Origin of the sequence: Streptomyces lasalocidi (assembly GCF_005280215.1) — a bacterium.
GTDB classification, from domain to species: domain Bacteria; phylum Actinomycetota; class Actinomycetes; order Streptomycetales; family Streptomycetaceae; genus Streptomyces; species Streptomyces longwoodensis.
Genome location: NZ_SZNQ01000001.1, coordinates 2,095,935 through 2,153,487, shown reverse-complemented (window position 1 = coordinate 2,153,487; position 57,553 = coordinate 2,095,935). Strand labels below are relative to the sequence as shown.

Genomic DNA, 57,553 nt, shown 5'->3' with positions numbered 1-57,553 from the left:
AAGCGCCGCGGGGTGAACGGGCGGGCCTCCTCGGGCAGTTCCCCGGTGGCCAGGGCGTGCGCCAGCGCGTCCCCGGTGACCGGGGTGAGCAGCACGCCGTTGCGGTAGTGCCCGGTGGCCAGCAACAGCCCGTCCAGCGCGGACGGGCCGAGCAGCGGCGCGTTGTCGGGCGACCCGGGACGCAGGCCGGCCCGGGTCTCGGTGAGCGGCAGCTCGGTGATCCCGGGCACCAGCTCGTGCGCGTCGCGCAGCAGCTCGTACACCCCGCCGGCCGTGACGGTGGTGTCCCAGCCCTGCTCCTCGCTGGTGGCGCCGACGACCAGTTCGCCGTTCTCGCGCGGCACCAGGTAGACGTGGCTGCCGCGCACCACCGCGCGCACCGTCCGGGTCAGGAACGGCGCGGCGCGCTCGGGCACGGTCAGCCGCAGTACCTGGCCCTTGACCGGGCGCACGGGCGGCAGCACGTCCCGCGGCACGCCCGCCAGCCGTCCGCTGAGGCTCCCGGCGGCGAGCACCACCTGCCCCGCGGCCAGCTCCGTCCCCGCGCGGGTCACCGCCCCGGCCGCCCGCTCCCGCACGACAATCAGCCGCTCGGCCCACTCCCGGTGGAAGGTGACGCCGGCCCGTTCGCAGGCGGCCACCAGCGCCGCGGCCAGCCGGCGCGGGTCGACCTGGTGGTCGCCGTCCACCCGCAGCCCGCCGCGCACGCCCGGCGCGAGCATCGGCTCCAGGCGCCGGCACTCGCGCCCGGACAGCCACTCCGACGCGAGGCCCGACTCCCGTTGCAGGGCGTGCAGTTCGCGCAGGTGGGCGCGGTCGTCGGCGTCCAGCGCGACGGCGAGGGTGCCCGAGCGCCGGTAGCCCAGGTCGTGTCCGGTGAGGTCGGTGAGCTCGGCCGCGAAGTCCGGGTAGCGGTGCGCCGAGGCGAGGTTCAGGGCGAGCAGGGTCTGCTCGCCGTGGTGCAGTTCGGTGACGGCGGCCAGCATCCCGGCGGCCACCTGGGCGGCTCCGCCGCCCGGTTCGGGGTCCAGCACCGCGGTGGTGAACCCGCGCTGCGCGGCCCGCCACGCGGTGACCAGGCCGATGATCCCGCCCCCTACGACGAGGACGTCTGACGTACGCGACGACATGGGCGTCCAGCCCCTCCCTTCGCCGGCATGACCCGGATCAGGTTCGTACGGTCGGAGGCCGCCAGCCTCCCTCTCAGCCCGGTGCGTCCGGGCTCCCGCGAGTGCTCTACGGTGGCCACCCTAGCCCGTGCCGTCCGCCGCAGTAAGGGAGCCCGTGACCATGACCCGCTCGCTGGACGGGCTGACCCTCGCCCCCGTCGCCGACCAGGCGCCGGGGCAGGTGGGCACCCGCACCCGCTTCGCGTACCACGAGCGGGACGGCGTGGTCTGGGCCGAGTACACCGGCGGTGACGTCGTACGCGGCCACCTGGTGGGTACCCGTGAGGGAGATCGGCTCGACTTCCGCTACGTCCAGCTCAGGACCGACGGCACCACCTCCTCGGGGCACTGCGTGTCCACCGTGGTGGAGCTGCCCGACGGGCGCGTGCGGCTCGAGGAGAGCTGGTCGTGGGAGTCGCAGGCGGGCGGCGGGACCAGCGTTGTGGAACAGGTCACGGAACCCGACGGCTGACTGACGATCCGTCAGGTGTCTAAGGTGATCAGGTGAGCGAGCAGATGGGACCCGACGACAGGCCGGCGGTGCGGCGCGTGGTCGTCGCCGGCGCGGGCATGGCCGGGGTGCAGACCGCGGTCGCGCTGCGCGAGCAGGGCTTCACCGGCACGGTGACCGTGATCGGCGCCGAGCCCCACCAGCCGTACGACCGGCCGCCGTTGTCGAAGGCCGTGCTGCTCGGCACGGCCGAGGGCTCCGCCTTCGACGTCGACTTCGACGCCCTCGGCATCGAGCTGGTCCTCGGCCGCGAGGTCACCGGCCTGCGCCCCGCCGACCACGCACTGGACACCGAGGCCGGACCGGTGCCGTACGACGTGCTCGTCGTGGCCACCGGCGCCGAGCCGGTCCGGCTGCCCGGCGCGGAGGGCGTGCCCGGCGTCCACCTGCTGCGCACCCTGGACGATGCCGAGCGGCTGCGCCCGGTGCTCGCCCGGCAGCACGACGTCGTGGTCGTCGGCGCCGGCTGGATCGGCGCCGAGTTCGCCACCGCCGCGCGCGAGGCCGGCTGCGCGGTCACCGTCGTGGAGGCCGCCGACCGCCCGCTCGCCGGCGCACTGCCGCCCGAGGTCGCCGCCCCGATGACGGCCTGGTACGCCGACGCGGGCGCCGACCTGCGCACGCACGCACGCGTGGCGCGCGTCGAGCCCGGCACGGTGCTCCTGGACGACGGCACCCGGCTGCCCGCCGGCGCCGTCGTGGTCGGCATCGGCGCCCGCCCCGCCACCGCCTGGCTGGCCGGCTCCGGCGTCGCCCTGGGCGCGCACGGCGAAGTCGTGGCCGACTCCGGGCTGCGCACCTCGGTGCCCGACGTGTACGCGGTCGGCGACTGCGCGTCCTTCCCCTCCGCCCGCTACGGCGAGCGCCTGCTCGTCCACCACTGGGACAACGCCCTCCAGGGCCCGCGCACGGTCGCCGCGAACATCCTGGGCGAGGCCACCGGCGAGGCCCCGCAGGTGTACGACCCGGTGCCGTACTTCTGGTCGGAGCAGTTCGGCCGGTTCGTGCAGTACGCCGGCCACCACGGCGCGGCCGACGCCACGCTGTGGCGCGGTGACCCGTCCGGTCCCGCCTGGACGGTGTGCTGGCTGCGCGAGACCCGCCTGGTCGCCCTGCTGGCCGTCGGCCGCCCGAGGGACCTGGCCCAGGGCCGCCGCCTGATCGAGTCGGGCACCCCGATGAACCCCACCCTGCTGACGGACCCGGCCCGCCCCCTGAAGAAGGCCACCACCGCCTGACCGGGGCCGGAGCACCCCCTCGCGGCCCGGGCGCACCCACCGGACGGCCACCGACACATCGCGGGCGGGCCCGCCGAGCGCCTACCCTGGACCCGTGACCGAGATTGACGCGAACATCGATGCTCTCGTGCCCGACTGGCTCACCCTCCCCGACATCGCCGACATGCTCGGCGTCGAGGTGACGCGTGTGCGGCAGCTGGTCAAGGAGGGCCAGCTCATCGCCGTACGCCGCGGCGAGAACAAGGCACTGCACGTCCCCGCCGCCTTCATCGACGAGGACAAGGTGGTCAAGGGCCTGGTGGGGACCCTGACGCTGCTGCGGGACGACGGCTTCACGGACGAAGAGATGATCGAGTGGCTCTTCACCCCGGACCCGAGCCTGCCCGGCACGCCCGCGCAGGCGCTCAGCGAGAATCGCGGCACGGAGGTGAAGCGCCGGGCCCAGGCGCTCGCCGTCTGATCCACGCACCGCACACCGTCCGGCGTACGGCGGCACCCGCCGCCGTACGCCCGCCCACCGGGGGAACCACGCATGTCCGACACCGCCCGCGCCCGCCTCGCCGACGCCCGCCTCTACCTGTGCACGGACGCCCGCAGGCGCCAGGGCGACCTGCCGGAGTTCCTGGACGCGGTCCTCGCGGCCGGCGTGGACGTCGTGCAGCTGCGCGACAAGGGTATGGAGGCCGGTGAGGAGCTGGAGCACCTGCGGGTGTTCGCGGACGCCTGCGCCCGGCACGGCCGGCTGCTCGCCGTGAACGACCGCGCGGACGTCGCCCACGCCGCCGCCGCCGACGTCCTGCACCTCGGCCAGGGCGACCTGCCCGTGCCCGCGGCCCGCGCGATCCTCGGCCCGGACGTGCTCGTCGGCCGCTCCACCCACAGCCCCGCCGAGGCGGAGGCGGCCGCCGTGCAGGAGGGCGTGGACTACTTCTGCACCGGCCCGTGCTGGCCCACCCCCACCAAGCCGGGGCGCCCCGCGCCGGGTCTCGACCTGGTCCGCCACACCGCCGCCCTCGGCGCCGACCGCCCCTGGTTCGCCATCGGCGGCATCGACCTCGACAGCCTGGACGAGGTGCTGGCGGCGGGGGCCCGGCGGGTCGTGGTCGTCCGGGCGATCACCGAGGCGGACGACCCGGGCGCGGCGGCGGCGGAGCTGGCGAAGCGGCTGCGGTCGGCGTGACAGACCCCGCCGTCCGAGGGTGAACGGTGTGACGGACCCCGCCGTCCAAGGGTGACGGTGTGACGGACCCCGCCGTCCAAGGGATGGACAGGGACCCGGCAAATCGGGCAAATTTCCGGCGTCCGGTTGGGTGACCGTCCACCCCTGGCTAACCTGCGGGTATGGCCCTCGGCACCGCATCCATCAGGTCGGACCACGCGCGCACCGTCCGCGACATGCTCGCGACCGGCAAGACGACGTTCTCCTTCGAGTTCTACGCCCCGAAGACCCCGAAGGGCGAGCGGAACCTGTGGAACGCCCTGCGCCGGGTCGAGGCCGTGGCCCCCGACTTCGTCTCCGTGACCTACGGCGCCGGCGGCTCCACGCGCGCGGGCACCGTCAAGGCCACCGAGGCCATCGCCTCGGACACCACCCTCACGCCGATCGCCCACCTCACCGCCGTCGACCACTCCGTGGCCGACCTGCGCAACATCATCGGGCAGTACGCGGACGCCGGGATCCGCAACATGCTCGCGCTGCGCGGCGACCCGCCGGGCGACCCCATGGGCGAGTGGGTGCCGCACCCCCAGGGCCTGACCTACGCCGCCGAACTGGTCGAGCTGATCAAGGCGTCCGGCGACTTCTGCGTGGGCGTGGCGGCCTTCCCCGCGATGCACCCGCGCTCCGCCGACCGGGACGTCGACGTCCGCCACTTCGTGGACAAGTGCCGCGCGGGCGCGGACTACGCGATCACCCAGATGTTCTTCCAGCCGGAGGACTACCTGCGGCTGCGCGACCGGGTCGCGGCCGCCGGCTGCGACACCCCGATCATCCCCGAGGTCATGCCCATCGCCAGCGTCAGGACGCTGGAGCGCGTCCCGTCGCTGACCAACGCGGCCTTCCCCGCTGCGCTGAAAGAGCGGATCCTCACAGCAAAAGACGATCCGTCCGCTGTACGCTCCATTGGCATCGAGTTCGCCACGGAGTTCTGCGCCCGGCTACTGGCCGAGGGAGTGCCCGGACTGCACTTCATCACGCTGAACAACTCCACGGCGACGCTGGAAATCCACGAGAACCTCGGTCTGCACCACCCACCGCAGGCCTAGACCGGTCGCACGGTCGTACGACACACTGCGTAACGGTCACCGGGAGAGGGGCGTACATGGGCTGGGCGGTCCTCTACATCGCGTTCGGCGTCGTCGCACTGTGGCTGCTCGGCGAAGTGCTGCTGCAGTACAAGGCGCGGCTGCGCTGGCGGCTGCTGGCGTTCGGCGGGTTCCTCTGCGTCGTCGTCGGCGTGCTGATCCCGTCCGTCGTCGTCATCGGCCTGGGTGCCGCCGCGTTCGCGGTCGGGCAGACCTACGTGACGCTGTCGTTCCGCCGCGGCTTCGAGGCGGGCTGGGCCGTCAAGCGCCCGGACGCCGGCACCGTCCCCGCCAAGCGCCGCCGCGGCAGGGCGGAGCGCCAGGAGCCCGCCCTGGAGGTGTCCGACCCGCAGGCCCCGGTCCACGGCGTGGGCGACGACCCGTACGGCTCCGGCGCCCCGGCGTACGACACGGCGAAGAGCGGCTACGACGCCTACGACGACGACCACGACGACGTCTTCACCCCGGCCTCCGACCGGCCCACGGCCGACGGGACGGGCGCCGTCCACGAGCCGCAGCCCCTCCCGGACGACACCGGCTCCTACGGCGTCTACGGCGACGACCGCACCGGCGAGCCGCAGCCGCAGGACCAGTACGCTACCGCCGCCCAGGGCACCGACGCCTCCTACGGCTACGACGCCTACCAGGGCTACGGCCAGCAGGGCTACGGCTACGACACCACCGGGCAGCAGCAGTACGCCGCCTACTCCGACCCGTACATCGGGACGCAGACCTACGGCAGCGGCTACGACACCGGCTACGGGCAGGGGCAGTACCACCAGCAGGGCTACGGCGACCCGTACGGCACCGGCGGCTACGGCGGGGAGACCCCGGCCAGTGGGGTGTGGGTCCCGCAGCAGCGCACCACCGACGACCCGCTGGGCGGCGAACTGCCGCCGGAGCAGCCCTACTACCAGGGCGACGGACAGCAGCAGGGGCAGCAGGGCCAGGGGCACGGCTTCGACGAGCAGTACCGCTTCTGACGCTCCTTCACCGCACGCCGTCTCCCTGACGCAGCGTCACGGAGCTCACTGGGAGCCCCGGAAGTCCGGTCCCTCCACGATCAGCCCGGCCACCAGCGCGCCCGACATGCCCGCGTGGGGCAGTCCGCCGCCCGGGTGCGCCCACCCCCCGACCCGGTACAGGCCGGGCAGCCGCGTGGTGTTCGCCGGACGCAGGAACCGGCCCCCGGCGGCGGCCAGCGCGGGCGCGGGGACCTCCCCGCGCGGGGTGCCCGTCTCCTGCGCCGTCTGCCGGGGCGTGTGCGCCTCGTGCCACAGCAGCCGCTCCCGCAGCCCGGGCACCGCCGTCCCGGCGGCCTCCAGCACCCGCTCCGTCCAGCGCCGCACGGTGTGCTCGTCCGCCCAGTCCGCGCCCGCCGGCACCACCGCGGTGACGGTCACCGACTCGTGGGCGTCGTCGGGGCGCAGCGCGGGGTCGTCGGGGCGCAGCACCGTCACCGTCGGGGACGGCGGTGCGTCGCCGCCGGGGAAGGCGAGGAAGTCCGCCTCGGCGTCCGCGTCGGGCGCGTGGACGACCGTGCGGTGCGCGGCCCCCGCCTCGCGCGGGCCGCGCAGCGCCAGCAGCAGGGTGAACCGCCCGGGCACGGCGGGCTCGGCATCCGCCCGCACGTCGCCCTCGGCATCCAGCGGACGGTCCGTCAGGGCCCGCAGCCGCGCCGGATCGACGCCCGCGACGACGTGGTCCGCCTCGACCACCGTGCCGCCCCCGGCGCCCGGCGCACCGGCCAGCTCCACGCCGACGGCCCGGCCGTCCCGCGTCACGATCCGGGTCACCTCCGCGCCGAACACGAACTCGACCCGGCGCTCCAGGCACCGCTCGTACACCGCGCGCGCCAGCTCCCGCAGCCCGCCGCGCACGTACCAGGTGCCGAAGGCGTGCTCCAGGTACGGCAGCACGGCCGCGCTCGCCGGAGCGGTGCGCGGGTCCAGGCCGTACGCGAGCGCGTGGCTCGCCAGCAGGGCCGCCAGCCGCTCGTCACGCAGCTCCCAGGCGCCGATCTCGGCCAGCGTGCCCGCCCGCCGAGTGCGCAGCAGCCGCTTGTGCGGCACGGCCGGATACGGCTCGCGGTCGGCCAGCACCTGCCAGTTGGGCCACAGCGGCTCCTCCAGCAGCGGGCGGCGCGTGCGGTCCCAGGCCTCGCGCGCCCGCACCAGGAAGTCGCCCCAGCGCTGTCCGGCGCCCGCGCCCAGCGCCTCGTCCAGCGCCGCGACGACGCCCGCGCGCGAGGCGTTGGGCAGGGACACGCGGGTGCCGTCCGCGAAGACGTGCCGGGAGGACGGGTCGACCTGCACCAGCTCGACGACGTCCTCCAGCTGCCGCTTGCCCGTCTTGACGAACAGGTCGCGGTACACCGCGGGCAGGTGCAGCAGCGCGGGGCCGGTGTCGAAGGCGAACCCGTCCCGCTCGACGCGGCGCAGCGCACCGCCGTACGTCTCCGTCCGCTCGTACACCGTCACCCGGTGGCCCGCGACGGCCAGCCGGGCGGCGGCCGCCAGGGCGCCCGTCCCGGCGCCGATCACCGCAATCGCTGCCATGCCCGCGACTCTATCCGCCGCCACCGACAACGCCGTGGCGGGCCTGACCAGCGCCGTCGCGGGGTGCGTGGGCCCCGTGGCGGCGCCTCACCAGGGCGGTGGCCCGGTCGGCCGTCCCACGAGGCGCCGCTCCTCGCGGCGTTGGGCCCGGCGGCGCAGGAACCGGCGGATGCGGGACACCAGGAAGAACAGCGCCACCAGGCCGAGCAGCAGCAGGGTGCCCGCGATCACCGCCGCCGCCACGGGGTGGAACACCGCGAACGCGACGAGCGCGCCCACCCCGAGGTCCTCCGCGATGCTCACGGCCACGTTGCTGAACGGCTCGGGCGAGGTGTTCACCGCCATCCGCGTCCCCGTCTTGACCGCGTGGCTGGCCAGCGCGGTCGAGCCGCCCACCAGCCCGGCGGCAACGTCCGAGAGCGAGCCGCTCTGTCCGGCCAGCAGCGCGCCGACCCAGGCGCCGGCGGCCGGGCGGACCACCGTGTGCACCGCGTCCCACGCCGAGTCGACGTAGGGGACCTTGTCGGCGACCGCCTCGCACAGGAACAGCACGCCCGCGATGACGAGGACCTCGGGACGCTGGAGCGTCGCCGGGACGTCGTCGCTCAGGCCGGTCGCGCCGAGCACGCCGAGCAGCAGCACCACCGCGTAGGCGTTGACGCCGCTGGCCCAGCCACTGGTGAACACCAAGGGGAGTACGGACACGCAGGCGATCGTAGCCAGCCGGACGCGCCACGTCCCGGGGCCGGGCACACAGCCGTGAGTATCCGTACCTAGGGAGCGAGTTGAGTACGCGCGCGGATGGGGGGCGACCTGCCCGGACGGGAGAGTGGGGACACGGGAAAGGGGCACGGCGCCGGCACCGCCGACACGGGGCGGCGGAACGGCGCCGGCCCTCGACCCGCTCCTTCCGCCGGCACCGTCGGCGGGAGCGCCGGTTCGCGGTGGCCCGCGGGGGACGCGGCCACGGCGGACCGGCGCTCCGCGTGCCCGCGCGCGTGGGCCGCCGCCGGTCGTGCGGGCCCGGGCGCGGCGCCGCCGCTCAGCCCTTGCCGCTCACGCGGCCCTGCAACAGGCGGGACAGGGCCGCGTGCACGTCGTCCAGGGACCGTTCCGGCTGGAACGCCTGCCAGTCCAGGGCCGCCACCAGCACCATGCCGACCAGCGCGGCCGCGGTCAGCGGCACGTCGATCTCGTCGCTGAACTCGCCGTGCTCGATGCCCTCGCGCAGCACGCCCTCGACCACGGCGACCGCCTCCTGCCGGACCACCAGCAGCGTCGACTGCCAGGCCCGGTTGGTGCGCCACAGCTCGGCCACGTAGAGCTGGGTGAAGGCCGGGTAGCGGTCGATGAACACGAGTCCGGCGCGGATCATCGCGTCCAGGGCGTCGACCCGGGTGCCGCCCCCGCGCGCGGTGCGCTCCGCCGCCTCCCGCAGGGACGCCGTGAGCAGGCCCACGCCGTGCCGCAGCAGCTCCTCGAAGAGGACCGACTTGCTCGCGAAGTTGTAGTAGACGGTTCCCTTCGCGACGCCCGCCCGCTCGGCGATCTCGTCCACGGTGGTGGCGGAGAAGCCCTGTTCGGCGATGAGGGTGACCGCCGCCTCATAGAGCTTCTGCCGGGTGGCCTCGCGGCGGCTGCGGCCGCCCGGGGTGGTGCTGCTGTCCATGGCCCCGATTGTCACAGGAACCCGACCGTGCCCACGCCGCTCCTTCACAGGCTGAGCTCCGGGTGCAGCCGGTCCAGGGTCCACACCTGGCGTCGGCGGGCCGACAGCGCGGTGAGCGCCAGGGCCCCCGCGGTGAACGCGACGAGCACCCCGCACGCGTGCCACACCGGGCCGAGGCCGCCACCCGTGATGAGCCGGCGCAGCGCCTCCACGACGTAGCTCATCGGGAGGAACGGGTGCAGGGCGGTGAAGAAGCCGGGGCTCGTCTGCACCGGGTACGTGCCGCCCGCCGAGGTCAGTTGGAGCATCAGCAGGGCGAGCACCAGGATCCGGCCGGCCGGGCCGAAGCGCGCGTTGAGCCACTGCACCAGCGCCGCGAAGCAGGTCGCGACCAGGAAGAGGAAGCCCACCGTGCCGGCCGCCCGGACCATCCGCAGGCCGATCGCCCAGTGCAGCACGGCCAGCAGCGCCGCCGTCTGGAGCACGCCGACCGCGACCACCGGGAGCCAGCCCGCCAGCGCGATCCGCCACGCCGGGGCGCCCGCGGCGAGCGCGCGCCGGTTCAGCGGCGGGATCAGCATGTAGGCCACCATGGCGCCCACCCACAGCGACAGCGGGATGAAGTACGGGGCGAAGCCGGTGCCGTAGTTGGGTGCCGGGTGCAGGTCGTGGGAGGCGAGCCGCACCGGGTCGGCCATCACGGAGGTGCGGGCGTCGCGCTCCCGCTCGTCGTAGTCGGGGATCTTGGCCGCACCGTCGTGCAGGCCGCCTGCCAGCCGGGAGGAGCCGTCGGCCAGCTTGAACATGCCGCCGTTCAGGTCGTCCGCGCCGGTCTCCAGCCTGCCGACGCCCTGGTCCAGCGTCGTCGCGCCCTTGTCGGCGGTGCCGAGCCCGGTGTGCAGCTTCTTCGCGCCCTCGGCGACCTTGCCGGCGCCGTCGTTCAGCGCGTTGACCTTCTTGACGGCGTCGTCGAGGTCCTCGGTGAGGTGCGGGGCGCGGTCGGCGAGCGCCTGGGCCTGCTGCTGGAGGGTCGTCAGGTCGCTCTTCATGGCCGCCAGGTCGCCGTCCTGGTCGGCGATGAGCGTGTTCAGGTCGTCGGCGACCGTCACCACGTCGGCCGCCGCGTCCCTGGCCTTGCCGAGACCCTCGCAGGCCGGGTCGGGCGGCACGGGCTCCTCGCAGCGCGCGGTGTACGTCCCGGACAGCAGGTCGGACGCGGTGTGCGCGTCCTCGGCGGCGGCCGGGGCCCGCTTCACCAGCGTGTCGAGGTGGTCGCGGACCGTCTGCGCGCCGTCGGCGACCAGCTGGGCGGTGTCCCCGATGGCCGCCTCGTTGTCCGCGAGGAACGGCCGTACGGCCGCCGAGACCCCGTTGACCTTGTCGGCGAGCTGCTGCGTGCCGTCCGCGACCCGCTGCGAGCCGGTCTCCAGGTCGCCCGCCGCGGTGTCCAGCGTGCTCACGCCCTTGGCCAGCTTGCCGCTGCCGTCCTTGGCGGTGGTCAGCCCGTCGGCGAGGGCCTGCGCCCCCTTCTCGGCCTTGCCGATGCCGCCCTCGAGGTCGTCGGCGCCGTCGGCGGCCTTCTCGGTGGCGCCGTGCAGGTCGGAGAACGAGATGAAGATCCGGTCCAGGAAGGACCGGGCGGCCTTGGTGGACGCGGCGGAACGCACCTCGTTGAACACCGTGCGGGAGATCTGCCCGACGATGTAGTTGTTGGCGTCGTCGGTGCGCACCTGGAGGGCGCCGGTCTCGGGCGCGTCGCCCGCGCTGGAGGCGATCCGCCGGCTGAAGTCGGCGGGCACGGTCAACGACAGGTAGTACCGGCCGTCCTCCACGCCCGCGCGTGCCTCGCGGGCACTCACCTCGTGCCAGTCGAAGACCCGGCTCTCGCGCAGCCCTTCGGTCAGGTCGGCACCGGCGTCCAGCCGGTCGCCGCCGACGGTCGCGCCCCGGTCGTCGTTCACCAGCGCCACGGGGATCCGGTCGAGCCGCCCGTACGGGTCCCAGAACGACCACAGGTACAGCGCGCCGTACAGCAGGGGCAGCAGCAGGAGCGCCACCAGCGCGGCCCGCGGGAGGCGGCCCCGGCCGAAGCGCCGCAGCTCAAGAACGGCCAGTCTCGACGAGCGCATCGCCGTCCTCCTCGTCCTCGTCGTCCTCGTCGCTGTCGTGGTCCTCGTGGTCCTCGTCGTGCTCGTCGTCCTGGTCCCGGGTGGACGCCACCACCGCTCCCTCCGGGGCCTCGGCGCACACGGCGACCACCGTCGTGCCGTCCTCCGTGAGGGACCGCAGCAGCTCCCACGCCTCGGCCCGCTCGTCCGGCGAGAGCTTCAGGTCCACGTCGTCCACACCGAGCAGGCGCGGCCGTCCGATCAGCGCCAGCGCGACCGACAGCCGCAGCCGCTCCACCCGCTCCAGGTCCCGTACGGCGGTCCGCGCGCCCTTGGGCAGTGACTGCGGGTCCAGCCCGGCGGCGTCCAGGGCACGGTCGATCGCCTGCCGCGCCGCACGCGCGCGTTCCCGGCGCGGCCGCAGCAGCCCCCGTACGGAGTCCCCGAACCGCCGCTGGAGCAGGGCCCGCTCGCGCAGGTGCTCGGCGACGGTCAGCGCGGGGTCGAGGTCGGTCACGCCGGGCACGTGGGCCAGTGCGCTCACCCGGCGCACGGCGGCCATCCGGCGGGGCAGCACGAGGCCGCCGACCAGGGCCGTGCCCTCCGTGGGCCGCATCCGTCCCGTCAGCGTGAGCAACAGGCTCGTGCGGCCCGACCCGGACGGCCCGACCACGGCGACGAGCGCGCCGGGCCCCGCCGTGACGCGCACACCCCGGTACGCCCAGCCGCGCGGCCCCCTCAGCCCGAGCCCCCGGACGTCGAGGGACAGCCCGGCCGTCCCCGCTGCCCCGGCCCCGCCACCGTCCCGTTCCGGACCGGCGCTGTCGTGTGCCCCCATCGCCCCCATGCGCATCCCCCCGGCCGCGCCGTCCCTGGCCGCCCTGTTTTGAACTGACTGGTCAGTCCAAAAGCTACTCCGAACGCCTCTTCGAAGCAAAAGCCCAGTTCAGAACGGATTGTCAGTGCCATACCTCACGATGGGGGCATACGGCCATAGTGCCGACCCAGACGACAGGAGGTTCGTCATGGCCAGCTACCCCGCCGGCGCCGCCCGCCGGCGTCGCGCCCCCGGCCCTGCCCCCTCACTGACCGGCCCGGCGAGCGACGTGCACCCCGTGCTGCGCCGGGCCACCGCCCCGCCCGCCGCGCTCGACCTGCTCGCCCAGGCCCGCGCCGGACTCGACGAGGCGGCCGTCCTCGAAACCCCCAACGAGCGGTACGCGACGGCCCACCTCGCCGCCCTGCGCACCGCCGCCGCCGTCCTCGCCGCGCGGGGCCGCCCGGAGACCTCCGCACGACGCCGGGCCCGCATCCGGAGCGCCTGGGAAGTGCTCCCCGAGATCGCACCCGAACTCGCCGAGTGGAGCGCGCTGTTCGCCTCCGGGGCCGCGCGCCGCGCCAGGGCCGAGGCGGGCATCCCGGGCGCGGCCGGCCGCCGGGACGCCGACGACCTGATACGCGACGTGGCGATGTTCGTCCGCCTCGTCGAGCGCATGCTCGTCCTGCAGCCGGTCCTGCCGCAGCCCCGGCGGGACCGGGACGACCGGGCCGACCCGGGCGACCGCGCGGACCGCGACGACCAGGAGGGCCGCCCAGGAGACGACCGCCGGCTGCCGAACGCGGGCTGACGTGCCCGGGCCCGCCCGGGGCCCGGTGGTGCGGCCCGCACGCGGGTGACCTCGCGGGGCGCCCGAGGCAATAGGGTGGAGAGCGCATGAGCCTCCCCTCCCGCAGGCCGGAGCAGGGAGGCAGCCCGTTCGCTCCGCCGCGCAAGAGGCGGTGCCGCGCCGAGGAGTCAACTGCCGTGTCGGATCCGATGCGCCCGCCCGTCTCCCCCCAATCGCACGGGACGTCGCTGCGCCCCGACCCCTCCCGCCCCCGCGCCTCCCTGCGCACCGCCGTGGTCTGGGAGGTCCTCCAGGACGCCCTGGACCGTCGGGTGAAGGCCACCGGCCGTGCCTGCCTCGACGTCCTCGACACCGGCGGCGGCAGCGGCAACTTCGCGGTGCCCGTCGCCCGCCTGGGCCACCGCGTCACGGTCGTCGACCCCAGCCCCAACGCGCTGTTCGCCCTGGAGCGCCGGGCCGCCGAGGCCGGTCTCGCCGACCGGGTGCACGGTGTGCAGGGCGACGCCCACGGCCTGTTCGACGTGGTCGAGCGCGGCGGCTACGACGTCGTCCTGTGCCACGGCGTCCTGGAGTACGTCGACGACCCGGTCGAGGGCGTGCGCAACGTCGTCGCCGCGCTGCGCTCCGAGGGCGTGCTGAGCCTGCTGGCGGCGGGCCTCGGCGGCGCGGTCCTGGCGCGGGCGCTGGCCGGTCACTTCAAGGAGGCCCGGCAGGCCCTGGGCGACCCCGACGGCCGCTGGGGCGAGGGCGACCCCGTGCCGCGGCGCTTCACCACCGAACAGCTCACCGGCCTGGTCGAGCGCGCTGGCCTGCGGGTCGCGGCCGTCCACGGGGTGCGGGTCTTCGCCGATCTGGTCCCCGGTGTGCTCGTCGACACCGAGCCGGGTGCGCTGGACGCCCTGCTCAAGCTGGAGGAGGCCGCCGCCGAGCTGCCCGCCTTCCACTCCGTGGCCACCCAGCTCCATGTGCTCGGTGAGACCCGCGGGACCTCGGAGGCGTAAGTGCCCCGTGGGACGGCAGCGCGAGGAGTCGCGTTCGTCGCCTCCCGTGAAGAAGCCGCTCATCAGCGGCTCGAGGCCGGATGGAGTACGCCACAGGCCCCCCGTTCGGGCGCTCTGCGCCGTATGATCGAGGGAGACCGCCCCGGCATGACGGGCCGGCCGTTGGGGAATGGAAGCCTCAGCGGGCCGGGACCGCCCATGGCGGGTTCCGGTTGGCCAATTGGCGCAGAGGGGCGGGTTTCACGGGGGCGATTCCCTGCCTATCCTGAAGGGACCCCCCGGGTCGCCCCGGCGACTGCACGATGAGGAGGACTCCGTGCCGCTCTCGGAGCACGAGCAGCGCATGCTCGAGCAAATGGAGCGAGCGCTGTACGCCGAAGATCCCAAGTTCGCGTCGGCGCTCGAGGGAAGCGGGCTGCGTACGTACACCCGTCGGCGGGTCTACCAGGCGGTCGCGGGCTTCCTCGTAGGAATCGCGCTCCTCATGGCCGGTATGGTCGCCAAGCAGGTCTGGCTCAGCGTGGTGGGGTTCCTCGTCATGCTGGGGTGTGCCGTGCTCGCCGTGACCGGCTGGCGCAAGGCCCCCAAGCCGGGCGAGCAGCCGGCCCCCGGTGCAGCGCCCGTCCGTGGCCAGGCGCGCCCCAAGCGCTCGGTAATGGACCGCATCGAGGAGCGCTGGCAGCGCCGCCGCGACGAGCAGGGCCACTGACGCCTCCGCCCACGGGGCGGCCGGTTGTCGAGCAGTCCCTCGTCGAGCACTTCTCGGTCGAACAGTTCTTCGTCAGGGGGTGACCACCCAGGTGGTCACCCCCTGACGCATGCCCGGTCCCCCGTCAGCCGTTCTGCTGCCGGCCGCGCGGCATGCGCAGCCGCTGGGTCAGGGCCGTCCTGTGGGCCGCCCAGTCCTCACTGCGGGCCGTCCAGCGGTCGGAGAGCTCCCAGACCGCCCGCACCGCCGACCGCGGCGCCACCACCGCCCGCAGCCGGGTCCAGCGGCCGGACCGGGCCCGCAGGGCCGCCCGCGCGAGGCGCACGTCCTGGGCCAGCCCCGTCTCGGCCCGCGGCCGGGGCGCGAACAGCACCTGCTCCACGGCGCCCGCCACCCGGTACACCGAGTGGGCCGCCGTCGCGTCCAGCCCGCCGATCCGCACGATCCGCTCGGCCGCCCGGCGCGGAGTGAGCGCGTCGTCCGGGACGATGCCGTAGTCCCAGGCCGTGTCGATCAGCTCGCGCCACACCGCCAGCACCTGCGCCACGGCCGCCTCGGTCACCGCCCGTGACGCCGCGTCCGCCGGCGCACCCGGGCCGAGCGGGTCGTCGGCGTCGAGCCGCACCGCACCCGCGGGACCCTCGGAGGCCCTGCCCGGCGCACCGGCCGCGGCCGCCGAGTGCTGGGCGGACGCCAGCCGCACCGAGCGCCGCCTCAGCCGCCACAGCATCGGCAGCAGCGGCACTCCCAGCGCCAGGAGCCCGAGCGCGCTCCACGCCGCGATCCGGTACCACGGGGTGCCACCGCCCCCCTGCTGCCCGGAGTCCAGCGGCAGCGCGCCCGCGCAGCCCTCGAGCTTCTTGTCGTCGGCCGAGCAGCTGGCGCTCTCCGAGGGCGCCGTCGACGGGGCCGCCTCCGCCGAGCGCGAGGCCTGCGGCAGGTCCGGGACCGCGTCGCCGGAGGTGTCCGGCAGCGTGTACGTGGGCGTCGTCCCGCGCGTGGGCGTCGGCTCGAAGCGGGTCCAGCCGACCCCCTCGAAGTACAGCTCGGGCCAGGCGTGGGCGTCCTTCAGGCTGACCGCCACCGTGCCGTCCGCCTGCGGGGAGCCCGGCGCGAAGCCGACCGCGACCCGGGCCGGTATGCCCAGCGTCCGGGCCATCGCCGCCATCGCGAACGAGAAGTGCACGCAGAAGCCCTGCTTGTCGCGCAGGAAGCGGGCGATCGCGTCGGGACCGCTGCCGACCTCCACCTCCGTGTCGTACTGGAAGCCCCCGGTCGACGCGAAGTAGTCCTGGAGGGCGACCGCCTTCTCGTAGTCGTCGGACGCGCCCTGGGTGACCTCGCGGGCCGTGCGGTACACCACCGCCGGCACCGAGTCGGGGACCTTGGTGTACTCGTCGCGCAGCGACTGGGATGCCTTAGGCGCGGACGCCAGCTGCTGCGCCGTGGGCTGCACGTCGAGGCTCTTCACCTCGTAGGTCTTGCCGCGGGTGTTCTCGCCGTGGTCGCCGACCAGGGTCATGCCCACCGGCTCGTACCGCCACTTGCCGCCGACGCGCACGTCGCTCGGCGGGTAGGGCATGGGCAGCCAGTCCTGGGCGTACCAGTCGGCGGCCCGGACCCGGGTGGTGACCTGGGCGCGCTTGGTGTCCGGGCCGAGGCCCGCGGGTGTGGGCAGCCGGTCCGGGACCTCCACGATGTGCCGCTTGGCCGGCTTCCACGTGGTGCCGTCGAAGTCGTCCAGCGACACGATCCGCAGGTACATGTCGGACAGGTCGTCGCTGCTGGTGCGCAGGGTCAGCGCCGTGCGGTCCTGGTCGGCGTTGAGGCTGTCGCGCAGGGACACCAGCGGGTTGACCGCGGAGATGGTGCCCCCGCCGCCGGTGCCCGTGCCGACGCCCGCCCCGGTGCCGTCCAGCAGGCCGCCCTGGATCGCGGGCAGCGGCAGCAGCGGCACCGCCAGGGCCACGCCCAGCGCGACCGCGCCGATGCGCCGCCCGGTGCGCACCGGCGCCACTGGGCCGGACGGCCCGCCGGGGGTGCGCGGGGCGCCGCCGAAGACGCGCCCCCACTGCGCGAGCCGCTCACGGCCCTCGGCGAGCAGCAGCATCAGGTAGCCGGCCGCGGCGACCACGAACCACAGCCAGTCCGCCGCCCCGTCGGACAGCCCCGCGGCCACCGAGTACAGCGCGAGCAGCGGCAGCCCGGCCGGCGCGGCGTTGCGGTAGGTGACCGCGAGGGTGTCCACCACCAGGCCGATCAGCAACACCCCGCCGACCAGCATCAGCCGGATGCCGTCCGTCAGCGGGGCCGGGATGGCGTACTGCTGGACGTCGGTCGCGCCCGACTGGAGCACCTCGCCGATGTGCCGGAACGCCTGCGGGCCGGGGACCAGCCCGCCCAGCGCGTAGGGCCGGGCGAAGACCAGGGTCAGCAGCCCCACGGTGACCAGCGCCTGCGCGGCCACCGTCAGCGGGCGGGCCAGCGGCACCCGGCGGGTCGCCGCGCCCACGCCGGACTGGACGGCCAGCAGGAAGGCCGCCTGCAGCAGCCAGGTGGCGGGGTCGATCAGGGGCAGCAGGGCGGTGGCCGTCATCAGGGTGGCCGCCGCCGCGCACACCGTCACCCGGGCCCGTCCGCTGATCATGCCGTCCCCCCTCCGCCCGTGCCCGCCGTGCCGCCCGCCGCCGTGACCACGCCGCTGCGCTCCCGGTCCGCCTGGCGCCACAGCGCTTCCAGGGAGGTGCCCCGGGGCACGCCCAGCGCGGTCCAGCCGGCCTCGCGCAGCATCCGCAGCCCCTCTCCCTGCCCCTTCATCGGATCGGGCGGGCCGATCCGATGAAGGGGCTCACGCGCCCACGTCTCGCTGTCGAGGAGGAAGGCGACGGCGCCGCCGCTGCGCTGGCGCATCCGGGCGGCCACCGCGGCCTGCTCCTCGTCGAGGTCGCCGAAGAAGGCCACCAGCAGCCCCTCGTTGCCCCCGCGCAGCACGTCGTAGGCGTGGGACAGGCCCGTGCCGTCGGAGTGGTCGATCACCGCGAGGGTGTCCATCATCAGGCCGGCCGCGTCGGCCGACTCCTGGTTGGCCCCGGCGAATCCGTCGGCGCCCTCGCCGGGCACGGAGTTGCCGGTGTCGGTCAGCAACCGCACCGAGAAGCCCCGCTCCAGCATGTGCACCAGCACCGACGCGGCACCCCCGACCGCCCACTCGAACGCCGAGTCGGGGCCGGCGCCGCGGTAGGCGAGGCCCCGGGTGTCGAGCAGCACCGTGCAGCGGGAACGCTGGGGCTGCTCCTCGCGCCGCACCATCAGCTCGCCGTAGCGGGCGGTGGAGCGCCAGTGCACGCGGCGCAGGTCGTCGCCGTAGCGGTAGCCGCGGGGGATGACGTCGTCCTCGCCGGCCAGGGCCAGCGAGCGCTGCCGGCCGTCGCCGTACCCCTTGGCCTCGCCGGCCAGCCGCACCGGGGGCAGCGCCTCGACGCGGGGGATCACCGTCAGGGTGTCGGAGCTGGAGAAGGACCGGGTCAGCTCGCACATGCCGAACGGGTCGGTCAGGCGCAGCTGGAGCGGGCCCAGGGGGTAGCGGCCACGCAGGTCGGAGCGGACCCGGTAGGACACCTCGCGGCGGCCGCCCGCCTCGACCCGGTCGAGCACGAAGCGGGGGCGCGGGCCGAGGACGTAGGGCACCCGGTCCTGGAGCATCAGCAGACCGGTGGGCAGCCGCGAGACGTTGTCCATCCGCAGGTGGACGCGGGCCTCGCTCCCCGCGGGCACGCGCGCGGGGGAGAGGCGGCGGCTGCCGGCCACCCGGTAGCGCGTGCGGAAGAGGACGGCCGCGCAGATCAGCGGCAGCGCGGCCAGCAGCATCCCGACCCGCAGCAGGTCGGGCTGGCCGAGGACGTAGGCGCAGACGGCCGCCGCAAGGCCTGCCGCCAGGAAAGAGCGGCCGCGGGTGGTCAGGCCGGCCAGGGCCGTGCGCACACCGCCGGACCGGTCGCTCCGGCCGGTGTCCGCGGAGGCCGCGCCGAGGGTCATCCGAGCCTCCGGGGCGGCTGCTGGCCGTACCCCTGCGGGCCGCCGCGGCCGCCGCCCAGGCCGAAGTCCTGCGGGTGCTGGGGGGCCGCGGGGACCGGCGTGCGCTGGAGGATCTCCTCGACGACCTGCTCGGCGGTGCGGCGGTTGAGCTGCGCCTGCGCCGTGGGCAGCAGGCGGTGGGCCAGCACCGGGACGGCGAGCTGCTGGAGGTCGTCCGGGAGGGCGTAGTCCCGGCCGCCGAGGGCCGCGGAGGCCTTCGCCGCGCGCAGCAGGTGCAGCGTCGCGCGGGGCGAGGCGCCGAGTCTGAGGTCGGGGTGGGTGCGGGTGGCGGCGACCAGGTCGACCGCGTAGCGCCGGACCGTCTCGGCGACGTGGACCCCGCGCACCGCGTCGACCAGCTTGACGATCTCGTGCGCGTGGGCGACCGGCTGGAGGTCGTCCAGGGGGCTCACCCCGCCGTGCACGTCCAGCATCTGCAGCTCGGCCTCGGGGCTGGGGTAGCCGATGGACAGCCGGGCCATGAAGCGGTCGCGCTGGGCCTCGGGCAGCGGGTAGGTGCCCTCCATCTCGACCGGGTTCTGCGTGGCCACCACCATGAACGGGCTCGGCAGCTCGTAGGTCTGCCCGTCGATGGTGACCTGGCGCTCCTCCATGGACTCCAGGAGCGCCGACTGGGTCTTCGGCGAGGCGCGGTTGATCTCGTCGCCGATCACGATCTGGGCGAAGATCGCGCCCGGCTTGAACTCGAAGTCCCGGCGCTGCTGGTCCCAGATGGACACCCCGGTGATGTCCGAGGGCAGCAGGTCGGGCGTGAACTGGATGCGCCGCACCGAGCAGTCGATCGACCGCGCCAGCGCCTTGGCCAGCATCGTCTTGCCGACGCCGGGGACGTCCTCGATCAGCAGGTGCCCCTCGGCGAGCAGCACCGTCAGCGAAAGCCGTACGACCTCGGGCTTGCCCTCGATCACTCCCTCCACCGAACTGCGGATGCGCTCCACAGTGGCAGTCAGATCCGTGAGGCTCGCTCGCTCGTCATAGGTCGTCACCGGCCCTCCTCGGCCCGTTCTTCTCCGGGCCGGCCCTCCGCGCTGCGGCCGGCCCACCCCGAACACGGACGGCACGCGGGAAAAGTTCCGCATGGCGCTCCACCCGCATTCTTGCTGCCGTTACCGATTCGTGTCACTCGACTGTGGACAACTGCCCGCGTTATGTCAGGCTCCGCGGCTTTTGGTCCCGGCGGTGACAGCGAACCGACAGCGCTCCGCGGGGCGGCGGGCGTCGTGCGCGCGGGGCAGGCGCCGCGCGCACGCGTCGCGAGGGCCGTCGTCCGTCCTGGTCCGCGGGGCCTCGTGGGGCTTGTGAGGTACCCCACAGGAGTGGTGTCGGGCCGCCCGGAGGAGTGGATCCGCCCGTCGCCGCGCTTCCCGCGTCCGACGGCCGCCACGCGCGGGCCGGTTGATTGACCGCGAGACAGGGTGGACTAAAGTTGCGCGAAGCGGGAGGCACGGTCCTCCCTGCTGGACTGACTTCCCCCGTGAGGCCCCGGCGTGACCGGGCGTCTCCCCGCGTGCGCGGCGCGTACGTACGGCTCGGCCTCCTCCCGCTCCCGGTCGGCTGACGCCTCCCGGCGCCGGCGGACCTCCCCTTCACGGTGCGGGCGGGGACCCGGCGGTGCGGACCGCCCGCCGGATCTGAGAGGGCCCCTTGAGCAGCAGTCGACACGTCCCGGTGATGCTCCAGCGATGCCTGGACCTGCTGGCCCCCGCGCTGAGCGAGCCCGGCGCGGTGGTCGTGGACTGCACCCTCGGCCTCGGCGGGCACAGCGAGGCGCTGCTCGCCCGGTTCCCCGAGGCCCGCCTGGTCGCCCTGGACCGCGACAAGGAGGCCCTGCGCCTGTCCGGCGGGCGGCTCGCCCCCCACGGCGAGCGGGCCACCCTCGTCCACGCCGTCTACGACGAACTGCCCGAGGTGCTGGGGCGGCTCGGCATCGCGCGCGTGCAGGGGGTGCTGTTCGACCTCGGCGTCTCCTCCATGCAGCTCGACGAGGCCGACCGCGGCTTCGCCTACGCCCAGGACGCCCCGCTCGACATGCGTATGGACCAGACGACCGGCATGAGCGCCGCCGAGGTCCTCAACACCTACCCGCCCGGCGAACTGGTGCGCATCCTGCGCGCGTACGGCGAGGAGAAGCAGGCCAAGCGGATCGTCTCGGCCGTCGTGCGCGAGCGCGAGAAGGAACCCTTCACCACCAGCGCACGGCTCGTCGAGCTGATCCGCGACGCCCTGCCGCAGGCCGCCAAGCGCACCGGCGGCAACCCGGCCAAGCGGACCTTCCAGGCGCTGCGCATCGAGGTCAACGGCGAACTCTCCGTCCTGGAGCGGGCGATCCCGGCCGCCGTGCGGTCCCTCGCGGTGGGCGGGCGGATCGCCGTGCTGTCGTACCACTCGCTGGAGGACCGACTGGTCAAGCAGGTCTTCGCGGCCGGCGCCGCGTCCACCGCCCCGCCCGGGCTGCCCGTCGTCCCCGAGCGCTACCAGCCCCGGCTCAAGCTGCTCACGCGCGGTGCCGAACTTCCCACCGAGGAAGAGATCGCCGAGAACCGGCGGGCCGCGCCGGCCCGGCTGCGCGGGGCCGAGCGCATCAGGGAGGACGTCGAGTGAGGGATCCGCACCGTGCCAGTGAGTAGGAAACCGCGCCTCAGGGGCCGGGCCGAGCGGCTCGCCCGGCTGCTGCCGGGCCGGCCGCGCCAGGCCGCCCGCACGCCCTTCGTCCTGCTCGTCGTCCTCCTCCTCGGCGGCGGACTGATCGGTCTGCTGGTGCTCAACTCCGCGCTCAGCGAGGGCGCGTTCCAGATGGACGACCTCCAGCGGGACACCAAGAACCTCACCGACGAGGAGCAGGCGCTCCAGCGTGACATCGACTCCTACTCCGCGCCGGACGCCCTCCAGCGCCGCGCCCGCGAACTCGGCATGGTCCCCGGGGGCGACCCCGTCTTCCTGGACCCCGACGGCACCGTGAAAGGCGTTCCCTCGCCCGCCGCGCAGTCCGACGGCGACTCCGCGTACGTACGGCCCCCGGAGGCCATCACGCTCGGGCAGACCCTCGAACAGACCTCGCCCAGCCCGGAGCCCGCCACGACCGACGACCCCGGCGGGCCGTCCGACGACGGCCAGAGTGCCGGCACCGGTCAGACCGTCACCGGCCAGACCGCCGACGCCGGTCAGACGGGCACCGCCGGCCAGGCAGGCACCGCCGGCCAGACCGCCGGCTCCGGCGATCCCGCGCAGGGCACCGTGCCCGGCGCGGCCCCCCTGTCCCGCACGTCCCCGACTCCGACCCCCGGCAGGTGACGGAAGTGGTCGACCCCTCCCGCAGGCAGCCGCCGCGCCGACGCGTGCCCGGCCCCGCCCGCCCCGCCCCCGCGCAGCGCCGCCCGGGCCCCGGCGCGCGGCCCGCCCGCCGCCCGGCGCCGGGCCGCCCGGCCGCCCCGCGCGTCATCAAGCTCGGCAGCCCCCGGCCCCGGCTGCGCATGGTGGGCCTCGCACTGACCCTGGTCCTGGCCGCCTTCGTGCTGCGGCTGTTCCAGGTGCAGGCCGTCGACGCGAGCACCTACGCGGCCAAGGCCGACCAGAACCGGTACGTCGGGCAGGTGCTCGCCGCCGAGCGCGGCGAGATCACCGACCGCACCGGGGTCGCCCTCGCCACCAGCGAGGACGCCTACGACATCACGGCCGACCCCACGATGTTCAGCCGCGCGCAGCTCAAGGTCGACGACGGCCCCGAGCAGGCGGCCGCCCTCCTCGCGCCGATCCTCGGCCAGGAACAGTCCGCCCTGGTCGGGAAGTTGCGGCCGAAGAACCCCGACACCCGCTACACCAAGCTCGCCGGACGGCAGACCCCGCAGGTCTGGAAGCAGATCAAGGACCTCAAGAGCGCCCTCGCCGCCAAGGCCAGGACCGACCGCTCCACCGTCAACGTCCTCGCGGGCGTGTTCTCCGTGCCCAGCACCAAGCGCGTGTACCCCAACGGCGACCTCGCCGCCGGGATACTGGGCTGGGTCAACGCCGAGGGCAAGGGCGGCGGCGGTGTCGAGCAGCAGCTGAACACCACGCTCTCCGGCAAGGACGGCAAGATCCGCTACGCCCAGTCGGGCGGCCGCCAGGTGCCCACCGTCGGCTCCGCCGAGACGCCCGCCGTGCCCGGCGCCGACGTCGAGCTGACGATCGACCGGGACATCCAGTGGGCCGCGCAGAACGCCATCACCGAGCAGGTGGCCAAGTCCAAGGCGGACCGCGGCTACGTCGTCGTCCAGGACGCGCGCACCGGCGAGATCCTCGCGATGGCCAACTCGCCGGGCTTCGACCCCAACGACCTGTCCTCCGCGAACCCCGCCGCGCTCGGCAACGCCGCCCTGCAGGACGCGTACGAGCCCGGCTCCACCGCCAAAGTCATGTCGATGGCCGCGGTGCTGGAGGAGGACGCCGCCACCCCGCTCACCCACGTCACGGTGCCCAACCGGCTGCACCGCGGCGACCGGCTCTTCCAGGACGACATCGACCACGCGACCTGGTACCTCACGCTCAACGGCGTGCTCGCCAAGTCGTCGAACATCGGCACCATCCTGGCCACCGGACAGCTCGGCAAGACCCAGGCGCAGGCCAACCAGGTCCTCTACTCGTACCTGCGCAAGTTCGGCATCGGCAGCTACACCGGCCTCGACTTCCCCGGCGAGACCAAGGGCATCCTCGCGCCGCCCGGCAAGTGGTCCACCTCGCAGCAGTACACGATTCCTTTCGGCCAGGGCGTGTCCATCAACGCCGTTCAGGCGGCGTCCGTGTACTCGACGATCGCCAACGGCGGCGTCCGCGTCCAGCCCACCCTGGTGCGTGGGACCAAGGGCCCCGACGGGCACTTCACCCCGGCCCCCACCCCGAAGAAGACGCGGGTGGTCAGCGCGGGGACGGCCAAGGACCTGTCCCGGATGCTGGAGTCCGTGGTGGACGACCGGGAGGGCACCGGCACCAAGGCCCGCATCCCCGGCTACCGCGTGGCGGGCAAGACCGGCACGGCCAACCGCGTGGATCCGGCCACCGGCAAGTACCGCGGCTACACGTCGTCGTTCGCCGGGTTCGCCCCCGCCGACAACCCGCGGATCACGGTGTACTGCGCCATCCAGAACGCCACCGCGGGCAGCTACTTCGGCGGCCAGATCTGCGGCCCCATCTACAAGCAGGTGATGGAGTTCGCCCTGAAGACCCTCCAGGTCCCGCCGACCGGCGGCAGGCCCGCGAACCTGCCGGTCTCCTTCGCCCCCTGACCCCCGGCCACACGGCCGTCCCCGCCCTCCCGACCCCTCCGTTCAGCGCCGAACAGCCAGGATCCAGCCCGTGACCATGATCACTCCCGGTCCCGACGACCACCGTCCGCCCGCGGCCTCGCTTCGCCCGCAGGCGGGTGCGCCCGGTACGCTCACCGCCGTGCCACACGCTGATCAGTCCCGAACCACCCAGAAGGGGCATCCTGTGACCTACCCGGGACTGCCCCGGCCGGAGCGGCTCTCCGCCACACCCCTCGCGGAGCTGGCCGACCAGCTGGGTACCGCCACGCCCGACGCGGCCGCCGGAATCACGGGGATCACCCATGACTCCCGCGCCGTGCGCCCCGGCGACCTGTACGCCGCCCTGCCCGGGGCCCGCGCCCACGGCGCCGACTTCGTCACCCAGGCCGCCGGCCTCGGCGCCGCCGCCGTGCTCACCGACCCGGCCGGCGCCGAACGCGCCGCCGCGACCGGCCTGCCGGTCCTCGTGGTCGACGACCCGCGCGGACGGATGGGCGAACTGGCGGCCGCGATCTACGGCCGGCCGGGCCGCGACCTGCTCCAGATCGGCATCACCGGCACCTCCGGCAAGACCACCACCGCCTACCTCGTCGAGGGCGGCCTGAAGACCGTGCGCAGCACCGGTCTCATCGGCACCGTCGAGATGCGCATCGGCGACGAGCGCATCAAGTCCGAGCGCACCACCCCCGAAGCCACCGACCTGCAGGCGCTGTTCGCCGTCATGCGCGAACGCGGCGTCGAGGCCGTCGCCATGGAGGTCTCCAGCCACGCCCTGGTCCTCGGCCGGGTCGACGGCTGCGTCTTCGACGTGGCCGTCTTCACCAACCTCAGCCCGGAACACATGGAGTTCCACTCCGACATGGAGGACTACTTCCGGGCCAAGGCGCAGCTGTTCACACCGCTGCGCAGCAGGCTCGGCGTGGTCAACGCCGACGACGACCACGGCCGCCGGCTGGCCCGGGAGGCGACCGTCCCGGTCGTCACCTACTCCGCCGAGGGCCACCAGGACGCCGACTGGCGCGCCGAGGACGTCCGGATCGGCCCGATGGACTCGACGTTCACCGTCGTGGGCCCGCGGGGCGAGCGGATCGCCGCCAGGTCGCCGCTGCCCGGCCCGTTCAACGTGGCCAACACGCTCGCCGCGATCGTCGCCCTCGCCGCGGCCGGGCTCGATCCGCAGGCCGCCGCCGACGGCGTCGCCGCCGTGCCGGGCGTACCGGGCCGCCTGGAGCGGGTGGACGCCGGGCAGCCGTACCTCGCGGTCGTCGACTACGCCCACAAGACCGACGCCGTCGAGTCGGTCCTCAAGGCCCTGCGCAAGGTCACCAAGGGCCGGCTGCACGTCGTCCTCGGCTGCGGCGGCGACCGCGACCGGACCAAGCGGGCGCCGATGGGCGCCGCCGTCGCGCGGCTCGCCGACACCGCCGTGCTGACCTCCGACAACCCCCGCTCCGAGGATCCCCTCGCGATCCTCGCCACCATGCTCGAGGGCGCGGCCTCCGTGCCCGCGCACGAGCGCGGCGAGGTCGTGCTGTTCGAGGACCGGGCGGCCGCGATCGCCGCCGCCGTGGCCCGCGCGCAGCCCGGGGACACCGTGCTGGTCGCGGGCAAGGGCCACGAACAGGGCCAGGACATCGCCGGGGTGGTCCGTCCGTTCGACGACCGCCAGGTGCTTCGCGAAGCTATCCAGAAGACCCAGGGATGAACTTGTGATCGCCCTCTCCCTCGCCGAGATCGCAGAAGTCGTCGGCGGACAGACCCACGACATACCGGATCCGTCCGTGCAGGTCACCGGACCGGTCGTCCGGGACTCCCGTGAGGCGGTGCCCGGCAGCCTCTTCGTCGCCTTCGTCGGCGAACGCGTCGACGGCCACGACTTCGCGGACCAGGTCGTCGAGTCCGGCGCCGTCGCCGTCCTGGCCTCCCGCCCGGTCGGCGTCCCCGCGATCGTCGTGGACGACGTCCAGCGGGCACTCGGCGCCCTCGCCCGCCGCGTCGTCACCGACCTCGGCGCGACCCTCGTCGGCCTCACCGGGTCCGCCGGCAAGACCAGCACCAAGGACCTCATCGCCCAGGTGCTGCAGCGCAAGGCGCCCACCGTCTACACCCCCGGCTCCCTCAACAACGAGATCGGGCTCCCGCTGACCGCGCTGACCGCCACCGAGGAAACCCGGTTCCTGGTGCTGGAGATGGGCGCGCGCGGCATCGGCCACATCCGCTACCTCACCGAGCTGACCCCGCCGCGGATCGGCCTCGTCCTCAACGTCGGCAGCGCCCACATCGGCGAGTTCGGCGGCCGTGAGCAGATCGCCCAGGCCAAGGGCGAGTTGGTGGAGGCGCTGCCGCCGGCCGAGGAGGGCGGCACCGCGGTCCTCAACGCCGACGACCCGTTGGTCCGGGCCATGGCCTCCCGTACGAAGGCGAAGGTGGTCCTTTTCGGAGAGTCCGACGAAGCGGACGTTCGCGCCGAGAACGTGCGACTCACGGACAGCGGACAGCCCGCCTTCAGACTTCACACACCCTCCGGTGCAAGCGATGTGACCATGCGCCTGTACGGTGAGCACCACGTGTCGAACGCGCTCGCCGCGGCCGCCGTCGCCCATGAGCTGGGCATGTCCGCGCAAGAGATCGCCACCGCGCTCTCCGAGGCGGGCTCCCTCTCCCGCTGGCGCATGGAGGTCACCGAGCGCCCGGACGGCGTGACCATCGTCAACGACGCCTACAACGCCAACCCCGAGTCCATGAAGGCCGCTCTGCGCGCGCTGGTGGCCATGGGCAGGGGGCGGCGGACCTGGGCGGTGCTCGGCAAGATGGCCGAGCTCGGGGACGAGGCTCTCGCCGAGCACGACGCGGTCGGACGGCTCGCCGTCCGGCTCAACGTCAGCAAGCTCGTCGCGGTCGGGGGGATCGAAGCCTCCTGGCTGCAACTGGGCGCATATAACGAGGGTTCGTGGGGTGAGGAGTCGGTGCACGTGTCCGACGCACAGGCGGCGGTCGACCTGTTGCGCAGCGAGCTGCGCCCGGGGGACGTCGTCCTCGTGAAGGCGTCCCGTTCGGTCGGCCTGGAGGGCGTCGCGCAGGCGCTGCTCGAGACCGGTGCCGAGGGTGAGGTTTCCGCCCGATGATGAAGCAGATCCTGTTCGCCGGTGTCATCGGTCTGTTCCTGACGCTGATCGGCACCCCGCTGCTGATCAAGCTCCTGGCGCGCAAGGGGTACGGCCAGTACATCCGGGACGACGGCCCGCGCGAGCACGCCAGCAAGCGCGGTACGCCGACGATGGGCGGCATCGCCTTCATCCTGGCCACGATCGCGGCCTACTTCCTGTCCAAGCTCATCACCGGCTACCCGCCGACCTACTCCGGCCTGCTGGTGCTGGGCCTGATGGCCGGCATGGGCCTGGTCGGCTTCCTCGACGACTACATCAAGATCGTCAAGCGGCGCTCGCTGGGCCTGCGGGCCAAGGCCAAGATGGCGGGCCAGCTGCTCGGCGGCGTCGCGTTCGCCGTGCTGTCGCTGCAGTTCGCCGACTCCCGCGGCAACACCCCGGCGTCCACCAAGCTGTCGTTCATCACCGACTTCGGCTGGACCATCGGCCCGGTGCTGTTCGTGGTCTGGGCGCTGTTCATGATCCTCGCGATGTCGAACGGCGTGAACCTCACCGACGGCCTGGACGGCCTGGCCACCGGCGCCTCCGTCCTCGTCTTCGGCGCCTACACCTTCATCGGCGTCTGGCAGTTCCAGGAGTCCTGCGCCAACGGCGAGACCCTCACCAACCCCAACGCCTGCTACGAGGTGCGCGATCCGCTGGACCTCGCCGTGGTCTCCGCCGCCCTGATGGGCGCCTGCCTCGGCTTCCTGTGGTGGAACACCTCGCCGGCCAAGATCTTCATGGGCGACACCGGTTCGCTCGCGCTCGGCGGTGTGCTCGCGGGCCTCGCGATCTGCTCCCGCACCGAGCTGCTGCTCGCCATCCTGGGCGGTCTGTTCGTCCTGATCACCATGTCGGTGGTCATCCAGGTCGGCTCGTTCCGGCTGACCGGCAGGCGCGTCTTCCGGATGGCGCCACTGCAGCACCACTTCGAACTCAAGGGCTGGTCCGAAGTCCTGGTCGTGGTCCGCTTCTGGATCATCCAGGGCATCTGCGTCATCGTCGGACTGGGCCTCTTCTACGCGGGATGGGCAGCGGACAAGTGACCGACTGGCAGGGGAAGCACGTCACCGTCGCCGGACTCGGCGTCTCCGGCGTCCCGGCGGCCAAGGTGCTGCACGGGCTCGGCGCGCGGGTCACCGTCGTCAACGACGGCGACGACGCCCGCGCGCGGGAGCAGGCCGCCGCGCTGGAGGCCCTGGGCGTCACCGTGCGCCTCGGCGACGGCGCCACCCTGCCCGAGGGCACCGAACTCGTCGTCACCGCGCCCGGCTGGCAGCCCGACAAGCCGCTGTTCCTCGCCGCCGAGCGGGCCGGCGTGCCGGTCTGGGGCGACGTGGAGCTGGCCTGGCGGCTGCGCGGCACCGTCCCCGGCAAGCCGGTGGCCCCCTGGCTGTGCGTCACCGGCACCAACGGCAAGACCACCACCACGCAGATGCTGGCCTCCATCCTGCGGGCGGCCGGCCTGCGCACCGCGGCCGTCGGCAACATCGGCGTCTCGCTGCTCGACGCGGTCCTCGGCGAGGAGCCGTACGACGTCCTCGCGGTGGAGCTGTCCAGCTACCAGCTGCACTGGGCGCCCTCGCTGCGCGCCCACTCCGCGGCGGTGCTCAACCTCGCCCCGGACCACCTCGACTGGCACGGCTCCATGGAGGCGTACGCCCGCGACAAGGGCCGCGTCTACGAGGGCAACCAGGTCGCCTGCGTCTACAACGTCGCCGACAAGGCCACCGAGGACCTGGTGCGCGAGGCCGACGTCGAGGAGGGCTGCCGGGCCATCGGCTTCACCCTCGGCACCCCGGGTCCCTCCCAACTCGGCGTCGTGGACGGCATCCTGGTCGACCGCGCGTTCGTGGAGAACCGGCGGGAGAGCGCCCAGGAGCTCGCCGAGGTCTCCGACGTGAACCCGCCGGCCCCGCACAACATCGCCAACGCCCTTGCCGCGGCGGCCCTCGCGCGCGCCTTCGGGGTGCCGCCGCAGGCCGTACGGGACGGTCTGCGGGCCTTCACCCCGGACGCCCACCGCATCGCCCACGTCGCGGACGTGGACGGTGTCGCGTACGTCGACGACTCCAAGGCCACCAACACGCACGCGGCGGAAGCCTCGTTGGCGGCGTACGGGTCGATCGTGTGGATCGCCGGCGGTCTCGCCAAGGGCGCCACCTTCGACGAACTGGTCGCGCGCTCCGCCGGGCGGCTGCGCGGCGTCGTCCTCATCGGCGCCGACCGGGCGCTGATCCGGGAGGCGCTCGCGCGACACGCCCCCGAAGTCCCCGTGGTGGACCTCGACCGGACGGACACTGGGGCGATGCTCCAGGCCGTCCAGGAGGCGGCACGGCTGGCGCAGCCCGGCGACACGGTGCTGCTGGCCCCGGCCTGTGCCTCCATGGACATGTTCGCCAACTACAACAAGCGCGGTGACGCGTTCGCGGAGGCGGTCCGCGAACTCGGCGCGGGCGCCTGACGGCGGGTCTCGGCCGCGACAGTCGCTCGGGACCCATGGAGGGACGCGTGACTCGGATGTCGCTGGGACCAGTCGGCTCGGGTACCCGGGCGGTGAGTGCCGATGCCCGGTAGCCGTACCGGAGGACCGTCCGTCCAGCGGGCCGTGCGGCGGCCCGCCGCCCCGCGGGCGCCGCGCGAGAACCCCGTGCTGCGGACGTACACCCGCGCCCGCCGGGCCTGGGACCGGCCGCTGACCGCCTACTACCTGATCCTCGGCGGCAGTCTGCTGATCACCGTGCTGGGGCTGGTGATGGTCTACTCGGCCTCCCAGATCACCGCGCTGCAGATGTCGTTGCCGGGGTCGTTCTTCTTCCGCAAACAGTTCCTGGCCGCCGCGATCGGCGCCGGGCTGCTGCTGGTCGCCTCACGGATGCCGGTCCGGCTGCACCGGGCGCTGGCCTACCCGATCCTGGCCGGCGCGGTCTTCCTGATGGCCCTGGTGCAGGTGCCGGGGATAGGGATGGCGGTCAACGGCAACCAGAACTGGATCTCCCTGGGCGGCTCCTTCCAGATCCAGCCCAGTGAGTTCGGCAAGCTCGCCCTGGTGCTGTGGGGCGCCGACCTGCTGGCCCGCAAGCAGGACAAGAGGCTGCTCACGCAGTGGAAGCACATGCTGGTGCCGCTCGTCCCGGTCGCCTTCCTGCTGCTCGGGCTGATCATGCTCGGCGGCGACATGGGCACCGCGATCATCCTCACCGCGATCCTGTTCGGCCTGCTGTGGCTGGCCGGTGCGCCGACCCGGCTGTTCGTCGGGGTGCTGTCGATCGCCGGGGTGCTCGGTGTGATCCTGATCAAGACCAGCCCCAACCGGATGGCCCGGCTGGCCTGCATCGGCGCCACCGAGCCCAAGTCCGGCGCCGCCGACTGCTGGCAGGCCGTGCACGGCATCTACGCCCTGGCCTCGGGCGGGATCTTCGGTTCCGGGCTGGGGGCGAGTGTGGAGAAATGGGGCCAACTCCCCGAAGCGCACACCGACTTCATCTTCGCCGTCACCGGTGAGGAACTGGGTCTGGCGGGGACGCTGTCGGTGCTCGCCCTGTTCGCGGCTCTAGGCTATGCGGGTATCCGCGTGGCCGGTCGCACGGAGGACCCCTTCGTGAGGTATGCCGCGGGAGGCGTGACCACCTGGATCACGGCGCAGGCCGTGATCAACATCGGTGCGGTGCTCGGCCTGCTGCCGATCGCCGGCGTCCCGCTCCCGCTGTTCTCCTACGGGGGGTCCGCCCTGCTGCCGACCATGTTCGCCATCGGGCTGCTGATCGCGTTCGCGCGTGACGAGCCCGCTGCGCGGGCGGCGCTTGCGATGCGGCAACCCCGCTTTGGTAGAAAGCGGGGGGCTGGGGGCACTCTTTCCGATCGACGTCCCCGGAGATGGAACACGATGCGACGGCGTGCCTCGGCGGCGCGTTCGTCCGGAGAGCGGTGAATTTCGGTGCATGTCGTACTCGCCGGTGGGGGGACCGCCGGCCACATCGAGCCCGCGCTCGCCCTCGCGGACGCCCTGCGCAGGCAGGATCCGACCGTGGGGATCACGGCCCTGGGCACGGAGCGCGGCCTGGAGACCCAGCTCGTCCCGCAGCGGGGCTACGAGCTCGCGCTGATCCCGGCGGTGCCGCTGCCGCGCAAGCCCACCCCCGAACTGATCACGGTGCCGGGCCGGCTGCGCGGCACGATCAAGGCGACCGAGCAGATCCTGGAGCGCACCAAGGCGGACGTCGTGGTCGGCTTCGGCGGTTACGTCGCGCTGCCCGGCTACCTGGCCGCCAAGCGCCTCGGCGTGCCCATCGTGATCCACGAGGCCAACGCCCGCCCCGGCCTGGCCAACAAGATCGGCTCCCGGTACGCCGCCCAGGTGGCCGTGGCCACCCCGGACAGCAAGCTGCGCAACTCCCGCTACATCGGGATCCCGTTGCGGCACTCCATCGCGACCCTGGACCGGGCCGCGGCCCGCCCCGAGGCCCGGCACCTGTTCGGCCTGGACCCCAACCTGCCGACGCTGCTGGTCTCCGGCGGCTCGCAGGGCGCCCGCCGCCTCAACGAGGTGGTCCAGCAGGTCGCGCCGTGGCTGCAGCAGGCCGGCATCCAGATCCTGCACGCGGTCGGCCCGAAGAACGAACTGCCGCAGGTGCAGCAGATGCCGGGGATGCCCCCCTACATCCCGGTAAGTTACCTGGACCGGATGGACCTCGCGTACGCCGCGGCCGACATGATGCTGTGCCGCGCGGGCGCGATGACCGTCGCCGAACTCTCCGCCGTCGGGCTCCCGGCCGCTTACGTCCCGCTGCCCATCGGCAACGGCGAACAGCGGCTGAACGCCCAGCCGGTGGTCAAGGCCGGCGGCGGACTGCTGGTCGACGACGCGGAGCTGACCCCGGAGTGGGTCCGGCAGAACGTCCTGCCCGTGCTCGCCGACCCGCACCGGCTGTACGAGATGTCCCGCGCCGCCGCCGAGTTCGGCCGCCGGGACGCGGACGACCTCCTCGTCCGCATGGTGTACGAGGCGATCGCCGCGCATCGTGCACAGCGCTAGGAGCACATGACGAAAGGGCAGGAGCGTGGCCGGACCAACTTCCACCGCCGAACGCGGTGCACGCCGACAGGAGTCGTCCGGCCCGCCCCCCGCCCGGGCATCGGCCCGTCGGCGCCTTCGTACGATCATCATCCTCGCGGTCGCCCTGGTGGTGTGCGGCGGAGGCGTCACCTGGCTGCTCTACGGCTCGCCGTGGCTGCGGGCGGAGCGTGTCTCCGTCTCCGGCACGGACGTACTGACGCCCCGGCAGGTGCGCGAGGCCGCCGACGTGCCCGTGGGACAGCCGATGGTCTCCCTGGACACCGACACCATCGCCGCCCGGGTGCGGCGGGCGCTGCCGCGCGTCGACCGGGTGGACGTGACGCGTTCCTGGCCGCACGGGATCCGTCTCGAAGTGACCGAGCGCACGCCGGTCCTGCTCCTCGCGGGCACCGGGCGCAAGGCCGGCACCTTCACGGAAGTGGACGACGACGGCGTCCGGTTCGCCACCGTCCCCCGGGCCCCGAAGGGCGTACCGCTCCTGGCGCTGGCCGCCTCCTCGCGCGGCTCGGCCTCGGCCAGTCTGCGCCGCTTCGGCGAGGACCGGCTGGTGCGCGAGGCGGTCCGGGTGGCCGGGGACGTCCCGGCCGCCGTGGCTCGCGTCACCAGGACCGTGAAGGTGCGCTCCTTCGACGCCGTCTCACTGGAGTTGGGCGACGGGCGCACGGTCGCGTGGGGGAGCTCCGAGCAGGGGGCCGCGAAGGCCCGTGCGCTCACCGCTCTCATGAAAGCATCCCCGGACGCACGGCACTTCGACGTCAGCGTTCCCACCGCCCCTGCGTCAGCGGGGAGTTGACGCACATCAGCGCAGGCCAGCACCCTGGTTGGGCAGCGACATGGCTGATCACATAGGGTGAAAAGAAAAACGGGAGGTTCGGCGTGTTCGTTGAACGGGCGCCACTTGTCGACTTAGTGTCCTGTTCAGAAGACTCCAAGGAACGGACACACTGGTAACCCTAAACTTCAGCGTTAGGGTTCGGGTCGGCGCAAACGGACCGTCCCATTCGGCATCAGTCGGCGGAGCGCGGACGACCGCGCACCGACGACACGTAACTCGAGGCGAGAGGCCTTCGACGTGGCAGCACCGCAGAACTACCTCGCAGTCATCAAAGTCATCGGTGTCGGCGGCGGTGGTGTCAATGCCATCAACCGGATGATCGAGGTCGGTCTCAAGGGCGTCGAGTTCATCGCCATCAACACCGACGCGCAGGCGCTGTTGATGAGCGACGCCGACGTCAAGCTCGACGTCGGCCGCGAACTCACCCGCGGACTCGGCGCCGGCGCCAACCCGGCCGTCGGCCGCAAGGCCGCCGAGGATCACCGCGAGGAGATCGAGGAGGTCCTCAAGGGGGCCGACATGGTCTTCGTGACGGCCGGTGAAGGCGGCGGCACCGGCACCGGCGGGGCCCCCGTCGTGGCCAACATCGCACGCAACCTCGGCGCCCTCACCATCGGCGTGGTCACCCGCCCGTTCACCTTCGAGGGACGGCGCCGCGCCAACCAGGCCGAGGACGGCATCGCCGAACTCCGCGAAGAGGTCGACACCCTCATCGTCATCCCCAACGACCGGCTGCTGTCCATCTCGGACCGCCAGGTCTCGGTCCTCGACGCCTTCAAGTCGGCCGACCAGGTCCTGCTCTCCGGCGTCCAGGGCATCACCGACCTGATCACCACCCCCGGCCTGATCAACCTGGACTTCGCCGACGTCAAGTCGGTCATGTCTGAGGCCGGTTCGGCGCTCATGGGCATCGGCTCCGCCCGCGGCGACGACCGCGCGGTGGCCGCGGCCGAGATGGCGATCTCCTCGCCGCTGCTGGAAGCGTCCATCGACGGCGCCCGTGGCGTGCTGCTGTCCATCTCCGGCGGCTCCGACCTCGGCCTGTTCGAGATCAACGAGGCCGCCCAGCTGGTCAGCGAGGCCGCCCACCCCGAGGCGAACATCATCTTCGGCGCGGTCATCGACGACGCCCTCGGCGACGAGGTGCGGGTCACCGTGATCGCGGCCGGCTTCGACGGGGGCCAGCCCCCGGCCCGCCGGGACAACGTCCTCGGCTCGTCCTCGACATCGGCCCCGGCGCCCTCCGCGGCGGCCCGCCGCGAGGAGCCCACGCCGGTACGGCAGCCCGAGTCCCGGCCGAGCTTCGGCTCGCTCGGCAGCGTGACGCCGAAGGAGAAGGCCGAGCCCGCGCCCGAGCCGGTCGCCGACCTCCCGGTCGCCCCGCCGGTGCCGCCGTCGCGGACCTACGCCGACAGCGCGGCCGAGGAACTGGACGTACCGGACTTCCTCAAGTGATCCTTCTGACGTGACAGCACAGCGCGAGAACGTGAGCGGCGCGCACTTCGCCTTCACCGACCGGTGGGGCGGGGTGAGCGCCGCTCCGTATGCGGAGCTCAACCTCGGCGGCGCGGTCGGCGACGACCCCGGCGCCGTACGGACCAACCGGGACCTGGCGGCCAAGGCGCTCGGCCTGGACCCGGACCGGGTGGTCTGGATGAACCAGGTGCACGGCAGTGATGTGGCCGAGGTCGACGGCCCGTGGGGGACCCGGCCGGTGCCGGAGGTCGACGGCTTGGTGACCGCGGCCCGGGGGCTCGCCCTCGCCGTGCTCACCGCCGACTGCGTGCCGGTCCTGCTGGCCGACCCCGTCGCCGGGGTCGTCGCCGCCGCCCACGCCGGCCGGCCGGGGATGGTCAAGGGGATCGTGCCCGCCGCCCTCGACGCGATGCGGGCGCTGGGCGCCGAGCCGGCCCGCATCGTCGCCCGTACCGGACCCGCCGTCTGCGGCCGGTGCTACGAGGTGCCCGAGGCGATGCGCGCCGAGGTCGCCGCGGTGGAGCCGGCGGCGCACGCCGAGACCAGTTGGGGCACGCCCGCGGTGGACGTCGCCGCCGGGGTGCACGCCCAGCTGGCGCGCGCCGGGGTGCGCGACCGGGAGCAGTCGCCGGTGTGCACGCTGGAGTCGGGCGACCACTTCTCGTACCGACGCGACCGCGCCACCGGGCGACTCGCGGGATATGTCTGGCTGGCTGAGAGAACATGACGGACCGTAGGGACGAACTCGCCGGGAACCTGGCGACCGTGGAGCGGCGCATCGCCGCCGCGTGCGAGGCCGCCGGGCGCAAGCGCGAAGAGGTGACCCTGATCGTGGTCACCAAGACCTACCCGGCGAGCGACGTGCGGATCCTGTCCGAGCTCGGGGTGCGGCACGTCGCCGAGAACCGCGACCAGGACGCGGCGCCCAAGGCCGCCGCGTGCGCGGACCTGCCCCTGTCGTGGCACTTCGTCGGCCAGCTCCAGACCAACAAGGTGCGTTCCGTGGTCGGTTACGCCCACACCGTGCAGTCCGTCGACCGGTCCCGGCTGGTGACGGCGCTGTCGAAGGAGGCGGTGCGCCAGGAGCGCGAGCTCGGCTGCCTGATCCAGGTGGCGCTCGACGCCGGGGTGAGCGGGCGCGGGGAGCGGGGCGGGGTGTCGCCGGACGGCGTCGAGGAGTTGGCCGGTCTGGTCGCCGGCTCCCCGGGGCTGCGGCTCGACGGACTGATGACCGTCGCACCGCTGACCGGAGAGTACGCCGGACGGCAACGAGCGGCGTTCGAGCGGTTGATGGATGTGGCGACCTCCGTGCGCCGAGCCCATCCGGCTGCAACCATGGTCTCGGCAGGGATGAGTGCGGACCTCGAGCAGGCCGTGGCGGCCGGGGCGACACATGTACGCGTCGGCACCGCGGTACTCGGAGTCCGCCCGAGGCTCGGGTAACGTCGCCAGGAAGTCGGACCACAGCAGAAAATATGGTCATTTCCGCCACAGGGCGGGGCAGAAGGACCACGTGGATCGCGGGACTTGGCAGCCGTCAGCCGATCCACCACAGAGCGGAGGACTCAGAGCATGGCCGGCGCGATGCGCAAGATGGCGGTCTACCTCGGCCTCGTGGAGGACGATGGGTACGACGGCCGGGGGTTCGACCCCGATGACGACTTCGAGCCCGAGCTCGACCCCGAGCCGGAGCGCGACCACCGACGGCACGAGCCGTCCCACCCGTCACACTCCGCACACCAGTCCCAAAGGGACGAAGAGGTGCGAATCGTACAACCGCCCGCGCCCCGCGAGCCGGTGGCCCGCTCGACTTCGCTTCCCGCGGAATCCGGTCGTCCGGCGCGGATCGCCCCCGTGGCATCCATCACACAAGAACGTCAGTCCCTGGAGAAGAACGCACCGGTGATCATGCCCAAGGTCGTGTCGGAACGAGAGCCGTACCGGATCACCACACTTCACCCGCGGACCTACAACGAGGCCCGTACCATCGGGGAACACTTCCGTGAAGGCACCCCGGTGATCATGAATCTGACTGAGATGGACGACACAGACGCGAAGCGACTTGTCGACTTTGCGGCCGGTTTGGTGTTTGGTCTTCACGGCAGCATCGAGCGGGTGACGCAGAAGGTGTTCCTGTTGTCGCCTGCTAACGTCGATGTCACGGCGGAGGACAAGGCCCGCATCGCAGAGGGCGGGTTCTTCAACCAGAGCTGAGACGCACGGCCGGAAAACAGCAGTACGCAGCACGGAAAACAGGGGAGAGGGAAGCACCGAACATGGGCGTGGTCCTGGATGTCGTCTACATCGCGCTGATGGTGTTCCTCATCGTGCTCATCTTCCGGTTGGTCATGGACTACGTCTTCCAGTTCGCCCGCTCATGGCAGCCCGGCAAGGCGATGGTGGTCGTTCTGGAGGCCACCTACACTGTCACCGATCCACCGCTCAAGCTTCTGCGGCGGGTCATCCCGCCGCTGCGTCTCGGGGGCGTGGCGCTCGACCTGTCCTTCTTCGTACTGATGATCATCGTCTACATCCTGATCTCGATCGTGAGCCGGCTGTGAGCGATGTGAACTACCGTCTTGCCGAATGCCGACGACTACGTTGAGGTGAAGAGATGCCGTTGACCCCCGAGGACGTGCGGAACAAGCAGTTCACGACCGTCCGCCTCCGAGAAGGCTATGACGAGGACGAGGTCGATGCCTTCCTCGACGAGGTCGAAGCCGAACTGACCCGGCTGCTCCGCGAGAACGAGGACCTGCGCGCCAAACTGGCCGCCGCGACGCGTGCTGCTGCCCAGAACCAGCAGAACATGCGCAAGCCGCCGGAGCAGCAGGACCAGCAGCAGCAGGGCATGCCTCCCCAGCAGGGGATGCGAGGCCCCGGCGCTCCGGTGCCCGCCGGGATATCGGGCCCGCCGCAGCAGCAGATGGGTGGCCCCATGGGTGGCCCGCCCCAGCTGCCGAGCGGCGCCCCGCAGCTGCCCGCCGGCCCCAGCGGCCAGAACGGACAGCAGGGCCCCGGCCCCATGGGTCAGGGTCCGATGGGCCAGGGCCCGATGGGTCAGGGCGGCATGGGCCAGGGCGGCATGGGTCAGGGCCCCATGGGCCAGGGCCCGATGGGTGGTCAGCCCCCCATGCAGCAGATGGGCGGCCCCATGGGCGGTCCGATGGGCGGCCCCATGGGCGGCCCCGGTCAGGGTCCCGGTGGCGACAGCGCCGCGCGCGTCCTGTCGCTGGCCCAGCAGACCGCCGACCAGGCGATCGCCGAGGCCCGTTCCGAGGCCAACAAGATCGTCGGCGAGGCGCGTTCGCGTGCCGAGGGTCTCGAGCGTGACGCCCGTGCCAAGGCCGACGCCCTGGAGCGGGACGCGCAGGAGAAGCACCGCGTCGCGATGGGCTCCCTGGAGTCCGCCCGCGCCACGCTGGAGCGCAAGGTCGAGGACCTGCGGGGCTTCGAGCGCGAGTACCGCACGCGGCTGAAGTCGTACCTCGAGTCCCAGCTGCGTCAGCTGGAGACCCAGGCCGACGACTCCCTCGCCCCGCCGCGCACCCCGGCCACGGCCTCCCTGCCGCCGTCCCCGGCGCCCTCGATGGCCCCGGCCGGCGCGAGCGCCCCGTCCTACGGCGGCAACCAGGGCATGGGCGGCGGTCCGAGCCCCGCGGGTCCGTCCTACGGCGGTCAGCAGCAGATGTCCCCGGCGATGACCCAGCCCATGGCTCCGGTCCGTCCGCAGGGTCCGTCGCCGATGGGCCAGGCGCCCTCGCCGATGCGTGGCTTCCTGATCGACGAGGACGACAACTGACGGCCGCTCGTACGCCTTAGGCGTCGGCAGCGTCGGCAGCATTCAAGGGGCGGGGCCCCGGATTCCGATCCGGGGCCCCGCCCCTTTTACGCGTGTTGCGACGGGCCGGCCACCGACCGGTCCCGGCCGGGCGTCCGGTGGCGGTCAGCGGAACGGCGGCCGCCCCACGAGGGGCGGCCGCCGTCCACGAGGTGCGCGGTGGGCGCGGGTTACGCCTTGCGCAGGCGGAACGTCAGGGACAGGCCCTCGTCCGTGAAGGGCGCGCCGTAGGTGTCGTCCGCCTCGCCCTGGGCGAAGTCCGTCGCCAGGACCTCGTCCGCGATCAGCCCGCTGTGCCGGCTGAGCGCGGCGATCGTCTCCGGGTCGGTCGCCGTCCAGCGCAGCGCGATGCGGTCGGCCACGTCCAGCCCGCTGTTCTTGCGGGCCTCCTGGATCAGCCGGATCGCGTCCCGGGCGAGCCCCGCCCGGCGCAGCTCCTCGGTGATCTCCAGGTCCAGGGCGACCGTGGCGCCGGAGTCGGAGGCCACCGACCAGCCCTCGCGGGGCGTCTCGGTGATGATCACCTCGTCCGGGGCCAGCGTCACGGTCTCCCCGTCGACCTCGACCGACGCCGTGCCCTCGCGCAGCGCCAGCGACAGCGCGGCCGCGTCCGCCGCGGCGACGGCCCTGGCCACGTCCTGCACCCGCTTGCCGAACCGCTTGCCCAGCGCCCGGAAGTTGGCCTTGGCGGTCGTGTCGACCAGGGACCCGCCGACCTCGCTCAGCGAGGCCAGCGACTCGACGTTCAGCTCCTCGGTGATCTGGGTGTGCAGCTCGGGGGAGAGCGCGTCGAAGCCGGTCGCCGCGATCAGCGCCCGCCGCAGCGGCTGACGCGTCTTCACGCCCGACTCGGCGCGCGTCGCACGGCCCAGCTCCACCAGCCGTCGCACCAGCACCATCTGCTTCGACAACTCCGGGTCGATCGCCGACAGGTCGGCCTCCGGCCACGAGGACAGGTGCACCGACTCCGGGGCGCCCGGGGTGACCGGGACGACCAGGTCCTGCCAGACCCGCTCGGTGATGAACGGCGTCAGCGGGGCCATCAGCCTGGTGACGGTCTCCACGACCTCGTGCAGCGTGCGCAGCGCTGCCTTGTCGCCCTGCCAGAACCGGCGCCGCGAACGTCGCACGTACCAGTTGGACAGGTCGTCGACGAACGCCGAGAGCAGCTTGCCGGCGCGCTGGGTGTCGTACGCCTCCAGGGACTGGGTGACCTGGTCGGTCAGCGCGTGCAGCTCGGACAGCAGCCAGCGGTCCAGCAGCGGGCGGTCGGCCGGGGCCGGGTCGGCCGCGGACGGGGCCCAGCCGGACGTCCGGGCGTACAGCGCCTGGAAGGCGACCGTGTTCCAGTACGTCAGCAGGGTCTTGCGCACGACCTCCTGGATCGTGCCGTGGCCGACGCGACGGGCCGCCCACGGCGAACCGCCGGCCGCCATGAACCAGCGCACCGCGTCCGCGCCGTGCTGGTCCATGAGCGGGATCGGCTGCAGGATGTTGCCCAGGTGCTTGGACATCTTGCGGCCGTCCTCGGCGAGGATGTGGCCCAGGCACACGACGTTCTCGTACGACGACTTGTCGAAGACGAGGGTGCCGACCGCCATCAGCGTGTAGAACCAGCCGCGGGTCTGGTCGATCGCCTCGGAGATGAACTGCGCCGGGTAGCGGCTCTCGAACAGCTCCTTGTTCTTGTACGGGTAGCCCCACTGCGCGAACGGCATCGAACCCGAGTCGTACCAGGCGTCGATGACCTCCGGCACGCGGGTGGCCGTGCGGCCGCAGCCGTCCTGCGGGCAGGCGAAGGTGACGTCGTCGATGAACGGGCGGTGCGGGTCCAGCTCCGACTGGTCCGTGCCGGACAGCTCGGTCAGCTCCGCGCGGGAGCCCACGCAGGTGAGGTGGTCGTCCTCGCAGCGCCAGATGGGCAGCGGGGTGCCCCAGTAGCGGTTGCGGGACAGCGCCCAGTCGATGTTGTTGTTCAGCCAGTCGCCGTACCGGCCGTGCTTGACCGTGTCGGGGAACCAGTTGGTCTTCTCGTTCTCCTCGATCAGCCGGTCCTTGACGGCCGTGGTGCGGATGTACCAGGACGGCTGCGCGTAGTAGAGGAGCGCGGTGTGGCAGCGCCAGCAGTGCGGGTAGCTGTGCTCGTAGGGCAGGTGCCGGAACAGCAGGCCGCGCTCGGCGAGGTCCTCGGTGAGCTTCTCGTCGGCCTTCTTGAAGAAGACGCCGCCGACCAGCGGGACCTCCTCGCCGAAGGTGCCGTCCGGGCGGACGGGGTTGACGACGGGCAGGCCGTAGGCGCGGCAGACCTTGAGGTCGTCCTCACCGAAGGCGGGGGACTGGTGGACCAGACCCGTGCCGTCCTCGGTGGTGACGTACTCGGCGTTCACCACGTAGTGGGCCTCGGTGCCCTCCGGGAACTCCACCAGCTCGAACGGGCGCTGGTAGGTCCAGCGCTCCATCTCGGCGCCGGTGAACGTCTCCCCGGTGGGCTCCCAGCCCTCGCCGAGCGCCTTGCCGAGCAGCGGCTCGGCGACGACCAGCTGCTCCTGGCCGTCGGTCGCGACGACGTAGGTGACGTCGGGGTGCGCGGCGACCGCGGTGTTGGACACCAGGGTCCAGGGGGTCGTCGTCCACACCAGCAGCGCGGCCCGGCCGGCGAGCGGGCCGGAGGTGAGCGGGAAGCGGACGTAGACGGACGGGTCGACGACCGTCTCGTAGCCCTGGGCCAGCTCGTGGTCCGACAGGCCGGTGCCGCAGCGCGGGCACCAGGGGGCGACGCGGTGGTCCTGCACCAGCAGGCCCTTGCGGAAGATCTCCTTCAGGGACCACCAGACGGACTCGATGTACTCGGGCTCCATCGTGACGTAGGCCTCGTCGAGGTCGACCCAGTAGCCCATGCGGGTCGTCAGCTCGGCGAAGGCGTCCGTGTGGCGCAGGACCGACTCACGGCACTTGTCGTTGAACGCGGCGATGCCGTACGCCTCGATGTCCTTCTTGCCGCTGAAGCCGAGTTCCTTCTCCACCGCCAGCTCGACCGGCAGGCCGTGGCAGTCCCAGCCGGCCTTGCGGGCCACGTGGTAGCCGCGCATGGTGCGGAAGCGGGGGAAGACGTCCTTGAAGACGCGGGCCTCGATGTGGTGGGCGCCGGGCATGCCGTTGGCGGTGGGCGGGCCCTCGTAGAACACCCACTCGGGGCGGCCCTGGGACTGGTCCAGGCTCTTGGCGAAGATCTTCTGCTCGCGCCAGAAGTCGAGCACCGCGTGTTCGAGCGCGGGCAGGTCGACCTGGGCGGGCACCTGGCGGTACTGCGGCTGCGTGTTCAACGAGCTTCCTCCGGCGGACGTGCTGCCTTCCGTCGGAGGGACGAGAGCCGTGTCCTGCTCGTACGCCGGTTCGGCGGGCTCCCGCGGTACCACCCTCCTTGGCCCCCGGTGCGCCCTGTGCGCCGGTGAGCCCCCTCATTGGGGTCGCGATGCCGGTTCTACTGACCGCTGCGGCGGCTTTCCTCCGGCGGCTCCGGGGTGATCTTCACGTCGCGCTCGCCCCCGGGCTCCCACCGTCCCCGGGTCGCTCTGGGCTGCGTACGCCGCTACTCGTCCCCATCCACGCTTTTCGCTCCGCCCAGTGTACGGCGCGGCGGGGACCGTGGCCGACCGGGGCGGGGGTGACCCGAACGGAGCGGGGGTCCCCAGCGGGTGCGGGACCGCTCCCGCGGGCGGCCCGGGGAGCAGATTACCGGGCGGCGAGCCGGGCACAACGCAGGCAGGCTCAGTGCGCGGCGTGCGCGGGCGGGCGGATCGGGCGGTGTGCCCCGTTGCCGCGGGACTCAAGTCGATTTATCGTCCCAGCACGATGCGCGCGCAAGATCACACTGTGTGAAGGGGCCGCGGCCATGGTGGCGAAGAAGACCGCCGTACAGCAGTCGGGGCCGGGCATGTCCCGGAACCCGGGCACCTCCGCGGAGGCGGGCGCCCCTGCCTCCGGCGGGGCGGCCGGGCAGGTCGGCGCGGGGGCCACGGGGAAGGCCGGTGGTGCGCGGGCCGCCCGGGCCGCGGGGGCGGCGCCCGGTAAGGGGACGGCCGAGGAGGCGACCGCGAAGAAGACCGCGGCGGCGCCCGGAACCGGGGCGGCTACGGCGGCAGCGACGACTCGGCCGCGGGCTGCGAAGAAGGCGGCCGGTGCCAGGAAGTCGGCCGCCCCCGCCAAGAAGGCGTCGGCTGCCCGGACGACGCGATCCGCCGGGAAGACGGCTGCCGCCGCACAGGAACCGGCCGCCGCACAGGAACCGGCCGCCGCACAGGAACCGGCCGGCGGGCAGGATCCGGCCGGCGGTGCCGGGACGGCCGTCGCCCAGGAGTCGGCCGTGGGCGCGGACACCGCGGCCACCGGGCAGCAGTCGGCCGCCGGTGAGGGCGCCGGGGCGGGGAAGAAGAGCGCGGGGAACGGGCACGTGAAGGGGGGCCGCGGGGGGAAGGCTGCCGGGGCCGGGGCGGTGTCGGGTGCCCGGGGGAAGAGCAGGGCCAAGAAGGCGGGCGCGGCCTCGGCCGCGGAGCAGACGGGAGCCACGACAGTGGTTGCGAAGAAGACTCCAGGCACGGCCACGGCGGCGAAGACCGCCGTACCCAAGGCGCGGCTCGGGGCGGCGGAGCCCGGCGACCTCGCGGTGCGCCCCGGCGAGGAGCCCTGGACGCCGGAGGAGGTCGAGGAGGCCCGCACCGAGCTGACGAACGAGAAGGAGCGGCTGCGCGCCGAGCTCGCCTCGTCGGAGGCGGCCCTCACGGGCCTGATGCGCGACTCGGGCGACGGCGCCGGCGACGACCAGGCGGACACCGGGACCAAGAACATCACCCGGGAGCACGAGCTGGCGCTGGCCGCCAACGCGCGCGAGATGCTGGAGCAGACGGAGCACGCGCTGGAGCGGCTCGACGCGGGCACGTACGGCCGGTGCGAGAACTGCGGCGAGCCCATCGGCAAGGCCCGCATGCAGGCGTTCCCGCGCGCGACGCTGTGCGTGGAGTGCAAGCAGAAGCAGGAACGCCGGTAGGGAACCCGGAAGGCCGGCGGGGGAGGCGTGCCGTACCCTCGTCCTCAGTCAGGTACCTAGCTCGAGGGACTCACGTGGCAGAGGCGGAGCGGATCATCGGTACGCCGGACACCCCCGGGGCGGGGCCCGGCCCGGAGCAGCGCGACGTGCGGGGCACGGACGGCACGGATGGCATGGACGGCACGGACGGTGCCGGGCGTGCGGACACCGCGGCCGACGCCGGCGCCTCCGTCGCGCGGCCCCGCCGCCGGCGGGTCGCCGTGCTGTTCGCGGTCGCCGCGTTCGCCTACGCGCTCGACCTCGTCAGCAAGCTGCTCGTGGTCGCCAAGCTGGAGCACCACCGCCCGATCGAGATCGTCGGCGACTGGCTGAAGTTCGAGGCGATCCGCAACGCCGGGGCCGCCTTCGGCTTCGGCGAGGCCTTCACGGTGATCTTCACGGTGATCGCCGCCGCGGTGATCGTGGTCATCGCCCGGCTCGCCCGCAAGCTCTACAGCCTGCCCTGGGCGATCGCGCTCGGCCTGCTGCTCGGCGGGGCCCTCGGCAACCTCACCGACCGGATCTTCCGCTCGCCCGGCGTGTTCGAGGGCGCGGTCGTGGACTTCATCGCGCCCAAGCACTTCGCGGTGTTCAACCTGGCCGACTCGGCGATCGTGTGCGGCGGCATCCTGATCGTGCTGCTGTCCTTCCGGGGTCTGGACCCGGACGGGACCGTCCACAAGGACTGAGGGACGGGCGTGTCGCACCCGTCCGGCATACTCGACGGGTGAGCACGATTCCCGAGATCCGTACCCTGCCCGTGCCCGACGGCCTGGAGGGCGAGCGTGTCGACGCCGCCATCTCCCGCATGTTCGGCTTCTCCCGCACCAAGGCGGCCGAGCTCGCCGCCTCGGGGAAGGTCACGGTCGACGGGTCGGTGGTCGGCAAGTCGGAGCGGGTGCACGGCGGGGCCTGGCTGGAGGTCGAGATGCCGCAGGCGCCCCAGCCCGTCCAGGTGGTCGCCGAGCCGGTCGAGGGCATGGAGATCGTGCACGACGACGACGACGTGGTCGTGATCGTCAAGCCGGTCGGCGTCGCCGCCCACCCGTCGCCGGGCTGGACCGGGCCGACCGTGATCGGCGGGCTGGCCGCGGCCGGGTACCGCATCTCGACCTCCGGCGCCGCCGAGCGCCAGGGCATCGTGCACCGCCTGGACGTGGGCACCTCCGGCCTGATGGTCGTCGCCAAGTCGGAGCGCGCGTACACCTCGCTCAAGCGCCAGTTCAAGGAGCGCACGGTCGACAAGCGCTACCACACGCTCGTCCAGGGCCACCCGGACCCGACCAGCGGCACCATCGACGCGCCCATCGGCCGGCACCCCCAGCACGACTACAAGTGGGCGGTCACCGCCGACGGCAAGCCCTCGGTCACGCACTACGACCTGATCGAGGCGTTCCGCGCCGCCTCCCTGCTCGACGTGAAGCTGGAGACCGGCCGCACCCACCAGATCCGCGTCCACATGGCCGCCCACCGCCACCCGTGCGTCGGCGACCTGACCTACGGCGCCGACCCCACGCTCGCCAAGCGGCTGCACCTGACCCGGCAGTGGCTGCACGCCGTGCGCCTGGGCTTCGAGCACCCCGGGGACGGCGAGTGGGCGGAGTTCTCCAGCGACTACCCCGAGGACCTGCAGCGGGCGCTGGACCAGGTCCGTGAGGAGACCTACGGATGACCGGGCGGCCGGACGTCCCGGCGTCGTACACCGTGCGGGTCGCGGAGGACCTCGCCGACCGTGAGGCGTGCTTCGCGCTGCGCAAGGAGGTCTTCGTCGCCGAGCAGGGCGTCCCGGAGGAGATCGAGTACGACGCGTACGACGCCGTCGCCGTGCACGTGCTGGCGGTCCGCGAGGACGGCCTGCCGCTCGGCACCGGGCGGCTGCTGCACGGCGGGGCGGCCCTCGGCAAGACCGGCGGGGACGCCTCGGTGGGCTCGCTGGGGCGGCTCGCCGTCTCCCGCGCGGCGCGCGGCCTGGGGGTCGGCGCGGCACTGGTGCGGGCCATCGAGGAGGCGGCCCGCGCGCGGGGCCTCGCGGCCGTGGACCTGCACGCCCAGACGCAGGCGCTGGGCTTCTACGAGCGGCTGGGCTACGTGGCGTACGGGCCCCAGTTCCCGGACGCCGGGATTCCGCACCGGGCGATGCGCAGGGTTTTGCCCGCGGTGTGATCGCGTCGGCGTGGCAGGCTGGAGATCCGTTCCCGCGCCGTCGACCTGCCCGGAGTGCTGACCGTGGACCAGTTGGCCCTGTTGTTCGTGCTGTTGCTCGGGGCTGTGCTGAGCGTCCCGGTGGGGGACCGGCTGGGACTGCCCGCGCCGGTGCTGATGACCCTGCTCGGGATCGTGCTCGCGCTGCTCGACTTCGTGCCCAACGTACAGGTCCCGCCCGACCTGATCCTCCCGCTGGTGCTGCCGCCGCTGCTGTACGCGGCGGTGCGGCGCACCTCCTGGCGGCAGTTCACCGCCAACAAACGGCCCATCTTCCTGCTGGCCGTGGCGCTGGTGTTCGTCACGACGGCGTGCGTCGCCGTCGTCGCGCACAGCGTGGTGCCCGGACTGCCGATCGCCGCCGCCGTGGCGCTGGGCGCGCTGGTCGCGCCGCCCGACCCGGTCGCCGCCACCGCCGTCGCCGGGCAGCTGGGGCTGCCACGCCGTCTGGTGTCCATCCTGGAGGGCGAGGGCCTGTTCAACGACGTGACGGCCATCGTGCTCTACCACGTGGCGATCACCGCGGTCGTCAGCGGCAGCTTCGAGCTCGGCGGCGCCGCGCTGGAGTTCGTGCTCTCCGCCGTGGTCGCGGTGGCCGTGGGGCTGGCGCTCGGCTGGGGCGCCAACAAACTCCTCGACCGGCTCGGCGACGCGACCCTCCAGATCGGCCTCACACTGCTCGTGCCGTACGCCTCCTACGTCCTCGCCGAGGAGCTGCACGGCTCCGGGGTGCTCGCCGTGCTCACCACCTCGCTGTTCATCGCGGAGTACGCCACCGATCCCGACGACGTGCTGACCCGGCTCGCCGGACACGCCTTCTGGGACATCGTCGACACGCTCGTCACCGGCGTGGCGTTCGGCCTGATCGGGCTGGAGCTGCACAACGCCGTCCGTACGGCGTCCGGCCGGTGGAGCGAGATGCTGGGCTGGGCGGGGATCGTGGTGGCCGTCGTCGTGGTCGTACGGCTGCTGTGGCTGCTGCCGGCGACCTGGCTGACGCAGCGGCTGCACGCCCGGCGGGACCGGGACGAGGACATCCCGGTGAGCTGGCGGGAGACCGTGGTCATGTGGTGGTCCGGGATGCGGGGCGTGGCGTCGGTGGCGCTGGCCCTGGCGGTCCCGCTGAAGACCGACGACGGCGGCGCGTTCCCCGACCGGGACGAGATCATCTTCATCGCGTTCGGCGTGATCATGGCGACGCTGGTGGTGCAGGGGCTGTCGCTGCCGTGGCTGGTGAGGCGGCTCGGGGTGCGGGCCGACACCGAGCGGGAGAAGGCGTTCGAGCGGGAGCTGGCGGTGCGGGCCGCGAAGGCGGCGAAGGCGCGGCTGCGGGAGATCGAGGCGGTGGAGGAGCTGCCGGAGGAGTTCTCCGAGCAGATGCTGCGGCGGGCGTTCGAGATCGGGGTGCGGATCAGCCCGGACATCGGGGAGGAGGAGCGCAAGGAGGGGCACGACAAGCGGGTGCGCCGGCTGAAGCGGGTGCGGCGGATCCAGGGGGAGATGCTCAGCGCCGCGCGGCACGAGGTGCTGGCGGCGCGCAGCGAGGCGGGCGCGAACCCGGAGGTCGTGGACCGGGTGCTGCGGCAACTGGACGTGCGCAGCCTGCGCTGAGTCGGCCGGGCCCGTCCTCCGGTTCTCCCGTCCTCCGTTCCTCGCATTCCCCGCTTCACGGCAGTCGTGTGAACCCGGCCCTCCGCCCGGCCCCGGCGGGTACGCTCCGATCATGGCTCGGAACATCGTTGTCAGTGGTGGTGGCAGTGGGATCGGGTTGGCCGCGGCGCGGGTGTTCGCCGCCGACGGGGACCGGGTGGTGCTGCTCGGGCGGCGGGCCGAGGTGCTGGAGCGCGCCGGGGTCCCCGGGGCGCTCACCCGGGCCGCCGACCTGAGCGACGTGGACGACGTGCGGGGTGTCGCCCGGTTCGTCGCGGAGGAAGTGGGCACCGTCGACGTGCTCGTCCACTGCGCGGGCGGCAACGGCGGGCTCGAACCGCCGGCCGGCACCGACGACCCGCTGGAGCGCGCGGCCCACGACTGGGGCGTGAACTTCCGGCTCAACACCCTCACGGCCGTGCTGCTCACCGAGGCGTTGAAGGAACGGCTCGCCGAGCCCGGCGGGCGGGTGCTCTTCCTCAGCTCCATCGCCGCCTACCGGGGGTCCGGCAGCGGGGCGTACGGCGCGGCCAAGGCGGCCCTGCACCCGTACGCGCACGAATTGGCCCGGCAGCTGGGGCCGCGCGGGATCACGGTGAACGTGGTGGCGCCCGGATACGTCGAGGACACCGAGTTCTTCGGCCCGGCCATCGACCCGGCCCGCCGGGAACGGCTGGTCGCCGAGACCACCACCGGGCGGGCCGGCACCCCGGGGGACGTCGCCGCCACCCTGCACTGGCTGGCGTCCCCCGGCGCCGCCCACGTCACGTCCCAGGTCGTGCAGGTCAACGGCGGCGCCGAACGGGGTCATTGACGGCCCGTGGGGCTCAGCCCCGGCCGGTGCGCGGCTTCTCGTACGCCCGGTGGTCGGTGCGGAACTCCTCCCACGGCGTCCGGGACGGCACCCGGCCCGGCGGGGGCACCGCGCCCGCGGTGTTGACCCGGGGCAGCGCGTACGGGTGGTGCTCGGCCAGCCAGCGGATCATCTGCTCGCGCACCGCCACCCGCACCGTCCACACGTCATCGGCGTCCTTCGCCGTCACCAGGGCCCGCACCTGGAGGGTGTTGGGCGTGGAGTCGGTCACCACCAGGCCGTAGTCGCGCCCGTCCCAGGCCGGGCACTCGCGCAGGATGTCGCGCAGCTTCTCGCGCATCAGCTCGGTCGGCGCCGAGTGGTCCAGGTGCCAGTACACGATGCCGGTCATCTGCGGGGTGCCGCGCGACCAGTTCTCGAACGGCTTGGAGGTGAAGTACGACACCGGCATGGTGATCCGGCGCTCGTCCCAGGTGCGCACGGTCAGGTAGGTCAGCGTGACGTCCTCGACCGTGCCCCACTCGCCGTCCACGACGACCACGTCGCCGAGGCGCACCATGTCACCGAAGGCGATCTGGAACCCGGCGAACATGTTGCTCAGCGTCGACTGCGCGGCCACACCGGCGACGATGCCGACGATGCCGGCCGAGGCGAGCAGTGAGGCGCCGGCCGCGCGCATCGCGGGGAACGTCAGCAGCATCGCCGCGACGGCCATCACCCCGACGACCGCCGACACCACCCGCATGATCAGCGCGACCTGGGTGCGCACCCGGCGCACCCGTGCCGGGTCGCGCTGGGCGCGGGCGCTGGCGTACCGCTCGTACGAGGTCTGCACGATCGCGGCGGCGATCCGGATGACCAGCCAGGCCGTGGAACCGATCAGCACCAGGGTCAGGGAGCGGCCGATGCCGACCCGGTGCTCCTGGAGCAGTTCCGCCTCGTCGTAGGAGCCTCTGAGCAGGGCCGCGCACAGCACGAGTTGGTAGGGGATCCGGCCACGGCGCAGCAGGCCCCACAAGGGTGTCTCGTGGTGCCGGTCGTCCGCCTTGCGCAGCAGGAGGTCGGAGGCCCAGCCGATGACGAGTGTCAGTACGACCGCACCCCCGACCACGATCACGGGTCGGAGCAGGTTCTCCATGTCTTCGAACGTAACCGGGACCGCGGGGGCCTGAACCTGCCCCTTCTGTGACGATCGCCATGAACGTCCGTGCGGGGAGTGCCACGAGCGGCGTCGTGGCGGCCGTCGGCGGGACTGGCACCATGGTCCCCATGAACGTCATGCTCTTTCACTCGACCCATGGCCTCAGGCCCGCCGTGCACGCGGCGGCGGACCGGCTGCGTGCCGCCGGGCACGAGGTGTGGACGCCGGACCTCTTCGACGGACGCACGTTCGAGGACGTCGAGGAGGGCATGGAGTTCAAGGAGCGCATCGGCAAGGAGGACCTGCTGCGGCGGGCCGTGCTCGCGGCCGCGCCCTACGCGGAGCGGCACCTGGTGTACGCCGGGTTCTCGCTCGGCGCGTCGGTCGCGCAGACCCTGGCGCTCGGCGACGACAAGGCGCGCGGCCTGCTGCTCCTGCACGGCACCTCGGACCTCGCGCCGAACGCCTCGGTGGACGACCTGCCCGTGCAGCTGCACATCGCGGAGCCGGACCCGTTCGAGACGGAGGACTGGCTCGGTGCCTGGTACCTCCAGATGCGCCGGGCGGGCGCCGACGTGGAGATCCACCGGTACGCCGGGGCCGGCCACCTCTACACCGACCCCGACCTGCCGGACTACGACCGCGAGGCCGCCGAGGCCACCTGGCGGGTGGCGCTCGGCTTCCTCGCGTCGCTGGAGGAGGATCAGCCCGCGCGGTAGGCGGCCCAGCTCTGCTGCATGCGCGTCACCTGGCCCGGGGTGAACTGGTACATGCAGGCGTCGTACGTGTAGTCCATGAAGTTGTGGATGGGGTCGACGCCCGTCTTGTTGGTGCAGGTGTCACGGCCCGTCGGGCACTGGTACGCGGCGCTCTTCTCGGCCGGGGTGTCGTCGACGTAGTCGCCGCTGCCGCTGCAGCCGCCCTGGAAGGTGTGGTAGAGCCCCAGCCAGTGGCCGACCTCGTGGGTGGCGGTGTCGCCCTGGTCGTAGTTGGTCGCGGTGCCGCCCGGCAGGGACGCGTCGAGGATGACGACGCCGTCCATGGAGGGGCTGGACTTGTAGGAGCTGGGGAAGGTGGCCCAGCCGAGGAGGCCGCCGCCGAGGTTGGCGGTGTACAGGTTGAGCGCGTTCGCGCCGCCCTTGCGCAGCGCGGTCTTCATGGCCTTCTCGGCGGTGGAGCCGGAGGACAGGTTGTACCAGGTGGCGTTGTTCGTGTAGTCGGTGCCGGCCAGCGTGAACTGGAAGCCCGAGTCGGTGTTCCCGGTGCCCTGGCCGGCGTAGGCCGCGTTCAGGACGTTCATCTGGGCGTTGATGGCCGAGGAGCTGAGCTGGCCCTTGGTGCCGTCGGTGATGACGTGGAAGTAGACCGGGATGCTCGCCGCGGCCAGCGCGGAAACGTTTCGGCCCCCGGCGCGCAACTGGTCCAGCTTCTTGCGCAGGTCGGCGTTCATGCTCTGCGCCCGGGCCTCGGTGACCTCGTTGGGCTCCGCGGCGTGCGCGCCGCTGCCGGGGCGGGCCTGGCGGGCCGTCGCGTCCGCGGTGTCCGCGCAGGCGGAGGCGGCGGTGTGGGCGAGGGTTCCGGCCGCGGCGACACCGGTGGGCGTCGACAGCGGGGCGAGCATCAGGGTGCCGGCCACGGCGGCCGTGCCGAGAAGGCGTCTGCGCATCGGGGGGGACGTCCGGGCGAACGCACGCATGCTGACTCCTGGTGGAATCGGTGGGGAGAGGGGCGCAGGGGTCTTCCTGGCCACCGCCCGGACATTACGTGGACATGACTATGTCCGAAGAGCATTGATCCAGCCATCAACTGCCTGGTGACCGTGGGTGATCGAGGCGGGGTGGAGGGCCGGGCGCGTGGGGCGGATCGGGTGGTGTGCACCGGTTCGTGGCCGGTTCCCCACCACCCGTCGTCGCGGGGCGACCCGCCCGAGGGGGTCCGGGTGTAGCCCGTACCCGCCTCGGGGGTGGCGTGCAGGTGGCGCTCAGGTGGCCGGAAACTGCCCCTCACGCACAGCTGTTACGTCGTCCACACACAGCTTTTACACGGGGTCGTAGGTCCGCTCGACCTTCTGCGTGCCGCTGCGCGTGCGGTACGAACGCGCCCACGACGAGGTCGCGTCGGGGCGGGTGCGGTCGGAGAGGACGTAGTAGTCCATCTGCGCGCGGGCGGCCGTGATGTCCAGGACGCCGTAGCCGTGGCGGTCGGTGTCGACCCAGTGGACGTGCCGGTTGGCGGCGCGGATGAGCGGCGCGGCCACCGCCGAGACCGTGCCCTCGGGCACCTTCACCAGGTCGTCGAGGTTGTCGGAGGTCACCGAGGTCACCACGAACTCGGTGGCGGCCGAGGCGGACAGCGGATACGTGCCGGCGTCCACCGGCACGTCGTTGGCCCACGCCATGTGGATGTCGCCGGTCAGGAACACGGTGTTGCGGATGGCGTGCGCGCGCAGGTGGGCCAGCAGTTCGCGGCGGTCGTCGGTGTAGCCGTCCCACTGGTCGGTGTTGAGGGCGAGGCCCTCCTTCGGCAGGCCCAGCAGCTCCGCCAGCGGCTTGAGCAGGTCCGCGGTCAGCGAGCCGATCGCGAACGGCGAGATCATCACCGAGTTGCCGACCAGCCGCCAGGTGGTGTCGGAGGACTGCAGGCCCGCCTTGAGCCAGTCGAGCTGGGCGCGGCCGGTGAGGGTGCGGTCCGGGTCGTCGACGTCACCGTTGCCGGTCTTGACCTGCTGGGAGCGGAACGAGCGCAGGTCCAGCAGCGACAGGTCGGCCAGCTTGCCGAAGCGCAGCCGGCGGTAGGTGGTGCCGGCGATGGCCGGGCGCACCGGCATCCACTCGAAGTACGCCTGGCGGGCGGCGGCCTGACGGGCCGTCCAGGTGCCCTCGGCGCCCTCGGTGTGGTTCTCGGCGCCGCCCGACCAGGCGTCGTTGGCGAACTCGTGGTCGTCCCAGATCGCCACGACCGGCGCCTTGTGGTGCAGCGCCTGGAGGTCCGGGTCGGTCTTGTAACGGCCGTGCCGGGTGCGGTAGTCGGCGAGGGTGAGGATCTCGTGGCCCGGCGCGTGCGGCCGTACGACCGTGTCGCGGGTGCCGTACTGGCCGGTGCCGTACTCGTAGATGTAGTCGCCGAGGTGCAGCCAGGCGTCCAGGTCGGAGCGGGCGGCGAGGTGGCGGTAGGCGGAGAAGTAGCCGGCCTCCCAGTTGGCGCAGGAGACCACGCCGAAGCGCAGGCCCGGCACCGCGGCGTCCACCGCGGGGGCGGTACGGGTGCGCGCCACGGGGGAGTCGGTGCCGCCGGCCGAGAAGCGGAACCAGTAGTCGGTGGCGGGCTGCAGGCCGCGCACGTCCGCCTTGACGGTGTGGTCGGAGGCGGCGGTGGCGGTGACGGACCCCTTGGCGACGACGGTGGTCAGCGCCTTGTCCCGGGCTATCACCCACTCGACCTCGAGGTCGGGGCCGATGCCGGAACCGGGTGTGGCCGCGGCGGTCGGGGTCACCCGGGTCCACAGCAGGATGCCGTCCGGGAGCGGGTCGCCGGAGGCGACGCCGTGCAGGAAGGCCGGCGCCTCGTCGGCGGCCCGGGCGGGCAGCGCGGCGGCGAGCGGTCCGGCCAGGACGGCGGTGGCCGCTGCGGCCTTGACGACCGTGCGGCGGCGCGGGGCAAGCGGATGGAGGCCTTGTGAGGCTCTGTCTCGACTGGTCACGGGCGATCAGGTTACTCAGCGGTACGCCGAAGAGCGGGCGAACTCCCAAAAGTTCGCCCGCTCTTCGCGTGCCGGTCGGCCGGATCCGGCCGGCGGACCGGGCCGGTCCCGCGTGCCGGATCGCGCCGTGCGCCGGGTCAGCCCTTGAGGGCCGCCGCGAGCGCGGTGTTGAAGTCGGCCACCGTCATGGGGGCGTTCTTGCCGTCCGAGCCGGTGAGGGTCTTGCCGTCCATCTTCAGCGTCGGGGTGCCGCTGACGCCGCTCTTGTCGAACACCTTGGACATCTCCAGCGCCCACCGGTCGTAGGTGCCGTCCTTGACCGCCTTCTGGAACTCGGCGTTGCCCTTCAGCGCCGGGACGGTGTCGGCGACCTCGATCAGGTAGTCGTCGCTCTTGAACTTGTCCTTCGTCTCCTCGGGGTGCCACTTCGCCGAGTACATGGCGGTCTTGTACTCGAAGAACGCCTCGGGGCTGACGTCGAGCGCGGCGCCGAGCGCGCTGAGGGCGTTCTTGGAGCCCTCACCGCTCATGGTGTTGTCCAGGAAGGTGGCGCCGATGTACTGGATCTTGAACTTGCCGGCGTCCAGGTCGGACTTCACCGTCGGGCCGACCGTCTGCTCGAACTGGGAGCAGATCGGGCAGCGCGGGTCCTCGTACATCTCGAGGGTCTTCTTGGCGGTGCTCTTGCCGACCACCACGGTGGTGCCGTTCTTGCCGCTGGTGTTCGCGGGCTTGACCAGGGTGGCCGTCTTCGCCTCTTCCCAGTGGCCGGGCTTGTTGGCCTGGACGACCGCGTAGCCTATGCCGCCGGCCGCGGCCAGCACGGCCACCGCGGAGGCGGCGACGATGACCTGACGGCGGACCTTGGCGCGCTTGGCCGCGCGCTCGCGCTCGACGCGCAGCCGCTCGCGGGCCGCCGTCTTCGCCGACTGGCTGTTGCGCTTGCTCATGTCTGTGTTCTCCCTGTGGGACGCGCACACCGGGTGCGCGGGTGGGTGCGGGGACCGGCCGCTCGGGGCTCGACGCCGGAGGGGGCCCGGCGCGGACCCGTGGGCGTCGGCCGGGCCGGGGATCCCGGCCGGCCGGTGGGCCGTGGGCGCCGTCCGCCGGACGGGCGTCGCCCGGAGCGTGCGGTGGCAAAGGGGTCGTCGCGGGCCGGTCGGGCGGCGACGACGGGCGGAACCGGAGCGGCCCGGAGGGGGCGCGGTCCGCGTGCGGCTCGGCCGGGGAACGGGCGCGGGGACGCGGCCGCCGGGCTCAGCCGAGGGCCGGCAGCGGGGGTCCGCGGCGCGCCAGGGAGTGCACCAGGAGGCGCTCACGCGCGGTGGCCGCCCGCCCGGCGGCCCGCGGCGCACCGGCGGGCGCGGCCGGCTCCAGGCCGACCGTCACCGCGGCCACCGCCAGCAGCAGGGGGCGGAACGTCGTCGCGGTCGCCGCGTGCAGGAGCTGGGCCAGGGCGCGCTCGCCCCGGCGGAGCCAGGCCGCGGCGGTCAGGCCCACCGTGAGGTGCGCGGCGAGCAGCAGCCAGGCCGTCCGGGGGTCGGAGTGGGCCAGCAGGCCGCCCAGGCGGTCGGCGTCGGTGCCCGTGAGCCGGGCCAGCGGGGTGCCCACGCGGGTGCCGTCGCCGCACAGCACGTCCCAGCCGACCGAGCGCAGCGGGCCGGCCACCGGGCCGCCGGCCGGGCCGTAGCAGACGTGCTGGCCGGTGGTGAAGACCGTGTCGGCCGCCAGCTCCAGCGGCACCAGCAGCGCGGCGATGTGCCCGAAGCCGCGCTCGCGGCCCGCCAGGGCGTAGGCGAGCGCGAACACGGCGGCCGCGACGGCGGCCACCGTGTTCAGCGGCAGGGGAGCCCGCGACAGCAGCACGTGCGACGCGGTGCTGAGCGTCACGACGAGTGCCGTGAACAGCGCCGCGCGCACGGCTCTGAGGCGGGTCTCGGATATGTCCATAGCGACAACGAGTGTGGCACGCGTTCCGGTAAGGGACCCCTAAAGGGTTCCTGTGAGCGTCCTTTCCGTCACAGACCCGGGATCCGCCCGTTGCGGAACAGGTCCACGAAGATCTGGTGGTCCGCCCGCGCACGCGCGCCGTAGCGGTGCGCGAAGTCGACCAGCAGCGGCGCGAAGCCCTCCTCGTCGGCCGCGATCGCCGCGTCGATGGCCCGCTCGGTGGAGAACGGCACCAGGGACTCGCCGGACTGGTCGTCCGCCGCCGAGTGCATCGACGCCGTGGCCCGGCCCAGGTCGGCGACGACCGCCGCGATCTCCTCCGGGTCGTCGATGTCGCCCCAGTCCAGGTCCACCGCGTACGGCGAGACCTCCGCGACCAGCTGCCCGGCGCCGTCCAGCTCGGTCCAGCCCAGCCACGGGTCGGCGTGCGCCTGCAGCGCGCGCTGGGAGATCACCGTGCGGTGCCCCTCGTGCTGGAAGTAGTCCCGGATCGCCCGGTCGGTGATGTGCCGGGAGACGGCCGGTGTCTGGGCCTGCTTGATATAGATCACGACGTCGTTCTCCAGGGCGTCGCTGTGGCCCTCCAGCAGGATGTTGTACGACGGCAGCCCCGCCGAGCCGATGCCGATGCCGCGCCGGCCCACGACGTCCTTGACGCGGTAGGAGTCCGGGCGGGCCAGCGAGGAGTCCGGGAGCGTCTCCAGGTAGCCGTCGAAGGCGGCCAGCACCTTGTAGCGGGTGGCCGCGTCCAGCTCGATGGAGCCGCCGCCGGGGGCGAAGCGGCGCTCGAAGTCGCGGATCTCGGTCATCGTCTCCAGCAGCCCGAACCGGGTCAGCGACCGGGCGTCGCGCAGCGCGTCCAGCAGCGGGCCGGTCGCCGTGTCCAGGGTGAAGGGCGGCACCTCGTCGCTCTTGGCGCCGGTCGCCAGCGAGTGGATCCGCTCCCGGTACGCCTCCGCGTAGATCCCCACCAGCTCGCTGATCTGCTCGTCGCTGAGCGCCTTGGCGTACCCGATCAGGGCGATCGACGCCGAGAAGCGCTTCAGGTCCCAGGTGAAGGGGCCGACGTAGGCCTCGTCGAAGTCGTTGACGTTGAAGATCAGCCGGCCGTTGGAGTCCATGTAGGTGCCGAAGTTCTCCGCGTGCAGGTCGCCGTGGATCCACACGCGCGAGGTGCGCTCGTCCTGGTAGGGCCCGCTGTCCACGCGCGACTCGCCCGGTCCGTTCGCCGCGTCCAGGTCGTGGTAGAAGAGGCAGGCCGTGCCCCGGTAGAAGGCGAAGGCCGAGGCCGCCATCTTGCGGAACTTCACACGGAACGCGGCCGGGTCGGCGGCCAGGAGCTCGCCGAAGGCGGTGTCGAAGACGGTGAGGATCTCCTCGCCGCGCTGCTCCTCGTTGAGCGGGGTGACCGACATCGCGGGGTGCCTCCTGGTGCATGACGTGTACGACAGCGTTTCTGTCGTCTCCCAACGGACGGGGCCGCCGGGAAGTGCCCGCGGCCCTCGCTGTGAAGGTACGCGGGGCGGCCCGCCCGGTGTCAGTCCCGAGGCATAGACTTCGACGCTGACCCCGGACTGTCCGCCGTCCCGTCGCCGCTCGTTCCCCTGGAGGCCGCCCCGTGTCGAAGCCGCCGTTCACGCACCTGCACGTCCACACCCAGTACTCGCTGCTGGACGGTGCCGCGCGGCTCAAGGACATGTTCGACGCGTGCAACGAGATGGGCATGACGCACATCGCGATGTCCGACCACGGCAACCTGCACGGCGCGTACGACTTCTTCCACTCCGCGAAGAAGGCCGGGATCACCCCGATCATCGGGATCGAGGCGTACGTCGCCCCCGAGTCCCGGCGCAACAAGCGCAAGATCCTCTGGGGCCAGCCGCACCAGAAGCGCGACGACATCTCCGGTTCCGGTGGCTACACCCACAAGACGATGTGGGCGGTGAACCGCACCGGACTGCACAACCTCTTCCGGCTGTCCTCCGACGCTTACGCCGAGGGCTGGCTGCAGAAGTGGCCCCGGATGGACAAGGAGACCATCGCCCAGTGGTCCGAGGGCATCGTCGCCTCCACCGGCTGCCCCTCCGGCGAGGTGCAGACCCGGCTGCGCCTCGGCCACTTCGACGAGGCCCTGAAGGCCGCCTCCGAGTACCAGGACATCTTCGGCAAGGACAAGTACTTCCTGGAGCTGATGGACCACGGCATCGAGATCGAGCGCCGGGTCCGCGACGGGCTGCTGGAGATCGGCCGCAAGCTCGGCATCCCCCCGCTGGTCACCAACGACTCGCACTACACGTACGCGCACGAGGCGACCGCCCACGACGCCCTGCTGTGCATCCAGACCGGCAAGAACCTCTCCGACCCCG

At 73.3% G+C, this 57,553-nt stretch carries 49 protein-coding genes and 1 riboswitch (2 of these 50 only partly in view); of the genes, 33 read left to right on the top strand and 16 right to left on the bottom strand.

Going from position 1 to position 57,553, the window contains the following annotated elements; translation table 11 throughout:
• On the bottom strand, window positions 1–1,130 hold the 5' portion of the coding sequence (gene thiO / locus E4U91_RS09625) for a glycine oxidase ThiO (RefSeq protein WP_137306460.1). The gene continues 58 nt to the left of window position 1, outside the view; only the first 1,130 of its 1,188 coding nucleotides appear in the window; the start codon lies at window positions 1,128–1,130; the stop codon falls past the left edge of the window.
• Window positions 1,128–1,239, bottom strand: a riboswitch (TPP riboswitch). Its footprint overlaps the gene before it by 3 nt.
• A gap of 51 nt (window positions 1,240–1,290) precedes the next feature.
• Here thiO and E4U91_RS09620 point away from each other — a divergent pair.
• The 6 genes from E4U91_RS09620 to E4U91_RS09595 all read left to right on the top strand — a co-directional run bounded on the left by E4U91_RS09620 (window position 1,291) and on the right by E4U91_RS09595 (window position 6,205).
• Window positions 1,291–1,641 (top strand): avidin-fold protein, encoded by a 351-nt coding sequence (locus tag E4U91_RS09620; protein ID WP_137306459.1) that lies wholly within the window; start codon window positions 1,291–1,293, stop codon window positions 1,639–1,641.
• Window positions 1,642–1,685: 44 nt separating this feature from the next.
• On the top strand, window positions 1,686–2,918 hold the full coding sequence (locus E4U91_RS09615; RefSeq protein ID WP_174867920.1) for an NAD(P)/FAD-dependent oxidoreductase: 1,233 nt from the start codon (window positions 1,686–1,688) through the stop codon (window positions 2,916–2,918).
• Between the two features lie 94 nt (window positions 2,919–3,012).
• Window positions 3,013–3,378, top strand: a complete 366-nt coding sequence (locus E4U91_RS09610; RefSeq protein ID WP_137306458.1) for an Rv2175c family DNA-binding protein — start codon at window positions 3,013–3,015, stop codon at window positions 3,376–3,378.
• 72 nt (window positions 3,379–3,450) lie between these two features.
• Window positions 3,451–4,098, top strand: a complete 648-nt coding sequence (thiE, locus tag E4U91_RS09605; RefSeq protein ID WP_137306457.1) for a thiamine phosphate synthase — start codon at window positions 3,451–3,453, stop codon at window positions 4,096–4,098.
• Window positions 4,099–4,259: 161 nt separating this feature from the next.
• Window positions 4,260–5,183, top strand: a complete 924-nt coding sequence (gene metF / locus E4U91_RS09600; RefSeq protein WP_137306456.1) for a methylenetetrahydrofolate reductase [NAD(P)H] — start codon at window positions 4,260–4,262, stop codon at window positions 5,181–5,183.
• 56 nt (window positions 5,184–5,239) lie between these two features.
• Window positions 5,240–6,205 carry an SCO2102 family sporulation regulator gene (locus E4U91_RS09595; protein WP_137306455.1) on the top strand — a complete coding sequence of 322 codons (966 nt, stop codon included), beginning with the start codon at window positions 5,240–5,242 and terminating at the stop codon, window positions 6,203–6,205.
• A 45-nt stretch (window positions 6,206–6,250) separates the two neighbouring features.
• On the opposite strand, the gene E4U91_RS09590 is transcribed toward E4U91_RS09595, so the two are convergent.
• From E4U91_RS09590 to E4U91_RS09570, 5 genes are all read right to left on the bottom strand, one after another.
• The gene (locus E4U91_RS09590) at window positions 6,251–7,780 is read right to left on the bottom strand and encodes a phytoene desaturase family protein (RefSeq protein ID WP_241678540.1); all 1,530 of its coding nucleotides are present in this window, start codon (window positions 7,778–7,780) and stop codon (window positions 6,251–6,253) included.
• A gap of 87 nt (window positions 7,781–7,867) precedes the next feature.
• The gene (locus tag E4U91_RS09585) at window positions 7,868–8,485 is read right to left on the bottom strand and encodes a DUF4126 domain-containing protein (protein ID WP_137306454.1); all 618 of its coding nucleotides are present in this window, start codon (window positions 8,483–8,485) and stop codon (window positions 7,868–7,870) included.
• A gap of 337 nt (window positions 8,486–8,822) precedes the next feature.
• Window positions 8,823–9,449 (bottom strand): TetR/AcrR family transcriptional regulator, encoded by a 627-nt coding sequence (locus E4U91_RS09580; protein ID WP_137306453.1) that lies wholly within the window; start codon window positions 9,447–9,449, stop codon window positions 8,823–8,825.
• Between the two features lie 44 nt (window positions 9,450–9,493).
• A complete protein-coding gene (locus E4U91_RS09575; protein ID WP_137306452.1) occupies window positions 9,494–11,578 on the bottom strand; it encodes a YhgE/Pip domain-containing protein in 2,085 nt (694 codons plus the stop codon).
• Window positions 11,550–12,395: an ATP-binding cassette domain-containing protein gene (locus tag E4U91_RS09570; RefSeq protein ID WP_137306451.1), complete on the bottom strand. Its 846-nt coding sequence runs from the start codon at window positions 12,393–12,395 to the stop codon at window positions 11,550–11,552. The genes E4U91_RS09575 and E4U91_RS09570 overlap by 29 nt, the downstream gene beginning before the upstream one ends.
• A 187-nt stretch (window positions 12,396–12,582) precedes the next feature.
• Here E4U91_RS09570 and E4U91_RS09565 point away from each other — a divergent pair, with 187 nt between their 5' ends.
• The 3 genes from E4U91_RS09565 (at window position 12,583) to E4U91_RS09555 (ending at window position 14,895) form a co-directional block, all read left to right on the top strand.
• Window positions 12,583–13,185, top strand: coding sequence for an SAV_6107 family HEPN domain-containing protein (locus E4U91_RS09565; RefSeq protein WP_137306450.1), 603 nt, complete (start codon window positions 12,583–12,585; stop codon window positions 13,183–13,185).
• Between the two features lie 176 nt (window positions 13,186–13,361).
• Complete coding sequence (locus E4U91_RS09560) at window positions 13,362–14,186, top strand: methyltransferase (RefSeq protein ID WP_168218089.1); 825 nt, start codon at window positions 13,362–13,364, stop codon at window positions 14,184–14,186.
• 316 nt (window positions 14,187–14,502) lie between these two features.
• The gene (locus tag E4U91_RS09555) at window positions 14,503–14,895 is read left to right on the top strand and encodes a DUF3040 domain-containing protein (protein WP_137306449.1); all 393 of its coding nucleotides are present in this window, start codon (window positions 14,503–14,505) and stop codon (window positions 14,893–14,895) included.
• Window positions 14,896–15,019: 124 nt separating this feature from the next.
• On the opposite strand, the gene E4U91_RS09550 is transcribed toward E4U91_RS09555, so the two are convergent.
• Genes E4U91_RS09550 through E4U91_RS09540 form a run of 3 tightly spaced genes read right to left on the bottom strand, consistent with a single transcriptional unit; the run spans window position 15,020 to window position 19,976 of the window.
• Entirely contained in the window at window positions 15,020–17,539 is a 2,520-nt protein-coding gene (locus tag E4U91_RS09550; RefSeq protein ID WP_168218253.1) for a transglutaminase TgpA family protein, read from the bottom strand.
• Window positions 17,539–18,930, bottom strand: coding sequence for a DUF58 domain-containing protein (locus E4U91_RS09545; protein WP_137306447.1), 1,392 nt, complete (start codon window positions 18,928–18,930; stop codon window positions 17,539–17,541). The genes E4U91_RS09550 and E4U91_RS09545 overlap by 1 nt, the downstream gene beginning before the upstream one ends.
• Window positions 18,927–19,976, bottom strand: a complete 1,050-nt coding sequence (locus E4U91_RS09540) for an AAA family ATPase (RefSeq protein ID WP_137306446.1) — start codon at window positions 19,974–19,976, stop codon at window positions 18,927–18,929. Before E4U91_RS09540 ends, E4U91_RS09545 begins: the two co-directional genes overlap by 4 nt.
• 658 nt (window positions 19,977–20,634) lie before the next feature.
• Here E4U91_RS09540 and rsmH point away from each other — a divergent pair.
• The 16 genes from rsmH (at window position 20,635) to E4U91_RS09460 (ending at window position 38,608) form a co-directional block, all read left to right on the top strand.
• The gene (gene rsmH, locus E4U91_RS09535) at window positions 20,635–21,591 is read left to right on the top strand and encodes a 16S rRNA (cytosine(1402)-N(4))-methyltransferase RsmH (RefSeq protein WP_137306445.1); all 957 of its coding nucleotides are present in this window, start codon (window positions 20,635–20,637) and stop codon (window positions 21,589–21,591) included.
• An 18-nt stretch (window positions 21,592–21,609) separates the two neighbouring features.
• The gene (gene ftsL, locus E4U91_RS38420) at window positions 21,610–22,281 is read left to right on the top strand and encodes a cell division protein FtsL (protein WP_137306444.1); all 672 of its coding nucleotides are present in this window, start codon (window positions 21,610–21,612) and stop codon (window positions 22,279–22,281) included.
• Window positions 22,278–24,248: a peptidoglycan D,D-transpeptidase FtsI family protein gene (locus E4U91_RS09525; RefSeq protein WP_137306443.1), complete on the top strand. Its 1,971-nt coding sequence runs from the start codon at window positions 22,278–22,280 to the stop codon at window positions 24,246–24,248. Before ftsL ends, E4U91_RS09525 begins: the two co-directional genes overlap by 4 nt.
• Window positions 24,249–24,453: 205 nt before the next feature.
• Window positions 24,454–25,974: a UDP-N-acetylmuramoyl-L-alanyl-D-glutamate--2,6-diaminopimelate ligase gene (locus tag E4U91_RS09520; RefSeq protein WP_137306442.1), complete on the top strand. Its 1,521-nt coding sequence runs from the start codon at window positions 24,454–24,456 to the stop codon at window positions 25,972–25,974.
• A 4-nt stretch (window positions 25,975–25,978) separates the two neighbouring features.
• Window positions 25,979–27,394, top strand: coding sequence for a UDP-N-acetylmuramoyl-tripeptide--D-alanyl-D-alanine ligase (locus E4U91_RS09515; protein ID WP_137306441.1), 1,416 nt, complete (start codon window positions 25,979–25,981; stop codon window positions 27,392–27,394).
• Window positions 27,391–28,464 carry a phospho-N-acetylmuramoyl-pentapeptide-transferase gene (gene mraY, locus E4U91_RS09510; protein ID WP_174867780.1) on the top strand — a complete coding sequence of 358 codons (1,074 nt, stop codon included), beginning with the start codon at window positions 27,391–27,393 and terminating at the stop codon, window positions 28,462–28,464. The genes E4U91_RS09515 and mraY overlap by 4 nt, the downstream gene beginning before the upstream one ends.
• Entirely contained in the window at window positions 28,446–29,882 is a 1,437-nt protein-coding gene (gene murD / locus E4U91_RS09505; protein WP_137306440.1) for a UDP-N-acetylmuramoyl-L-alanine--D-glutamate ligase, read from the top strand. The genes mraY and murD overlap by 19 nt, the downstream gene beginning before the upstream one ends.
• Window positions 29,883–29,984: 102 nt before the next feature.
• Entirely contained in the window at window positions 29,985–31,349 is a 1,365-nt protein-coding gene (gene ftsW / locus E4U91_RS09500; protein ID WP_137306439.1) for a putative lipid II flippase FtsW, read from the top strand.
• A gap of 6 nt (window positions 31,350–31,355) precedes the next feature.
• Complete coding sequence (gene murG, locus E4U91_RS09495; RefSeq protein ID WP_137306438.1) at window positions 31,356–32,453, top strand: undecaprenyldiphospho-muramoylpentapeptide beta-N-acetylglucosaminyltransferase; 1,098 nt, start codon at window positions 31,356–31,358, stop codon at window positions 32,451–32,453.
• Between the two features lie 25 nt (window positions 32,454–32,478).
• Window positions 32,479–33,288 (top strand): cell division protein FtsQ/DivIB, encoded by an 810-nt coding sequence (locus E4U91_RS09490; protein WP_137306437.1) that lies wholly within the window; start codon window positions 32,479–32,481, stop codon window positions 33,286–33,288.
• Between the two features lie 279 nt (window positions 33,289–33,567).
• Entirely contained in the window at window positions 33,568–34,785 is a 1,218-nt protein-coding gene (gene ftsZ, locus E4U91_RS09485) for a cell division protein FtsZ (RefSeq protein ID WP_137306436.1), read from the top strand.
• A gap of 31 nt (window positions 34,786–34,816) precedes the next feature.
• A complete protein-coding gene (gene pgeF / locus E4U91_RS09480; protein WP_422070933.1) occupies window positions 34,817–35,533 on the top strand; it encodes a peptidoglycan editing factor PgeF in 717 nt (238 codons plus the stop codon).
• Window positions 35,530–36,249, top strand: coding sequence for a YggS family pyridoxal phosphate-dependent enzyme (locus tag E4U91_RS09475; RefSeq protein WP_137306434.1), 720 nt, complete (start codon window positions 35,530–35,532; stop codon window positions 36,247–36,249). The genes pgeF and E4U91_RS09475 overlap by 4 nt, the downstream gene beginning before the upstream one ends.
• 129 nt (window positions 36,250–36,378) lie before the next feature.
• Window positions 36,379–37,020, top strand: a complete 642-nt coding sequence (locus tag E4U91_RS09470) for a cell division protein SepF (protein ID WP_067231862.1) — start codon at window positions 36,379–36,381, stop codon at window positions 37,018–37,020.
• Between the two features lie 62 nt (window positions 37,021–37,082).
• Entirely contained in the window at window positions 37,083–37,367 is a 285-nt protein-coding gene (locus tag E4U91_RS09465) for a YggT family protein (RefSeq protein ID WP_055633825.1), read from the top strand.
• 53 nt (window positions 37,368–37,420) lie between these two features.
• On the top strand, window positions 37,421–38,608 hold the full coding sequence (locus E4U91_RS09460; RefSeq protein ID WP_137306433.1) for a DivIVA domain-containing protein: 1,188 nt from the start codon (window positions 37,421–37,423) through the stop codon (window positions 38,606–38,608).
• A gap of 209 nt (window positions 38,609–38,817) precedes the next feature.
• Here the strand turns inward: E4U91_RS09460 and ileS are convergent, their stop codons facing one another.
• Window positions 38,818–41,970, bottom strand: a complete 3,153-nt coding sequence (ileS, locus tag E4U91_RS09455; protein WP_137306432.1) for an isoleucine--tRNA ligase — start codon at window positions 41,968–41,970, stop codon at window positions 38,818–38,820.
• Between the two features lie 569 nt (window positions 41,971–42,539).
• Here ileS and E4U91_RS09445 point away from each other — a divergent pair.
• The 6 genes from E4U91_RS09445 to E4U91_RS09420 all read left to right on the top strand — a co-directional run bounded on the left by E4U91_RS09445 (window position 42,540) and on the right by E4U91_RS09420 (window position 48,396).
• Window positions 42,540–43,691: a TraR/DksA family transcriptional regulator gene (locus E4U91_RS09445; RefSeq protein WP_137306431.1), complete on the top strand. Its 1,152-nt coding sequence runs from the start codon at window positions 42,540–42,542 to the stop codon at window positions 43,689–43,691.
• A 74-nt stretch (window positions 43,692–43,765) separates the two neighbouring features.
• Window positions 43,766–44,419, top strand: a complete 654-nt coding sequence (gene lspA / locus E4U91_RS09440; RefSeq protein WP_137306430.1) for a signal peptidase II — start codon at window positions 43,766–43,768, stop codon at window positions 44,417–44,419.
• Window positions 44,420–44,457: 38 nt separating this feature from the next.
• On the top strand, window positions 44,458–45,402 hold the full coding sequence (locus E4U91_RS09435) for an RluA family pseudouridine synthase (RefSeq protein WP_137306429.1): 945 nt from the start codon (window positions 44,458–44,460) through the stop codon (window positions 45,400–45,402).
• Complete coding sequence (locus E4U91_RS09430) at window positions 45,399–45,893, top strand: GNAT family N-acetyltransferase (RefSeq protein ID WP_137306428.1); 495 nt, start codon at window positions 45,399–45,401, stop codon at window positions 45,891–45,893. Before E4U91_RS09435 ends, E4U91_RS09430 begins: the two co-directional genes overlap by 4 nt.
• A 63-nt stretch (window positions 45,894–45,956) precedes the next feature.
• On the top strand, window positions 45,957–47,543 hold the full coding sequence (locus E4U91_RS09425) for a Na+/H+ antiporter (RefSeq protein WP_137306427.1): 1,587 nt from the start codon (window positions 45,957–45,959) through the stop codon (window positions 47,541–47,543).
• A gap of 112 nt (window positions 47,544–47,655) precedes the next feature.
• Window positions 47,656–48,396, top strand: coding sequence for an SDR family NAD(P)-dependent oxidoreductase (locus tag E4U91_RS09420; RefSeq protein ID WP_137306426.1), 741 nt, complete (start codon window positions 47,656–47,658; stop codon window positions 48,394–48,396).
• 13 nt (window positions 48,397–48,409) lie between these two features.
• Here E4U91_RS09420 and E4U91_RS09415 read toward each other — a convergent pair whose 3' ends face one another.
• Window positions 48,410–49,534 (bottom strand): mechanosensitive ion channel family protein, encoded by a 1,125-nt coding sequence (locus tag E4U91_RS09415; RefSeq protein WP_137306425.1) that lies wholly within the window; start codon window positions 49,532–49,534, stop codon window positions 48,410–48,412.
• A gap of 131 nt (window positions 49,535–49,665) precedes the next feature.
• Between E4U91_RS09415 and E4U91_RS09410 the strand changes: the two genes are divergently transcribed.
• Entirely contained in the window at window positions 49,666–50,256 is a 591-nt protein-coding gene (locus tag E4U91_RS09410; protein ID WP_137306424.1) for a dienelactone hydrolase family protein, read from the top strand.
• Here the strand turns inward: E4U91_RS09410 and E4U91_RS09405 are convergent.
• The 5 genes from E4U91_RS09405 to E4U91_RS09385 all read right to left on the bottom strand — a co-directional run bounded on the left by E4U91_RS09405 (window position 50,241) and on the right by E4U91_RS09385 (window position 56,602).
• A complete protein-coding gene (locus E4U91_RS09405) occupies window positions 50,241–51,233 on the bottom strand; it encodes a zinc metalloprotease (RefSeq protein ID WP_137306423.1) in 993 nt (330 codons plus the stop codon). The genes E4U91_RS09410 and E4U91_RS09405 overlap by 16 nt on opposite strands.
• 342 nt (window positions 51,234–51,575) lie before the next feature.
• The gene (locus E4U91_RS09400; RefSeq protein ID WP_137306422.1) at window positions 51,576–53,237 is read right to left on the bottom strand and encodes an alkaline phosphatase D family protein; all 1,662 of its coding nucleotides are present in this window, start codon (window positions 53,235–53,237) and stop codon (window positions 51,576–51,578) included.
• A gap of 137 nt (window positions 53,238–53,374) precedes the next feature.
• Complete coding sequence (locus E4U91_RS09395) at window positions 53,375–54,187, bottom strand: thioredoxin domain-containing protein (protein ID WP_137306421.1); 813 nt, start codon at window positions 54,185–54,187, stop codon at window positions 53,375–53,377.
• A gap of 307 nt (window positions 54,188–54,494) precedes the next feature.
• On the bottom strand, window positions 54,495–55,187 hold the full coding sequence (locus E4U91_RS09390) for a hypothetical protein (RefSeq protein WP_137306420.1): 693 nt from the start codon (window positions 55,185–55,187) through the stop codon (window positions 54,495–54,497).
• A 68-nt stretch (window positions 55,188–55,255) separates the two neighbouring features.
• Window positions 55,256–56,602 (bottom strand): DUF2252 domain-containing protein, encoded by a 1,347-nt coding sequence (locus tag E4U91_RS09385; protein WP_137306419.1) that lies wholly within the window; start codon window positions 56,600–56,602, stop codon window positions 55,256–55,258.
• Window positions 56,603–56,805: 203 nt separating this feature from the next.
• On the opposite strand from E4U91_RS09385, the gene dnaE reads away from it, so the two are divergent.
• Window positions 56,806–57,553: the 5' end (the start) of a DNA polymerase III subunit alpha gene (gene dnaE / locus E4U91_RS09380; RefSeq protein ID WP_137306418.1), read on the top strand. The gene runs 2,792 nt beyond the window's last position; only the first 748 of its 3,540 coding nucleotides appear in the window; it begins with the start codon at window positions 56,806–56,808; its stop codon lies beyond the right edge, outside the window.

Excerpts from the sequence above, each read along its gene's own strand:
- E4U91_RS09620 (WP_137306459.1), top strand. The coding sequence starts at position 1,291 with ATGACCCGCTCGCTGGACGGGCTGACCCTCGCCCCCGTCGCCGACCAG.
- E4U91_RS09615 (WP_174867920.1), top strand. The coding sequence starts at position 1,686 with ATGGGACCCGACGACAGGCCGGCGGTGCGGCGCGTGGTCGTCGCCGGC.
- thiE (WP_137306457.1), top strand. The coding sequence starts at position 3,451 with ATGTCCGACACCGCCCGCGCCCGCCTCGCCGACGCCCGCCTCTACCTG.
- metF (WP_137306456.1), top strand. The coding sequence starts at position 4,260 with ATGGCCCTCGGCACCGCATCCATCAGGTCGGACCACGCGCGCACCGTC.
- E4U91_RS09595 (WP_137306455.1), top strand. The coding sequence starts at position 5,240 with ATGGGCTGGGCGGTCCTCTACATCGCGTTCGGCGTCGTCGCACTGTGG.
- E4U91_RS09590 (WP_241678540.1), bottom strand. The coding sequence starts at position 7,780 with ATGGCAGCGATTGCGGTGATCGGCGCCGGGACGGGCGCCCTGGCGGCC.
- E4U91_RS09580 (WP_137306453.1), bottom strand. The coding sequence starts at position 9,449 with ATGGACAGCAGCACCACCCCGGGCGGCCGCAGCCGCCGCGAGGCCACC.
- E4U91_RS09575 (WP_137306452.1), bottom strand. The coding sequence starts at position 11,578 with ATGCGCTCGTCGAGACTGGCCGTTCTTGAGCTGCGGCGCTTCGGCCGG.
- E4U91_RS09570 (WP_137306451.1), bottom strand. The coding sequence starts at position 12,395 with ATGGGGGCACACGACAGCGCCGGTCCGGAACGGGACGGTGGCGGGGCC.
- E4U91_RS09565 (WP_137306450.1), top strand. The coding sequence starts at position 12,583 with ATGGCCAGCTACCCCGCCGGCGCCGCCCGCCGGCGTCGCGCCCCCGGC.
- E4U91_RS09545 (WP_137306447.1), bottom strand. The coding sequence starts at position 18,930 with ATGACCCTCGGCGCGGCCTCCGCGGACACCGGCCGGAGCGACCGGTCC.
- mraY (WP_174867780.1), top strand. The coding sequence starts at position 27,391 with ATGATGAAGCAGATCCTGTTCGCCGGTGTCATCGGTCTGTTCCTGACG.
- murD (WP_137306440.1), top strand. The coding sequence starts at position 28,446 with ATGGGCAGCGGACAAGTGACCGACTGGCAGGGGAAGCACGTCACCGTC.
- ftsW (WP_137306439.1), top strand. The coding sequence starts at position 29,985 with ATGCCCGGTAGCCGTACCGGAGGACCGTCCGTCCAGCGGGCCGTGCGG.
- E4U91_RS09475 (WP_137306434.1), top strand. The coding sequence starts at position 35,530 with ATGACGGACCGTAGGGACGAACTCGCCGGGAACCTGGCGACCGTGGAG.
- E4U91_RS09470 (WP_067231862.1), top strand. The coding sequence starts at position 36,379 with ATGGCCGGCGCGATGCGCAAGATGGCGGTCTACCTCGGCCTCGTGGAG.
- E4U91_RS09465 (WP_055633825.1), top strand. The coding sequence starts at position 37,083 with ATGGGCGTGGTCCTGGATGTCGTCTACATCGCGCTGATGGTGTTCCTC.
- E4U91_RS09460 (WP_137306433.1), top strand. The coding sequence starts at position 37,421 with ATGCCGTTGACCCCCGAGGACGTGCGGAACAAGCAGTTCACGACCGTC.
- E4U91_RS09445 (WP_137306431.1), top strand. The coding sequence starts at position 42,540 with ATGGTGGCGAAGAAGACCGCCGTACAGCAGTCGGGGCCGGGCATGTCC.
- E4U91_RS09430 (WP_137306428.1), top strand. The coding sequence starts at position 45,399 with ATGACCGGGCGGCCGGACGTCCCGGCGTCGTACACCGTGCGGGTCGCG.
- E4U91_RS09420 (WP_137306426.1), top strand. The coding sequence starts at position 47,656 with ATGGCTCGGAACATCGTTGTCAGTGGTGGTGGCAGTGGGATCGGGTTG.
- E4U91_RS09415 (WP_137306425.1), bottom strand. The coding sequence starts at position 49,534 with ATGGAGAACCTGCTCCGACCCGTGATCGTGGTCGGGGGTGCGGTCGTA.
- E4U91_RS09410 (WP_137306424.1), top strand. The coding sequence starts at position 49,666 with ATGAACGTCATGCTCTTTCACTCGACCCATGGCCTCAGGCCCGCCGTG.
- E4U91_RS09405 (WP_137306423.1), bottom strand. The coding sequence starts at position 51,233 with ATGCGTGCGTTCGCCCGGACGTCCCCCCCGATGCGCAGACGCCTTCTC.
- E4U91_RS09395 (WP_137306421.1), bottom strand. The coding sequence starts at position 54,187 with ATGAGCAAGCGCAACAGCCAGTCGGCGAAGACGGCGGCCCGCGAGCGG.
- E4U91_RS09390 (WP_137306420.1), bottom strand. The coding sequence starts at position 55,187 with ATGGACATATCCGAGACCCGCCTCAGAGCCGTGCGCGCGGCGCTGTTC.
- E4U91_RS09385 (WP_137306419.1), bottom strand. The coding sequence starts at position 56,602 with ATGTCGGTCACCCCGCTCAACGAGGAGCAGCGCGGCGAGGAGATCCTC.